56 protein-coding genes and 4 tRNA genes (2 of these 60 only partly in view) are annotated in these 56668 nt (G+C 57.3%); 21 read left to right on the forward strand and 39 right to left on the reverse strand.

Annotated elements, in window-relative coordinates; all coding sequences use genetic code 11:
• From WBK23_RS12310 to WBK23_RS12325, 4 genes are all read right to left on the reverse strand, one after another.
• On the reverse strand, positions 1-98 hold the 5' end (the start) of the coding sequence (locus WBK23_RS12310) for a DUF2933 domain-containing protein (protein WP_424484232.1). The gene continues 151 nt to the left of window position 1, outside the view; only the first 98 of its 249 coding nucleotides appear in the window; the start codon lies at positions 96-98; its stop codon lies off the left edge, out of view.
• A gap of 79 nt (positions 99-177) precedes the next feature.
• Entirely contained in the window at positions 178-711 is a 534-nt protein-coding gene (locus tag WBK23_RS12315) for a cupredoxin domain-containing protein (RefSeq protein WP_424484233.1), read from the reverse strand.
• A gap of 153 nt (positions 712-864) precedes the next feature.
• Entirely contained in the window at positions 865-1422 is a 558-nt protein-coding gene (locus tag WBK23_RS12320) for a cupredoxin domain-containing protein (RefSeq protein WP_424484234.1), read from the reverse strand.
• 167 nt (positions 1423-1589) lie between these two features.
• A complete protein-coding gene (locus WBK23_RS12325; RefSeq protein WP_424484235.1) occupies positions 1590-1949 on the reverse strand; it encodes a co-regulatory protein PtrA N-terminal domain-containing protein in 360 nt (119 codons plus the stop codon).
• Positions 1950-2158: 209 nt separating this feature from the next.
• Between WBK23_RS12325 and WBK23_RS12330 the strand changes: the two genes are divergently transcribed.
• Positions 2159-2836 carry a heavy metal response regulator transcription factor gene (locus tag WBK23_RS12330; RefSeq protein ID WP_260494052.1) on the forward strand — a complete coding sequence of 226 codons (678 nt, stop codon included), beginning with the start codon at positions 2159-2161 and terminating at the stop codon, positions 2834-2836.
• Positions 2837-2838: 2 nt separating this feature from the next.
• Positions 2839-4215: a heavy metal sensor histidine kinase gene (locus tag WBK23_RS12335; RefSeq protein WP_424484236.1), complete on the forward strand. Its 1377-nt coding sequence runs from the start codon at positions 2839-2841 to the stop codon at positions 4213-4215.
• Positions 4216-4251: 36 nt separating this feature from the next.
• On the opposite strand, the gene WBK23_RS12340 is transcribed toward WBK23_RS12335, so the two are convergent.
• Both WBK23_RS12340 and WBK23_RS12345 read right to left on the reverse strand, forming a co-directional pair.
• On the reverse strand, positions 4252-4866 hold the full coding sequence (locus WBK23_RS12340) for a DUF6088 family protein (protein ID WP_424484237.1): 615 nt from the start codon (positions 4864-4866) through the stop codon (positions 4252-4254).
• Positions 4867-4923: 57 nt separating this feature from the next.
• Positions 4924-5361: a hypothetical protein gene (locus WBK23_RS12345; protein ID WP_424484238.1), complete on the reverse strand. Its 438-nt coding sequence runs from the start codon at positions 5359-5361 to the stop codon at positions 4924-4926.
• An 82-nt stretch (positions 5362-5443) separates the two neighbouring features.
• On the opposite strand from WBK23_RS12345, the gene WBK23_RS12350 reads away from it, so the two are divergent.
• The gene (locus tag WBK23_RS12350; protein WP_424484239.1) at positions 5444-5734 is read left to right on the forward strand and encodes a helix-turn-helix domain-containing protein; all 291 of its coding nucleotides are present in this window, start codon (positions 5444-5446) and stop codon (positions 5732-5734) included.
• Between the two features lie 587 nt (positions 5735-6321).
• On the opposite strand, the gene WBK23_RS12355 is transcribed toward WBK23_RS12350, so the two are convergent.
• A complete protein-coding gene (locus WBK23_RS12355; RefSeq protein ID WP_424484240.1) occupies positions 6322-6690 on the reverse strand; it encodes a BPSL0761 family protein in 369 nt (122 codons plus the stop codon).
• Positions 6687-7010 carry an antitoxin Xre/MbcA/ParS toxin-binding domain-containing protein gene (locus tag WBK23_RS12360; RefSeq protein WP_424484241.1) on the reverse strand — a complete coding sequence of 108 codons (324 nt, stop codon included), beginning with the start codon at positions 7008-7010 and terminating at the stop codon, positions 6687-6689. The genes WBK23_RS12355 and WBK23_RS12360 overlap by 4 nt, the downstream gene beginning before the upstream one ends.
• A 308-nt stretch (positions 7011-7318) precedes the next feature.
• Here WBK23_RS12360 and WBK23_RS12365 point away from each other — a divergent pair, with 308 nt between their 5' ends.
• From WBK23_RS12365 to WBK23_RS12380, 4 genes are read left to right on the forward strand one after another with little or no spacing between them, the layout of a single operon-like run.
• A complete protein-coding gene (locus WBK23_RS12365) occupies positions 7319-8494 on the forward strand; it encodes an SAVED domain-containing protein (RefSeq protein WP_424484242.1) in 1176 nt (391 codons plus the stop codon).
• Positions 8494-9747, forward strand: a complete 1254-nt coding sequence (locus tag WBK23_RS12370) for a nucleotidyltransferase domain-containing protein (RefSeq protein WP_424484243.1) — start codon at positions 8494-8496, stop codon at positions 9745-9747. Before WBK23_RS12365 ends, WBK23_RS12370 begins: the two co-directional genes overlap by 1 nt.
• Positions 9731-11515 (forward strand): HesA/MoeB/ThiF family protein, encoded by a 1785-nt coding sequence (locus tag WBK23_RS12375; RefSeq protein WP_424484244.1) that lies wholly within the window; start codon positions 9731-9733, stop codon positions 11513-11515. The genes WBK23_RS12370 and WBK23_RS12375 overlap by 17 nt, the downstream gene beginning before the upstream one ends.
• Complete coding sequence (locus tag WBK23_RS12380) at positions 11512-12003, forward strand: Mov34/MPN/PAD-1 family protein (RefSeq protein ID WP_424484245.1); 492 nt, start codon at positions 11512-11514, stop codon at positions 12001-12003. Before WBK23_RS12375 ends, WBK23_RS12380 begins: the two co-directional genes overlap by 4 nt.
• Here WBK23_RS12380 and WBK23_RS12385 read toward each other — a convergent pair.
• The gene (locus tag WBK23_RS12385) at positions 12000-12548 is read right to left on the reverse strand and encodes an exonuclease domain-containing protein (protein WP_424484246.1); all 549 of its coding nucleotides are present in this window, start codon (positions 12546-12548) and stop codon (positions 12000-12002) included. The genes WBK23_RS12380 and WBK23_RS12385 overlap by 4 nt on opposite strands.
• Before the next feature lie 88 nt (positions 12549-12636).
• Here WBK23_RS12385 and WBK23_RS12390 point away from each other — a divergent pair, with 88 nt between their 5' ends.
• Positions 12637-13533 (forward strand): hypothetical protein, encoded by an 897-nt coding sequence (locus WBK23_RS12390; RefSeq protein ID WP_424484247.1) that lies wholly within the window; start codon positions 12637-12639, stop codon positions 13531-13533.
• Between the two features lie 28 nt (positions 13534-13561).
• Here the strand turns inward: WBK23_RS12390 and WBK23_RS12395 are convergent, their stop codons facing one another.
• Positions 13562-14521 carry a site-specific integrase gene (locus WBK23_RS12395; RefSeq protein WP_424484248.1) on the reverse strand — a complete coding sequence of 320 codons (960 nt, stop codon included), beginning with the start codon at positions 14519-14521 and terminating at the stop codon, positions 13562-13564.
• 181 nt (positions 14522-14702) lie between these two features.
• Here WBK23_RS12395 and WBK23_RS12400 point away from each other — a divergent pair, with 181 nt between their 5' ends.
• Positions 14703-15707 carry a DNA-binding protein gene (locus WBK23_RS12400; protein ID WP_424484249.1) on the forward strand — a complete coding sequence of 335 codons (1005 nt, stop codon included), beginning with the start codon at positions 14703-14705 and terminating at the stop codon, positions 15705-15707.
• A gap of 39 nt (positions 15708-15746) precedes the next feature.
• On the forward strand, positions 15747-15956 hold the full coding sequence (locus tag WBK23_RS12405; protein ID WP_424484250.1) for a hypothetical protein: 210 nt from the start codon (positions 15747-15749) through the stop codon (positions 15954-15956).
• A gap of 13 nt (positions 15957-15969) precedes the next feature.
• Here the strand turns inward: WBK23_RS12405 and WBK23_RS12410 are convergent, their stop codons facing one another.
• The 5 genes from WBK23_RS12410 to gorA all read right to left on the reverse strand — a co-directional run bounded on the left by WBK23_RS12410 (position 15970) and on the right by gorA (position 21958).
• The gene (locus WBK23_RS12410) at positions 15970-17016 is read right to left on the reverse strand and encodes a TniQ family protein (RefSeq protein ID WP_424484251.1); all 1047 of its coding nucleotides are present in this window, start codon (positions 17014-17016) and stop codon (positions 15970-15972) included.
• A gap of 2 nt (positions 17017-17018) precedes the next feature.
• The gene (locus tag WBK23_RS12415; protein ID WP_424484252.1) at positions 17019-17879 is read right to left on the reverse strand and encodes a TniB family NTP-binding protein; all 861 of its coding nucleotides are present in this window, start codon (positions 17877-17879) and stop codon (positions 17019-17021) included.
• The gene (locus tag WBK23_RS12420) at positions 17872-19692 is read right to left on the reverse strand and encodes a transposase (protein WP_424484253.1); all 1821 of its coding nucleotides are present in this window, start codon (positions 19690-19692) and stop codon (positions 17872-17874) included. The genes WBK23_RS12415 and WBK23_RS12420 overlap by 8 nt, the downstream gene beginning before the upstream one ends.
• 234 nt (positions 19693-19926) lie before the next feature.
• On the reverse strand, positions 19927-20592 hold the full coding sequence (locus tag WBK23_RS12425) for a trimeric intracellular cation channel family protein (protein WP_424484254.1): 666 nt from the start codon (positions 20590-20592) through the stop codon (positions 19927-19929).
• Between the two features lie 7 nt (positions 20593-20599).
• A complete protein-coding gene (gene gorA / locus WBK23_RS12430; RefSeq protein ID WP_424484255.1) occupies positions 20600-21958 on the reverse strand; it encodes a glutathione-disulfide reductase in 1359 nt (452 codons plus the stop codon).
• A 92-nt stretch (positions 21959-22050) separates the two neighbouring features.
• On the opposite strand from gorA, the gene WBK23_RS12435 reads away from it, so the two are divergent.
• Complete coding sequence (locus WBK23_RS12435) at positions 22051-22473, forward strand: VOC family protein (RefSeq protein ID WP_424484256.1); 423 nt, start codon at positions 22051-22053, stop codon at positions 22471-22473.
• Positions 22474-22525: 52 nt separating this feature from the next.
• On the opposite strand, the gene galU is transcribed toward WBK23_RS12435, so the two are convergent.
• The 17 genes from galU to WBK23_RS12520 form a co-directional block, all read right to left on the reverse strand.
• Positions 22526-23365 (reverse strand): UTP--glucose-1-phosphate uridylyltransferase GalU, encoded by an 840-nt coding sequence (gene galU / locus WBK23_RS12440; protein ID WP_424484257.1) that lies wholly within the window; start codon positions 23363-23365, stop codon positions 22526-22528.
• Positions 23366-23409: 44 nt separating this feature from the next.
• On the reverse strand, positions 23410-24771 hold the full coding sequence (locus tag WBK23_RS12445; RefSeq protein ID WP_424484258.1) for a UDP-glucose dehydrogenase family protein: 1362 nt from the start codon (positions 24769-24771) through the stop codon (positions 23410-23412).
• 890 nt (positions 24772-25661) lie between these two features.
• Positions 25662-29489, reverse strand: a complete 3828-nt coding sequence (gene dsr1, locus WBK23_RS12450) for an anti-phage defense-associated sirtuin Dsr1 (RefSeq protein WP_424484259.1) — start codon at positions 29487-29489, stop codon at positions 25662-25664.
• Positions 29490-29691: 202 nt separating this feature from the next.
• Positions 29692-30927 carry a tyrosine-type recombinase/integrase gene (locus tag WBK23_RS12455; protein ID WP_424484260.1) on the reverse strand — a complete coding sequence of 412 codons (1236 nt, stop codon included), beginning with the start codon at positions 30925-30927 and terminating at the stop codon, positions 29692-29694.
• A gap of 428 nt (positions 30928-31355) precedes the next feature.
• Entirely contained in the window at positions 31356-33266 is a 1911-nt protein-coding gene (locus WBK23_RS12460; protein ID WP_424484261.1) for a DUF927 domain-containing protein, read from the reverse strand.
• Complete coding sequence (locus tag WBK23_RS12465; protein ID WP_424484262.1) at positions 33256-34323, reverse strand: toprim domain-containing protein; 1068 nt, start codon at positions 34321-34323, stop codon at positions 33256-33258. The genes WBK23_RS12460 and WBK23_RS12465 overlap by 11 nt, the downstream gene beginning before the upstream one ends.
• Positions 34324-34326: 3 nt before the next feature.
• Complete coding sequence (locus tag WBK23_RS12470) at positions 34327-34683, reverse strand: hypothetical protein (protein ID WP_424484263.1); 357 nt, start codon at positions 34681-34683, stop codon at positions 34327-34329.
• Positions 34680-34934, reverse strand: coding sequence for a helix-turn-helix transcriptional regulator (locus tag WBK23_RS12475; protein WP_424484264.1), 255 nt, complete (start codon positions 34932-34934; stop codon positions 34680-34682). The genes WBK23_RS12470 and WBK23_RS12475 overlap by 4 nt, the downstream gene beginning before the upstream one ends.
• 85 nt (positions 34935-35019) lie before the next feature.
• Positions 35020-35832, reverse strand: coding sequence for a hypothetical protein (locus WBK23_RS12480; RefSeq protein ID WP_424484265.1), 813 nt, complete (start codon positions 35830-35832; stop codon positions 35020-35022).
• 40 nt (positions 35833-35872) lie between these two features.
• Entirely contained in the window at positions 35873-37180 is a 1308-nt protein-coding gene (locus tag WBK23_RS12485; protein ID WP_424484266.1) for a tyrosine-type recombinase/integrase, read from the reverse strand.
• A gap of 160 nt (positions 37181-37340) precedes the next feature.
• A tRNA-Leu gene (locus WBK23_RS12490) sits at positions 37341-37427 on the reverse strand.
• A gap of 112 nt (positions 37428-37539) precedes the next feature.
• Positions 37540-37613 (reverse strand) — tRNA-Cys (locus tag WBK23_RS12495).
• Positions 37614-37652: 39 nt separating this feature from the next.
• Positions 37653-37728: transfer RNA gene (locus tag WBK23_RS12500), tRNA-Gly, on the reverse strand.
• Between the two features lie 67 nt (positions 37729-37795).
• Positions 37796-38356, reverse strand: a complete 561-nt coding sequence (pgsA, locus tag WBK23_RS12505; RefSeq protein WP_424484267.1) for a CDP-diacylglycerol--glycerol-3-phosphate 3-phosphatidyltransferase — start codon at positions 38354-38356, stop codon at positions 37796-37798.
• A 33-nt stretch (positions 38357-38389) separates the two neighbouring features.
• The gene (gene uvrC / locus WBK23_RS12510; RefSeq protein WP_424484268.1) at positions 38390-40231 is read right to left on the reverse strand and encodes an excinuclease ABC subunit UvrC; all 1842 of its coding nucleotides are present in this window, start codon (positions 40229-40231) and stop codon (positions 38390-38392) included.
• Positions 40218-40862, reverse strand: a complete 645-nt coding sequence (gene gacA / locus WBK23_RS12515) for a response regulator transcription factor GacA (protein ID WP_424484269.1) — start codon at positions 40860-40862, stop codon at positions 40218-40220. Before gacA ends, uvrC begins: the two co-directional genes overlap by 14 nt.
• 142 nt (positions 40863-41004) lie before the next feature.
• Positions 41005-41092 (reverse strand) — tRNA-Ser (locus WBK23_RS12520).
• 132 nt (positions 41093-41224) lie between these two features.
• Here WBK23_RS12520 and WBK23_RS12525 point away from each other — a divergent pair.
• From WBK23_RS12525 to WBK23_RS12550, 6 genes are all read left to right on the forward strand, one after another.
• Positions 41225-41893, forward strand: a complete 669-nt coding sequence (locus WBK23_RS12525) for a Bax inhibitor-1/YccA family protein (protein ID WP_424484270.1) — start codon at positions 41225-41227, stop codon at positions 41891-41893.
• A 181-nt stretch (positions 41894-42074) separates the two neighbouring features.
• Positions 42075-42467, forward strand: coding sequence for a sulfurtransferase complex subunit TusD (tusD, locus tag WBK23_RS12530; RefSeq protein ID WP_424484271.1), 393 nt, complete (start codon positions 42075-42077; stop codon positions 42465-42467).
• Between the two features lies 1 nt (position 42468).
• Positions 42469-42828 (forward strand): sulfurtransferase complex subunit TusC, encoded by a 360-nt coding sequence (gene tusC / locus WBK23_RS12535; RefSeq protein ID WP_424484272.1) that lies wholly within the window; start codon positions 42469-42471, stop codon positions 42826-42828.
• Complete coding sequence (gene tusB, locus WBK23_RS12540) at positions 42828-43127, forward strand: sulfurtransferase complex subunit TusB (RefSeq protein WP_424484273.1); 300 nt, start codon at positions 42828-42830, stop codon at positions 43125-43127. The genes tusC and tusB overlap by 1 nt, the downstream gene beginning before the upstream one ends.
• Complete coding sequence (locus tag WBK23_RS12545) at positions 43124-43459, forward strand: TusE/DsrC/DsvC family sulfur relay protein (RefSeq protein WP_424484274.1); 336 nt, start codon at positions 43124-43126, stop codon at positions 43457-43459. Before tusB ends, WBK23_RS12545 begins: the two co-directional genes overlap by 4 nt.
• Positions 43456-44430, forward strand: coding sequence for a glycosyl transferase family protein (locus tag WBK23_RS12550; protein ID WP_424484275.1), 975 nt, complete (start codon positions 43456-43458; stop codon positions 44428-44430). Before WBK23_RS12545 ends, WBK23_RS12550 begins: the two co-directional genes overlap by 4 nt.
• Here the strand turns inward: WBK23_RS12550 and cysG are convergent.
• From cysG to ftsK, 6 genes are all read right to left on the reverse strand, one after another.
• Positions 44427-45821: a siroheme synthase CysG gene (cysG, locus tag WBK23_RS12555; RefSeq protein WP_424484276.1), complete on the reverse strand. Its 1395-nt coding sequence runs from the start codon at positions 45819-45821 to the stop codon at positions 44427-44429. The two genes, WBK23_RS12550 and cysG, sit on opposite strands and share 4 nt — an antisense overlap.
• A gap of 77 nt (positions 45822-45898) precedes the next feature.
• The gene (gene serS / locus WBK23_RS12560; RefSeq protein ID WP_424484277.1) at positions 45899-47179 is read right to left on the reverse strand and encodes a serine--tRNA ligase; all 1281 of its coding nucleotides are present in this window, start codon (positions 47177-47179) and stop codon (positions 45899-45901) included.
• A 114-nt stretch (positions 47180-47293) separates the two neighbouring features.
• Positions 47294-47674, reverse strand: coding sequence for a fluoride efflux transporter CrcB (gene crcB / locus WBK23_RS12565; RefSeq protein ID WP_424484278.1), 381 nt, complete (start codon positions 47672-47674; stop codon positions 47294-47296).
• The gene (locus WBK23_RS12570; RefSeq protein ID WP_424484279.1) at positions 47671-48996 is read right to left on the reverse strand and encodes a replication-associated recombination protein A; all 1326 of its coding nucleotides are present in this window, start codon (positions 48994-48996) and stop codon (positions 47671-47673) included. The genes crcB and WBK23_RS12570 overlap by 4 nt, the downstream gene beginning before the upstream one ends.
• 33 nt (positions 48997-49029) lie before the next feature.
• A complete protein-coding gene (gene lolA / locus WBK23_RS12575; protein ID WP_424484280.1) occupies positions 49030-49656 on the reverse strand; it encodes an outer membrane lipoprotein chaperone LolA in 627 nt (208 codons plus the stop codon).
• A 28-nt stretch (positions 49657-49684) separates the two neighbouring features.
• Complete coding sequence (gene ftsK / locus WBK23_RS12580) at positions 49685-52090, reverse strand: DNA translocase FtsK (RefSeq protein WP_424484281.1); 2406 nt, start codon at positions 52088-52090, stop codon at positions 49685-49687.
• Between the two features lie 230 nt (positions 52091-52320).
• Here ftsK and trxB point away from each other — a divergent pair, with 230 nt between their 5' ends.
• From trxB to infA, 4 genes are all read left to right on the forward strand, one after another.
• Positions 52321-53271, forward strand: coding sequence for a thioredoxin-disulfide reductase (trxB, locus tag WBK23_RS12585; protein ID WP_424484282.1), 951 nt, complete (start codon positions 52321-52323; stop codon positions 53269-53271).
• Between the two features lie 53 nt (positions 53272-53324).
• Positions 53325-54005: a leucyl/phenylalanyl-tRNA--protein transferase gene (gene aat / locus WBK23_RS12590; RefSeq protein ID WP_424484283.1), complete on the forward strand. Its 681-nt coding sequence runs from the start codon at positions 53325-53327 to the stop codon at positions 54003-54005.
• 54 nt (positions 54006-54059) lie between these two features.
• A complete protein-coding gene (locus WBK23_RS12595; RefSeq protein WP_424484284.1) occupies positions 54060-54767 on the forward strand; it encodes an arginyltransferase in 708 nt (235 codons plus the stop codon).
• A 100-nt stretch (positions 54768-54867) separates the two neighbouring features.
• Positions 54868-55086: a translation initiation factor IF-1 gene (gene infA, locus WBK23_RS12600; protein ID WP_002553999.1), complete on the forward strand. Its 219-nt coding sequence runs from the start codon at positions 54868-54870 to the stop codon at positions 55084-55086.
• A gap of 109 nt (positions 55087-55195) precedes the next feature.
• Here infA and clpA read toward each other — a convergent pair whose 3' ends face one another.
• On the reverse strand, positions 55196-56668 hold the 3' portion of the coding sequence (gene clpA, locus WBK23_RS12605) for an ATP-dependent Clp protease ATP-binding subunit ClpA (RefSeq protein ID WP_424484285.1). 798 nt of this gene lie beyond the right edge of the window; 1473 of the gene's 2271 nt are visible here — the last part of the coding sequence; its start codon lies beyond the right edge, outside the window; the stop codon is at positions 55196-55198.

Consider the following 56668-nt stretch of genomic DNA (forward strand, 5'->3'; position numbering starts at 1 on the left):
GAGAAGATACCGATTATGGTCAGCATGATCAGCGCAATGCCGATCTTGCTCTTCCAGAAAGGCGGTTCAGTCGTGCTGGAATGATGAGTGTGGTCCATGACGATAGCCTCGATTCAATGGCTGTTGGATCAGCATAGGCCGCTCAAGTTAGGCGGGGTTGACGCCCATCAATAGAGTTCAACGTACGGTCACCTTACCGACCATTCCCGACTGATAATGCCCTGGGACATTGCAAGCGAACTCCAGATCAGTGGTCTCGGAGAAGGTCCAAATCAGCTCTTCGCGTGCACCAGGTCCTACCAGAACACTGTTGGGATCGTCGTGCTCCATGCCGACCATCTTCATGCCGCCCATGGCATGGTCCATATTGCTCATGACATGCGCTGCAGTCAGGGACAACGTGCCGTTCTGAAACATCGCGGCCATCTCTTTCTGATGCGCGGCATGGGAAGCGGCTTTGCCAAGGTTGAATTCGTGCAGCAGAGCCCCCTCGTTTTGCAGTACGAAGCGAACAGTCTCGCCCGCCTTGATTTCCATTACCTTGGGTTCAAAAAAGATGTCCCCCATCCGTACTTCGATGGTGCGGTCTACTGCCTGGCTGTCTCCCGGTTGCCCGATGCTGTCTTTGTTGTGTCCCGGGCTGGCCAGAGCGTTCGCAGTGCTGAGCAGCAAGACAACGGTGGTGACTATGGATACTGATATGAGCTTCATGGTGAGCACCTGTGGTAATGAGGAAGGAAACGCCCTGATGCTAAACAGGTGAAGCTGCCGGCACGCTGACGCGAAAAATACATCACAGTAAGGTTCGTTAGATTGGTGCTACCCAGAACCGTGGCTAACGGGTAGCACCGCTCCGCCGTCGATCTAACGCAGGGCGAATTCACCCACCATTCCCGCCTGATAATGTCCAGGTAGCGTGCAGGCAAAGCTCAAGTTCCCAGCCTTGGGGAAGGTCCACACGAACTCTTTGGTTGTGCCGGGCTCAACGAGAGTCGCGTTCGGATCGTCATGCTTGGCTTTGATGACTTCCGGATACCCAGGCGGGTTGGCATCACCAGTGCCATAACGCTCATGCCAGACAATACTTTCGGCCATGCCTGTCGGCGTCAACGTGCCGTCCTTGAACAAGACCGCCATCTTGCGCTGATGTTCCAGTTGGGACGCTGCCTGCCCGATGTTGAACTCGTGCATCAATGCACCTTCGTTCTTCAGAACGAAACGCACGGTTTCACCTGGCTTTACATCGATCGTCTTCTGGCTGTAGTTGATGTCTTCCATCTTCACGAAGACGGTACGAGTCGCCGGCGTCGCCTGGGCCTGCTGCCCAATGCCATTGCTACTGTCGCTGGTCTCGGCAAATGCCGGAAAAGTGGTGCTGATGAACAGTGTGCTGATCAGCAGCTTAAGAGGGATGCGTTTCATGGTGAGACCTCGCTAGGTAGGCTGGAAATCTCATGCTATTCCCCGCTTCCTGCCAGGCCGCTGACCCCAAAACTACAATTGCGTCAGCTGGAAAAAAGCACGGCGCCATTGAGGCGCCGCTAGGCCAAAGGAGCAATCACGGAAGGCCTGGAAGATGGGGGAAACTCTTACTTATGGCACTCTTTGTCGGCCATCATCAGCTTGTGCTCGCGAATCATTTGACCCAGCACGTCGTCTACTAACTTGTCGTGTTTTTCCATCCAGGCCAAATGATCTTCGGCAGACATACCTGGAGCAGGATGTTCATTGTGCAGCTGACTCATGAGGTCTTCGAGCATGTTCATGTGCTCCTTCATATGCACATGCCGCTCGCCGACTGGGGCCTTCTCTGCCTGGATCAGCACGGCTTCCGCTTTGTCGCGCATCTGCTGCATGCGCTCAAAGGTACGATCACTCCCCCCTTCGGCCCAGACCATAGAAGAAAGCAGCAGCGAACCAACCAGAAGTAAAGGTTTCAGCGAATTCATAGGGGCAGTCTCCATCAGGGAAAGTTGTGATCGGCACCTCTGCTTTGGGTCTTAACGAGGGCCGTGAGCACAACCCAGTGCTCATGCTTGCACCCTAGACAAAGCCCCCTGTCAGTGACCTGAGGCCAGGATTACATTTTCGTAAGCTTCTGGTTGGTGGTGCCGTTTGCCTGCAAACTCAGGCCACCCGACTTTTGGAATCTGCTCGCATGAAACTACTTGTAGCTGAAGATGAACCCAAAACCGGTGCGTACCTACAGCAAGGTCTTACCGAGGCCGGATTCAATGTCGACCGGGTCATGACAGGTACAGATGCCCTTCAGCACGCTCTGAGCGAGTCCTATGACCTTCTGATCCTGGATGTGATGATGCCTGGATTGGACGGGTGGGAAGTGCTGCGCATGGTGCGAGCGGCAGGAAAAGATGTCCCTGTGCTGTTCTTGACCGCACGCGATGGTGTGGAAGACCGCGTTAAAGGTCTGGAGCTTGGTGCGGACGACTACCTGATCAAGCCATTTGCTTTCTCAGAGCTTCTGGCCAGGGTCAGAACGCTGTTGCGCAGAGGCAATGGCTCTCCTACGCAGACCACTATGAGAATTGCTGATCTGGAAGTCGACCTGATGAAGCGGCGTGCGATCCGTGGCGGGAAAAGAATTGACCTGACGGCCAAGGAGTTTTCCCTCCTGGAATTGTTACTGCGCCGGCGCGGCGAGGTCCTCCCGAAATCCCTGATTGCCTCTCAGGTTTGGGATATGAACTTCGACAGCGACACCAACGTCATCGAGGTTGCTGTACGCCGGCTACGCGCAAAGATCGATGATGATTTCGATCTCAAGCTGATCCATACCGCCCGCGGCATGGGGTACATGATGGATGCGCCGGAGTGAATATGAAGCACCTTTCGCTGACAGCACGCATGAGTCTGATGTTCATGTCTGCGGTAATTGCAGTTCTGACGGTAGCAGGACTGAGTTTCAATATGCTCAGTCAGCACCACTTCAGAATGCTGGATCGGCAGGCCCTGGTTGAGAAGCTCGAATCAGCCAAGCATATCCTCAATAATGCCCGCGGCGGAGCAAGCCTTTCCGAAGAGTTACCGCAATTGCGAGCCTTGCTGGGAGCGCATCAGGACCTGGCGGCAACCATCCTTTCTAGCGACGGCGCGGTTCTCTTTTCCGATCCCAGAGCAGTCGAGATTCCTGAAAGCTTCAGGCGTGCTAACGAGCAGAGCATGTGGGAGTGGCAGAACGGACAGCACATGTACCGCGGTATGACGGCACAAATTTCGGTAGCCGACCAACCTGAACCACTTACAGCCCTGCTGATTCTCGACGTCACCAATCACACACACTTTTTCGACACGCTGCAGCGATGGTTCTGGGTTGGATTGATCATCAGTGCTCTGGTTAGTGCCGCGTTAGGCTGGGTGGTTGCTCGAAGCGGCCTCAAACCTCTGCGGCAAGTTACGCGTGTGGCCACCGCAATGTCCGCTCGGTCGTTGCAGGAACGAATCCCTCTAGAGCCGGTGCCGCTAGAACTTCAACAACTGGTTGCATCCTTCAACGCGATGTTGGCTCGACTTGAAGAGGCCTTCATTCGCCTATCCAATTTTTCGGCTGACATCGCTCACGAACTACGAACGCCCGTTAGCAACCTCATGACCCATACTGAGGTGATCTTGAGCCATAAGCGCGACATCACCGCTTACGAGGAGAACCTCTACTCCAACTTGGAAGAATTTAAGCGCATGTCACGAATGATTGATGACATGCTGTTCTTGGCCAAGGCTGATAATGGCTTAATCATCCCAGAGCAGGCCAGGATCGAACTGGCTGACGTAGTCTTCAAGCTGTTTGACTACTACCACCTTCTGGCCGAAGAGCGCGGAATTGAACTATCGCTCACAGGCACAGGCCAAGTGCTGGGGGATCGGCTGATGCTTGATCGTGCGCTATCCAACTTATTGTCCAATGCGCTGCGCTATACGCCGGTGGGACAGACAATTTCGGTACTAATCCGCCAAACAGCGCACTCCACTACCTTCACCCTCGAGAACCCTGGGGACACAATCAGTTCAGAGCACCTAGATAAGCTCTTCGACCGCTTTTACCGGGTCGACCCCGCTCGGCGGGAGGGAAGCCCGAGCAACGCCGGGCTCGGACTTGCCATCACCCGATCCATCATTGAGGCTCACAAAGGCCGCATCTGGTGCACCTCAGCCGCTGGCCTCACGGGCTTTCACCTCGAATTGCCCCATTCCAGATGATGCCGATCTGGCGGTAAGTAGGCTACAGCTAAACCGCTAGCCCAACTTGACAGGGTGGGTGCAACTCGACTGAGCGCAGATTGCATTCGCCATCCAGACAGGCAACGAGCGGTGAGCTGACACCAGAGCACCCCATTCGCTCTCGGGTAGTAGTTTATGAAGTTTGAAAACGGCATACCCCACGCTTGCCTCGCCAACCCAATCCAATGCTCGAATGGCTTCCCCCGCTCCAGTAGCGCCTAGAGCCATCAACCATCGAGGCGCATACCGAATCGACACGGTGGTCTTGCCAACCTGAAGCTCCCTAGAGCGTCCGTCGGTTAGAAAGACATAGCGAACTGGAACCTGTGTGCTCAGCCCTAATTTATTCGCGGCACGAGCCCCGTGGTCGACCAGCACTTCACCCAGCGCATTAGCCAGCGAGTGGACAACCTTCTCCGGTGCCGGCGGGCGCACGCCGAACCGAGTTTCGACTGCGGCAACATAAATGCCCCGAGCAACGCGAAACAGCTTTCCACCTTCGACCAGGCGAGAGAGTCCTCGCTGCACAGCATGGCGAGAACCATGATGCAGGAATCTGCTAGGTGTCAGAACCTCACCTTCTGGAAGCTGTTGAATGATGTCCAGGATTTTCTCGGGAAGAGCCTTCATTGTCCTGTCAAACCTCGTGAGTGGCCCTGCCAAGAACCACCAAAGGTGGCGACCATCTCATGCGGGACACATCATCGAACAATAGACCTGGTGCTTGGCTCCGTCCTGTGAGTACAGGCAATCTCTGTGCGAGTAGGTCTGGCCTGATGCCGTTTTGAAGTCGTAGCCCAAGACTCGTTCGTCCCGGTCATAGACCCTTATCAGCTCGGTCAGCTTCTCCATCGTCCAGTCATTGGATCCATTCAGCCTCGCAGGCAGTACAACCTGGACTGCCTCGACCAGCGTTCCCTCAGCGCGTCTTTCTAGCATGTGCTCCAGCTCTTCCTCGGTCGGAATCAGAAGCATCGTCCGCCAGGCGGTGGTCTTCTGGCGGCGATTGATCACCACGTAGAACCAAGGGCGATGTTCCTCGAGCTCAACGAAACGCCACATTTGAAAGTCATCTCCAAATAACGGCGGATACGCAATTTCAGCGCGCTTGTACGTGAGAAACATCAGTACATCCTCTTTTAAGCTATATATAGCATAGCCCCAAAGGCGCTAAAAAGGCTTCATCGTTCCTTTTGCGAGACAGCAAATGGAACTCAATGAAGCGCTTGGTCTGGTGATCAAGAATCTGAGAAATTTGAAGGAGCTGCCCCAGGAAGGGCTTGGGCCTAGCCAGAGTTACATCAGTGCGATCGAACGCGGAAAATGGAAGCCATCGATTGAAAAAGTTGAGCAAATTGCCGAGGTTGTGGGCATCCATCCTTTGACACTGCTGGTCCTGGCTTATCAAAAGCAGACGCCTGGACTGAAGCCAGATGAGCTTCTGAAAAAGATCCAACGAGAAATCACGAACCTGAAGGACAGCCTTTCACTTGAGTAGGCATGTACAGGTGAGATCGATGCAGGTAACTGTCGTTCATGCAAGTTATTGCGGCATCACCTTGCATCACGACCACTGGTGCGCAACACTGGGCGCATCGGAGTGACTGACCAGATGAGACCGAGCACTCTCCAGCGGCGAAAGCCGTAGTCGCGCAAGGCGGCTCGCAAGTGGTGTCTGGATCGCAATACTCAAAAAAAGGTGCCTATGGTGCCTTTTTTCGTTTCTGGCTACCGTTTGGTCGAAACTGGCTCCCCCGCATACACCTTTGAACACAGCAGACCAAACGCCATTCGGCCCGACAGCTGAGGCGCAGACATGCTCGGATCTTGCGGATAGGCGCTCTCAACCACTAGGTGCAGATCCTGTAGGCAGAGACTCCTGATCGGATAGATGCGCTTGTAAGCGCTTGGGATAGCGACGCTCCGAAGCCCCCAGCGAAATAACCTGTTCTCGCGCCTCGCCTGCCGCTACACTGGGCGCACAGCCCAAGAGCTTCCTCTCCCGGGCGCTGTACCGGTGATGAAACTTGGTTCGAGGCGGCCCCTGAGGCCGCCTTTATCATTTCTGCCCAGCCGAAAGCGGCCCTAGCCTGTAATCGAGGAACTGAAGACGGGCCCCATAGCCCCCAGCGGCAAGGTCTCCGACTGCTCTTCTATTCGCCCCGCCAGGATCACATCATCCTGTGTCGGGAAATGCCGCAAAAGGAACTTGGCATCTCGCCGCACCTTTTCAGGCAGGCTGCTATCTCGGGACAGTTCAACGAGAAAATCTCGAGTCTGCACCACAGCGCGAGAGCGCTCATTCGGCATTGTCATTCCCATCTCCATCAAAACCACGACTCCTCTGGCAGCATACGCCTGGATTCCTGGTAAGTGACCGATGCTGACGCAGTTGGACGCTGAGCCAAACACCCAAGACCTCTTGGCCGAGAGCAAGAGCAGCAACTTAGTCAAACCGGCAGTCCGTACTCAATAGCGAGCAACACCTTGCGTACAGCTTGGCCACCGACCTCGCTGCTCAGTAGGGAAACGGGTTGCACGTTTCCTAACGCAATATTGGGCGACGTGAGCCAGCGAGTCGCCGCAGCTTGATCTGACTCCAAGACGTTCAACAGCACGTCGACAAGGTTCGCCAGTCGACAAAACGCATCGCCCTCAGCTGGGGTCATGAGGGAAGCCTCTGGAGTAGTGCCGATCCAGCCTGCCACGACGCAGGACTCAATCCCCAGCTCCTCCGCCAAGCGAGTGGTTAGCTCGACTTGGAGTCCTGCCATGGTCGCCTGATGCAGGCTCTTTGGCTTTGGGGCAACCCAAGTCGTTCAATAAAACTTTTCATCATGGCAACCTCTGGTTGTGATGTTGGCACCAGTCCCGACACTGGTGTTGGTTAATTCATGGGCCGCCCTAGCGCTGCAGATGGAGGTTCATTTGTGCGCTGAAACTGCTCGCAGACCGCGGGTCTTATGCGAAGCAGCCTTATTTGAGCTGCTTCGCTTCACGCCCCTTGAATTCTGGCTTGATGGCCTCATTTGATCTTAAAGAGCCAGTACGTATCTGCGATCCAGATGCCCAAGGAGGGCAAGTGGAAAAACAAGAAAAGTCTAAGCCTGCCAACGGGCGGTACGATACCGATAATGAGACGAAGCGCATCGTCTGGATCCAATCAGCTGGTCATTGCGAACTCTGTGGCACGGACCTCACGTACGATTATCGTGCAGGAAAGCCCATGAAATGGGGCGAGGTAGCCCACATCCTTCCAGCCAGCCCGAAGGGGCCAAGGGGGCGAGATGATCATGATGAGGCTAAGGCCGAGTCGCTCACCAACGATACCGCTAACCTCATGCTGCTCTGCCCTGGCTGCCATGAAAAAATCGATCGCGATGCTGATGGCTACCCAGAAAGCGATCTGAGCGGCCTGCACCAGGCGTATTTGGAGCGAATCCGGCTGGCCGCAACCACGCCTGACGGCGGCAGAGCCATTCCGGTGATTGTGCAAAGTCAGCATTTCGCGACGATCAACGACATTCCTGTTCGTGATCTGTTGGGTGCAATGTCCGCAGAGGGACTAACTGCATTCGATCATGCCATCAAGATCATTTTTCCTGCCCCGAGTCATCGTGGCAGGGATGCCCACTACTGGCAGAGCATCCAGGACAGCGTTCAGCACGAGTTAGAGCAGCAGCTAAAGCGTCGTGGAGGAGTCTATGGAGATGCCCCTACCTTGGCCGTGGTGGGATTGGCAGACATCCCTGCGCTGATGATGCTGGGACAATCCTTGGGCGATCGATCCAAGCGCCTGCTCTTCTCGTTCAACCGCGAGCATCAGCTACGTTGGCCTAACCAGTCAGCTGAACCGCCGGAGTTTGTGTTTACCCCACCAGCGGATGGAGATGGTCCGCTTGCACTGGTGCTGTCTATTTCCGCTCAGGTCCCGCTTCGCGACGTCGAAGTGGCATTACCTGGCGCACGTATCGCAGAGTTAAGCATCCCAGAACCGAGTTACGCGATGGTTCAGAACCGTCGCGTGATTCACGCTTTTCGCGACGCCCTACAAATGCACTTGAGCCGACTTGAGGCCGCGACGGCAGACACAATTCATGTGTTTGCGGCCATTCCAGCTGCGTTGGCGATTGAGTTTGGTGCCTTGCTTACCACGCAACATCGGCATCCTTACCTGATTTTCGATCGAGACAAAGACAACCAAAACAGGTTCACGCCAACACTACAGTTGGGCCACCAGGCCCAGGAGGTCCGCTGATGTCCATGAGCAATGAGCAGAGCAAGCGCGGGAGCTGGGAACATTTTCTGCTCCGTGCAGCACGGGAGGTCTCACTGTCGGAAGCACAGTACGAGAAGATCAACGATCGATACTCCCAGCTGCAGAAAATCCTTAATGCATCCGACAATCCGCTACTGGCGGAGGCGCATATTTTTGTTCAGGGCTCCATGCGCCTGAAGACGACGATCAAACCCGTTTCTGGTGCTCCCGAAGATTTGGATACCATCGATGCGGACGCCATTATTTGGCTTCCCCATGCCCAGGGGGCTGGCGCTCAAGAAGTTCTGGATGCTATCGAAGAGCGATTCAGGATAGGCAGCCGCGTCCAAGAAGAAATCAAGCCGCTGCGTCGCGGCATCCGGATCGTCTATGCCGACGAAAACCCCGGATTCCATATCGATGTCACGCCAGCGCGTGCCATCAATGGGAACTCTCAAGGCAATGGCGAAGGTAAGCTGGAAGTGCCAGACCGGGAGACAGGATGGAAGGCGAGCAGCCCTATCCCCTACTCTAACTGGCTGCAGGTCGCTTCTACGCAGACGATCTCCTTCGAGGAGCATCTGGCTGTCGCGAAAAGTCAGCGTGCCTTTGATGCCGCCACTCAGGATCCGCTGCCTCAATATGAGGAGTACCTCGATCAAGACCCACTTAGGGCGACGATCAAGCTGCTGAAGCGGCATCGGGATGAGTGGGCCATTCGGACAAAGAATGAGAGCTTCCGACCTATTTCAGCAGTCATCACAACACTCGCCACTCATGCCTACCTGGACGTGGCGAAAGAGTCTCAGTCGAAACCGCTAAGGCCGCTGGACGCGATCCTCGAAATCGTCCGGAGGATGCCGGATCACGTCAAACACCGGGGGAACGAATGCTTGGTCTGCAACCCCGCCGACAGCGGTGAAAACTTCGCGGAGAAATGGAATAGACCGAGCGAGGGGCATCGCTACCGCCGGGCGTTCCAAGACTGGCACTCGAATGCCAGTGCATCCGTATCACTGGGGCTTGAGAGCTTCGAGTCCGCAGAGGCCTTTGCCAAGGCGGTCAAGGAAAACTTTGGCATGGGGCCTGCCTTCATTTCTGCAGTGAATGGCGAGATTCCGTCCAACTGGACGATGCCAGGTCGCCCGGACGGAACCACGCGAAACTCCACGTCGATGGGCGCACTGTTTGGCGGTGTCAGCGGAACAGCGAACTCACAAGAGGATGTGAAGCCAGTTGGGCGTCTTGGTTGATCAGATGGAGACACCTCTGCAGCGGGGCATAGCCGCGCTGCGAGGCGCTCTTGGCGAAGATGCCGCACTTGCACTGCTTCAGCCTGTGACCACACGGTCTGACGAAGCCGCAAGTTATTACTTTCCATTGCCCGTTGACTATACGGGCACGGAGCGGCGGCTACGTATCAGCTTTCCGAGGAATTTCCCCCGCGGCGGATTAAGGCTTACTGTCGAACCTTCGCCATGGCTTATATGGCCCCACGCCATGGAAGTCGGGCTCTGCCTGCATGGCTTCCAGGAGCGCCCAGTGATGGGCACCCCTGAATACGTGGTGTCGGATAGCCTGGCTCGGTTACGCAAGATCGTAAGCTTGTCCCAAATGGGGTCATGCGCGGCGGCCCGGGATGCCGAATTTCGGCGCGAAATCACATCCTACTGGTCGAGGCAGCAGGGACTGTCTCTACAGAACCTTATTCTTCTGGATCGCCCCCAAGCTGCCTCGCAGCTGTTTGCCCTAAGCGATCCTCGCCAAGCGTTGCCGTCCGGCCAGGAAACAGTCTGGCTCGCAACAGATCTGTCATCACTGAAAAGGCACTGCAAGCGCACGATTGGCCGATCCCCCAGGATGCGTGCTCCCGAGACCCCAGGCTTCTACGCAAAGCTTCAGAGTTATCCGGATCTGCGCATTCCGGCCCCTGAGTTACTGCTCACATGGCTCATTCCGCACCTTACTCCCGGCGACCGCACGCAGCTGTTGGCTTGGTTCAATGAGCGTGACTCGCTACCTAACCGCTGGATCGCTTTGGAGCTTCCGGGAGATACCGGTGCTCCGATCTACTGCCTTAACGTTCGCGCTTACGGCCCACAGTTGGATCGAGGATCAAAGTTTTACCTGCGTTCAGCGCGGCGCCGGCCAGCAGTCGCGGTAAGCCACCCCCCAGTTCTGATCCGAGCAACGACCCTGGATGTACTGGATCGGACAGAGATTTTGTCTCGTGACCTCAGCGGTGTGGCGCAGAACCTGGAAGCGGCTCGCGTAGTTTGTGTTGGGGTCGGCTCGTTGGGTAGTACGGTTGCCCTACAGTTGGCGCGCTCGGGTGTTGGGCATCTGACACTCATTGACCCGGATCACTTGGTGTCGGCGAATCTCGGCAGGCATGTGCTCGGGGCCGATGACCTAGGCCTGGCCAAGGCCGAAGCGCTGCAGGAGCGAATTCGCAAAGACCTGCCTACCACGGAGGTCGCTGCGTTCGCAGACTTCGCTGAAGTGGTGATGTACCAGAATTCCGAGGTATTTGATAAAGCGGATCTGGTCGTCGTTACCACGGCGGATTGGCAGTCAGAGGTGGCTCTGTGGAGCGCCAAGTCGAATGGCACATCCTGGGGTCTACTCCAGGCCTGGAGCGAACCTCATACGCAGGTGGGGCATGTGCTCCTTGCACCATCGGGTGCATTCGATGCTCGAGGCCTATTCACAGAAAACGGTGAATTTAGGCACAAGTTCACCGAGTGGCCGGAAGGTGGTGTCGTCGCCCTTCCTGCCTGCGGAGAGAGTTTCATCCCAGGAGGTTCTCTGGGAATGGTGAACATTGCTTCAATGGTCTCTCAGGCCGCATTACGAGCATTGAGCGGCGGCACCGGAACCCCGATCTGGGTGAGCAGCATCAATAGCCCTCACGACGTGGCGACGCTGGGAGGGCAGTATCTGGGTCCTGAACTACCTGCCGGCATGCAGCACGCTCAGGTGGAGCGCGATTGGCCGGAGCAATTGGAGACAGCTCGATGACGGCCATCGCCTGGCAATGGAGCTGGCCCGGGGTGGACACTCATCTGTTGGTATCGCAGGACGTTGCGAGCCTGTTGGAGCGCTATCGGCAGAGGCACTTCGATGTGGAGCGTGGGGGACAGCTATTCGTCGACCCCGCAAGCGCTGCCGGACTGGTACTTGCCTTGGCGACTCCCCCCCATCGAGATGACCGGGCTGGAAGAACTTGGCTGGAGTTGAATGCTCACCGCTGCCGAGACGAAATTGAACGAGCCAATGCTGCCGGGCTCCGACTGGTGGGGTACTGGCATACTCACCCGCAAAGCATTCCTATGATCTCCCCCACTGATGTCGGGAGTTTTTCCAGGTTTGCAGCGCGCTACACACAAGATCTGCCGCGGCCGCTGGCAATTATCGTGGGCAACTCCAGCAGCCCTGAAGGCATAAAGGCTTGGTCCTTCAGGGAGGGGCGTTATGTTGAAGCTGCATGGGGTAGCTGGCCAGGTTAGCGATTAAACCCGTCTGCCAGCATTAGCGCGAAAAGCTCCGCCTGAAATCGTGCATCGTCCAACGCATTATGGTTGGGTGAGCTTTGGGGTTTGAGCCGAGCGGTCATTTGGGAGGATTTGGTTTCCTTCCAGCGGCAGCCGGTAGCCCCCATGTAATACGCCTTCATATCAATTGCGGTGAACCCAAAGGGGTTTGCCCCAGCATACTTGTGGAAGTAGTAATTGATGAAGGACCAGTCAAATGGAGTATTAAGCCCGACGAAAACGACTTTCTGATCTGCCGGGCATACCTGGGTCAGCCATTGCTCCAGCTTGAGCATCGCGACCTGCGGAGCAAGCCCCTCGCTTTCTAGCCTTGTTAGATCAAGGCCAGTTACGGCCACTGCTTCCGGATCGTGCTGTATACCGTCAGGCTGAAGCTCAAGATAAATAGAGCTGGCAGGCTCACTCACGAGGCAGGCCCCAATGGAAAGCAAGCTATAGATGCCCGGCACCGGCCCGGAAGTTTCTACGTCGACTGAAACATAAAGCTCATCGCTCACCATTTTACCCCTTTATTTAGTCCGCTCCATTCGGACAGTATGCGGTGAGTTGTATAAGCCGAACACCCACCCCCATGGAGACGTCAGCGTCATGGACAACGCTCGTGATCGTATTACACAGGAAATTGTTGAGGCCGAGGACCTTAAACTGCTGGAGGCAGTGGATACCTATGGCTACCAATGCCCTGGTTGCAAAACTCAGGCCTTCCCGCGCGCCTACCGCCCGGAGAACTTGGTTCGGGCTCACTTTCAACTTCGCGACCCTCACGTCTCAGGTTGTGAGGTGGAGGGCGAAACTAAGGTTATAGCGCAGGGCAAGCGCGGCAGTGTTCAGCAGGAATTAGAGACCTCGCCAGGTTTATCACCCGCCCGGCTGCAGCTGGTTGAAGACCGTACCATCGTCGATCCTGCGCTACCTCACACCGAGTGTCAGACACAGAGCGTCAGACGGTTGGATGGAGCTACTGGCCTGGTGCGCCGAGAGGGACGACGCGCTGCGAACAGTATTCGTCCTATCTGCCGTGCTTTTTTGCGTTTCCCCTTCGATAGGCATCTTTCTTTAGCTATCCCGGGTATTGCCCCAACGACCTATCAAACCGCCTTCAAGAAACTTCGGGCGAAAGGGTTGGAGCCCTGTCCGAATGCACGCATTTTCTATGGAGAACTGGCCTGGACGCCAGCCGCTGAATCGCCCGAACACTTAACCATTTCACTCAACGCGGGCGAATGGGAGGAGAAAAAACTAACGCCTTACCAGGTGGTCGTCCTCTGGAGCGAGTGGTCAGCAGCTGCCCGCGGGCGGCTGAAAAACGAGCTGGAAATAGCCCGTCAAGAGAACATGAAAGCCAAAAAAGATAAGCAGGCATCCCGCAGTCACCTCTTCTTTGTGGGTGCCCAGGATGCCAAGAACCCTGCAATTTTCCATGTGCTGGACCATCGACTCATTTGCACCGCACATGACGAACTGGTGTTCCCAGTGCGCAGCTAGGTGCGGATCGGGGCCGCGGAAGGCGGTCTTATGGCAGTCCCTCGGGCCAGTTTGAGATGTGTTGTAGCGCACTCAGCTGCCCAGGGAACACCCCTGTGCTCTCGACATAGCGCAAGGCCGATTGCCCATCGCTCCAGCCTACGTACTGCATCAGCGCTTTGAGATCCCAGCCGCTGCGGGTGGCCCAGGTGGCAAACCCGCGGCGCAGCGAGTGGCTACTGTACAGCTCCGAAGGCAGCCCTGCCGCCTGCAGTACGGCGCGCATGAGTGGGGCAACGCTATTTGGGTGCAAGCCCTGCTCACCTAAGTGCCCCCAGCGATCAATTCCACGGAATACCGGCCCTCGAGCTATGCCCGCCACGCTGATCCAGTCGACGTAGGCTTGTACTGGGCACAGCCTGGCCAGCGCCGGGGCGTTGAAGGTCTGGCCTTGGTTGTCGCGATCACCTTTGCTCCAGGGCAGGAACAGTTGCATGCCCTCCCCGGTCCGCACCTGGATGTGTTCGACGTGCAGGCGGCACAGCTCATCGCTGCGAAACGCCCGCCAGAAGCCAATCAGCATCAACGCACGATCGCGGCAACAGCGTAGCAACCGCGGCCAGTCGTCCTCCGCTCGTGCTCTCCCCTCAGCCTGCTCCAGCCACAGCACGCATTGCTCGAGTTGGCGTAATTGCAGTGGTTCAGCCTGCTTCTCTTGACGCGGATGCAGCGTACGAATGCCCTTGAGAATCTGACGAACCAATGGGGTCTTGGTCGGATCGGGGAAGCCTTGGCTGACGTGCCACTGCGCCAGTGCCGCCAGGCGCAGCTTGAGGGTGTTACTGGACAGCGTGGCGGCGTGATCGACCAGGTAGCGCACGATGGCATCGCTGGTCGCCGGCAGAAAGCCGCCCCAGGTGACTTCGAAGTGTTCGAGCGCCTGCTGGTAGCTGCGCCGGGTGTTGGCTCGCGTTCCGGCCTGCAGGTACCGCTCGATCGCCTGGCTCATCGCCGCATTCCCCTTGGTGTACCGGTGAGCGGCTGTCGAACGACAAAAAAGCCGACTCACATTGGATAATTCATGATTACCCAATTCTAGATTATTGGCAGAAAAGAAGGGAAATTCTTGATAAAGTGCTATGTATCTACATGGTATGTACCACAGAACGAAATCGTTAGGAGTCCTCGTTATGGCCCGTGGTGGAATCAACAAAGCTGTCGTGAAGAAAGCGCGGAATGACCTCCTCGCCCGCGGCGTCCACCCCAGTATTGATGCGGTGCGTATCGAGCTGGGCAACACGGGCTCCAAGAGCACTATCCACCGGTACCTGAAGGAGCTGGAGGCCGAGAGCGAGCCGGCCTTGCCGGGAGATGCGTTGAGCGGACCGCTGACGAACCTAGTCGGCCATCTGCTGGATCAATTGAGGCAAGAAGCGCAACAGTCCGTGGCCCAGGCCCACGAAGCGTTGCTGCGCGAGCGCACGGCAGTACAGCAGCAATCGGCCGTACTCGAGCCTCGGATGCGAAACCTCGAATCACAGTGCTCGGGCCTGGCTCTACAGCTGCAAGCGGCCCAGGAGTTGGTTCTCCAGGAGCAGCAACAGCGGCAAACGGTCGAAATCGACAACGCTCGAATGGTTCAATCCCTGCGGGATCTGGAGGTACGCGTCAAGGAGCGCGATGAGCGCATTCAATCGCTTGAAGACATGCATCAGCACGCTCGTGACGGCATGGAGCATTACCGCCAGGCCAGCAAGGAACAGCGAGAACAAGAGCAGCGCCGTCATGAAACCCAGGCCAGCCAGCTTCAGGCCGAGATACGCCAACTGCAACAAACGCTGATGATTAAGCATGACGAGCTGACACAGCTGAACCGTGACAACGCACGACTACTCACCGAGGCGCGACAACAGCAGAAAGATCAGCGTGCGCTGGAGCAGCTTCTCGCGCAGAGGAGTCAGGCGCTGGAAAACGCTCAGAGCACACTGGCTAGCATGGGGCGTACGAATGAAACACTCGAACAGCAACGCCAGGCCCTACAGGGAGAAGTGACTCGGTTGGATGAAGCCTGCACAGCGCAAACACAGCAAGTACAGGACCTGCAAGAACGGCTAGCCGAAATTACTGACCAATTAAATTTTCTTGCGAAGGTATCGCCGTCAGAAAATGGATTAGCGCCTGAAACGAGCGAGTGAAGGCTACTGCCTAGGTGTCTACCCGCAATAGGAGTATCAATGCCAACAAAAGACGAACTGCGAGCGATCCTCGCACGCAAGGCAGAGGAATATGAAGGCACCGGCGGTGAGGTTGTTCTCTATGCCGCGCAAATCGAGTCCAACAAAAAGCCTTGGAAGAAGAAACCGAGCCTGCTCGATGAAGCTTTCCAGCATGAGCTTGAAAAGTCGGAGAAGGAATCGCGCGACAAGATAGCGAACAAGACCTGAAATTCTACCACTGCTAGCCTCCAAGAGAATGGCCGTCAAATGTCCCATCTCGAACATATCGATCTTGTTGCAGTTGGAGGTGTCTATCCAGAAGCGGGAACCTCCCCTTGGGAACATATCCAAGCATCCTTCGAAGAGCTTGATAGCCCGCTCTGTCGACAGAGGGAAATGCCGCAGCCAGATGAATATCTCTCGGCAGAACTACGCCACTCCGTCCATCCTCAAACATCTTTGTAATTAAAGAGTATCTCGAAAGAGGAAGGGCATCGAGCAGTATTGCGGCCAGTACGAAGCTTCCGATTCGACTAGAAGGATCAGCAGTAGATGGGCCGATTGAGAAGCTGTGTTCTAGAGAAGCAGGTGCGGCGAATCGAATACCTTTCTCTGTATAAAAGTGAATTCGCGCTGCTCCTCCCCGACCATTACGATAGGGGGCTTGAAGAAAAATTCCAAATAACTTATTAAATAGTTCCTGCTGAATGGTGCGTTCGCCGCCAACATAGTTGATCATGGAACCCTCAACTCTAGAAGCAGTAGCGGACCAGAATCCTCCTCCTCTCCACCCTACACCAGTATCTCCCCGTGGGACAGAATTACAAATATTAGTAAAAGCTTCCCACGCCTTCGAATACCTTGACGCATCACTCAACGATTCTAGATGCTTTCCGTGCATCAGACAAATTGAGGAGTGTGCATAACACCAGCTCTTTCTCCATATCGGCAATTGACCATTCGCCACATCGGCCCTGAGGCATTCTGGACAGAAGAAACGACGGTACCTCCAATCAACTACATCGTTTCTGTTGAACGAAAAAAATTGTTCCAAATTCTCATAAAGCGAAATGCTCATATTTCGAGCAAAGCGTTTACTGGCCTCTAAATAATCAACATCTGGATCAATAGATTTAAATTCCAGCCCCTCCCACCAACTAGTAGGTTTCTCAGAAAGCCCAATGCGCTTGAAATTCTGAACATGGCGGTTGACGCTACAGCGAAATAGCCACGAAGAAAGGGTTTCGTCTACACCCGCAGCAGGCAGGCCAAAAAATAGCATGCCCATGCCTAGTACCCCCACGGGTTCATGTTCGCTCGCTGCAACATATCTATGTTCACCTGCTCGACTCCTAGCTTTATCGCGTAGCAGGCAGCACTTCTGATTATTTCAAGCGTTTTATCCATTCGACCATTTGTGATGGATAATATGGCTTTTACCATCGCCTCGGAGTACAGGTGAGATGGTTGTTTTAATGGCAGTGACTCTTCGATCTCGAACAAAAAGGCCCTGAATCCCTCGTCCTCAGTCCAATCTTTGAGGATTACTTCATGAAAACGCCTTTTAAACTCATCGTTTGATCGCAACGCATTCCGCGCGCTTACCGTGCCAAAGCAGAACAATTTCAAACCATATTCTGAGCCAAGCAGTTTTTTTAAAATGGACATATTAACTCTCTGCTCTTGCTTGGAGCGAAGCAGCGCATCGTGAAATTCGTCTATTACCACACCCCATATCTTTCTTAGTCGAATCACCTCTCGAATCTCGTTTGGGAATTCTGATCCACTTTTAGAGCCGCTCCTAGGCATTAGGGGGATGCCTAAAGCTTGGGCAAATTCAGCTCTGAGATTCTTCTTTACATGTAGTTCCGGGGACTCGGCCATGGAAATGAACATGAGTCCCTCGCTACCGTTAACGCGCTGAGGTATTCTGGAGATTATGGCGGTCTTTCCAGAGCCACCAGGTCCAACTACAAGGAGCGCAGGCGCGCTAAGCCGATCAGGTACGGCATGGATGTTGTTCATAATTCGAAAAACAGCTTCGCTTGAATTATTATCAATCCAAAGCTCTTGCTGCACGGCACTGATCCGAGTGCTGATATCAGCATGTATGAATTTCTGTACATCGGGCCTAACATGATCGCTATTCATTTCCGTCCTCACGTGAGAAGCGTTTAGGAGCAACTGAATAGTCTGGTTTATCTGGGGGCTGTCTAGGTGACAGGTAGTCGATAATAGGCCGCGGATATGCCTGTTGATACTCTTTTTCGGCAGCCTGCTGGCGCCTAGCCTTTCGTGTTAGAGAGGCACTCTGCTTCTCAATCTTTTGTTTTTCTCTATAAGCTGAGCGCCCAACATCATCATCAATTGCCCCGACCCGGACAGGAAGCCTGAAGAACTTGCTTGCGCGGTACTCCTCTAAGCTTTGAACTTGCAAAGTTAAATCAGAAAGGCGAATAGAACTAAATCTACCGTTCAACTTTACCCATATCTCATTTAAATTAAACGGATCAAATTTAATAATAGCATTGGCGGTGCCAACATGTGCCGTCAAGACTGGATCCCAATAGATGTTGCCATGAAGACAGATTCCGTACGGATTGATCATTCGAGTTTCTTCAGGCATAAAGTAAAGCCTAAGTTGTTCGGGGTCAGAAATTCTCGGCGGATACGGAACGCCTCCATTCGGAGCAAAATACTCCGTCCATGCTTGTCGAGGACTAGTGCCAAGTTCGCTATGAATAGTTGAGTGATATACCGTAACTTCTTGTGCGAACCACCGCGCAAAGTCAGAAAAGGTCATAGTGGCGGCTCTATCGCTATCAAGCTTTCCGCGCGCCACCGTATTAGACATCGTTGTCCCTTTCAACAAATGGACCTTCGTTGTCATAAAGGTTCCGATCAGTGACTCAACATGCCCACCGTAATGCTTCTTCCCAATAGGTCGGTACTCTGGGTGAATATCAAAAGCAGCGCACCCCGCCTTGAATTTCGGGCTTGTAAACTCCGCAGCATTATCCATGTGCAGAACTTCGGGCTTTCCATAATACGGGTAATCCTCCAGTGTTAAACCGACTTTGGTTACAAAAGTAGACTTAGGCAGGACACTATGGGTCAACGCACAAGCTACTGAAGTCGCTGATGGCACGTGAAGACTAAGGTAGTATCCGAGAATAACTCTTGTCTTAACATCAATTAATACTGTCCACCATGGGCGGCCAATTACGTTAATTCGATCATCGGCAAGCAATATTATGTCGACTAGGGTGTGATCCATCTGCACCCATTGCAAGGGTCTATCGAGATTAATTTTACCGGGGCGCGCGGAGTATTTTTGTGACGCCACGTCGCTGCCATGCTTTGTTCGCACGCGCTTCTTTTCTGGCATTATGGTCTTCACTCGCCGCAAAACTGTATCCTTGCAGGGTGAGGGAATACCTTGTTCACGGCAGACAACATCGACCTCTACCCAAACTTTGCTGTAGCTAGCCCCTGTTGAGTTATAAATCTTCTTAGTTGCTTCATCAATGATGGTTTCAACCGCCTCGCTTAGGCGTGTGACTCCCTCCTTCATGCCTCTTTTACCAAGCACAATCGAGATAGGGCCTAGTTCTTCATTGAATTTCCGATTTAACTTGTAAAAAAAGCTTTTTGAAATATTTAGTATGGAACATGCCTCAGCGATCGGTAGTTTGCCTGCTCGCCAGGTCTTGATGATATTGAACCGATCTGCCGCAAGGGATAGTTGCTCGGTAGTACAGTTTATCAAACTCGCCTCAATTGAAGACTCCGCCTGTAAAATCTCAACCTCATCAATTTTTTCAATATCACGCCTCGCCACCATTAAGACTTCTTTAGTGGCGCATATCTTGACTCTAATATTCTGGTGACTGAATTCTTGTTGGACTCTGGCGAGTTTACCCCTCGCCACAACAAGCTCTCCGCGGCTCAGTTTATCTACCACAACCTATTCTCACTCTTTTGACACGCAAGCAGGCTTAACCGGTGCAAAGGTTATAGATATGAAGTCTAGGAAATGTGCAAGGAAGGCATAGATAGCGTAAATTCCAGCCTGCCAATCTGAAGTGTCAGGCTGAAACTCATCAAGAATTTAGGGAATAGCTGAAAAGTAGACTACAGGCGGGATTCTGCCAATTTTTGTCTACTTTTCATTCTGGCGGTGGTTTATGTCACTGTTTTACTTCAGTTTTTGACAGTGTACTTTTTGATCAGGCGTATCACGGTGTCTATCCAGCAGATGGAACCGTGGCAACGAAATATGCCAGCGGATCGCTGCCAGGCGAATCATCAGCACTGTCAGCATGGCGATGCCGGTATCCAGCCAGTGCGGCGTATCAAAACCGCGTAAGCCGATAAATACCAGCGCACCTGCAATGCAGGCCGTGGCGTAGATTTCCTTCTGGAAGATCAGCGGGATCTCGTTGCAGATAACATCGCGCATCACGCCACCGGCGACCCCGGTCATTACGCCCATGATCACTGCCGTGCTGTGCGGCACGTTGTGCTGCATGGCGACCTCCGTGCCGATCACGGTAAAGACGGCCAGGCCGAAGGCGTCGGCAAGCAGCAGGCCTTTCTCATGAATCGGCTGGGTCAAGCGTACCCACAGCACTGTCCCGACTGCGGCCAGCGAGGCGATGACGATGTAGCTGTCGTTACGAATCCAGCTGACCGGATGGTTGTCCAGAATCACATCGCGCAAGGTGCCGCCGCCCAGCGCCGTGATGACCGCAATCACCAGTACGCCGAACAGGTCCATGGACTTTCGTCCGGCCATCAAGGCGCCGGTAATGGCGAAAACTGCGACGCCAAACAGGTCGGCCAGGTAGAACAGTTGAGCCATGCTGACCTCAGGGCGCGACGGGCGTGCGCATGGTGACAAACTCTTCGGCAGCAGTCGGGTGCACGCCAATGGTTTCGTCGAATAGCTGCTTGGTTGCGCCGGCTTTCAGTGCAACCGCCAGGCCCTGAATGATTTCGCCGGCTTCCGGGCCCACCATGTGGCAGCCCAGTACACGGTCGGTTGCCGTATCCACCACCAGTTTCATCAGGGTGCGTTCCTGGCATTCGGTGAGTGTCAATTTCATCGGGCGGAAACGGCTTTCATAGACGCTGACGTCATACCCCTCCTCCCTTGCCTGCTCCTCGCTGAGCCCGACCGTGCCGATGTTTGGCAGGCTGAACACGGCGGTGGGAATCATCCGGTAATCGACTTTGCGGTATAGCTCCGGCTTGAACAGCCGCCGCGCTACCGCCATGCCTTCGGCCAGCGCGACGGGCGTGAGCTGTACGCGACCGATCACATCGCCGATGGCCAGAATCGAGGGTGCGGTGGTCTGGTATTGCTCGTCGACCTGGATAAAACCACGCGCGTCGAGTTCGACGGAGGTGTTCTCCAGACCCAGGTTATCCAGCATGGGCCGGCGCCCGGTGGCGTAGAAAATACAGTCCGCTTCAAGCACACGACCGTCTTTGAGCCTGGCCTGCAGGCTGCCGTCGGCTTGATTGTCGATGCGTTCGATATCGCTGTTGAACTGCAGATCCATGCCGCGCTTGCTCAGTTCTTCCTGCAGGTGCTTGCGCACCGCATGGTCGAAGCCGCGCAGGAAAAGCTCGCCACGATAGAGCAACGAGGTCTGAGCCCCTAAACCGTGGAAGATCGAGGCGAACTCCACGGCGATATAGCCGCCGCCAACCACCAGCACACGCTTGGGCAGCTGCTTGAGAAAGAAGGCTTCATTCGAGCCAATGGCGTGCTCATGCCCCGGAATTTCGGGGATTTGTGGCCAGCCACCGGTGGCGATCAGAATGTGTTTGGCGCTGTAGCGTTGGCCGGCGAGTTCGACACTGTGGTCGTCAATAATGTGCGCGTGCCCTTCCAGCAAGGTCACGCCACTGCCTACCAGCAGGTTGCGATAGATGCCGTTGAGGCGTTCGATTTCGCGGTTTTTGTTGGCGATCAGGCTTGTCCAATCGAAGGATGCATCGCCCAGTGACCAGCCAAACCCCTGCGCCTGCTCGAAGTCTTCGGCGAAGTGTGCACCGTAGACCAGTAGCTTCTTCGGCACGCAGCCAACATTGACGCAGGTGCCGCCCAGGTAGCGGCTTTCGGCAACCGCCACGCGTGCGCCATAGCCCGCAGCAAAGCGCGCCGCGCGTACACCGCCGGAACCGGCACCGATCACAAACAGGTCGAAGTCGTAGGTCATTTTCAGCCTCCAGAACAGGCGGCCAGCATAACCTAAACGCAGCCTAACGCTGCGCGGCGGCTAAACTTGAACACAGGCAGAGGAGAACCGACATGCGCCCTACCCTTACCCACCTGGCCCTGCATGTACCGGATCTGGATGCGTGTGTGGCGTTTTACCAGCGTTTTTGCGCCATGCGAGTTATCCACGAGCGCGCGGGTAAAGGCTCGCGGATTGTTTGGATGGCTGAAGCGGGAAAAGAGCACAGCTTTATCTTCGTGATCATGCCAGGTGGGCAAAACCGCCAGCTGACCGCCGATGACTACAGCCACTTCGGTTTTGCCCTGAGCAGTCGCGACCAGGTCGATGCCGTGGCGGCGCAGGCCAGAACGGCCGGCTGCCTGATCTGGGAGCCCCGGGATGAACCCTATCCGGTTGGCTATTATTGCGGCCTGCGCGACCCGGCCGGCAACTATGTGGAGTTCAGTTACGGCCAACCGCTTGGTCCGGGCAGCGAGGCGCTGCCATTGCCCTGAATGCACACAGCCACCCGAAGGTGGCTGCGTGGGCAACGCTGGCGAGCAGGACTCAGTAAGCCTTGCCGGTCTTGTAGAGGTTCTCGAAGCAGAAGTTGGTGGCCTCGATATAGCCTTCAGCGCCACCGCAATCGAAGCGCTTGCCTTTGAATTTGTAAGCCATCACGCAGCCATTCTGCGCCTGCTTCATCAGCGCGTCGGTGATCTGGATTTCGCCGCCTTTGCCGGGTTCGGTTTGCTCGATCAGCTCGAAAATGTCCGGGGTAAGGATATAGCGGCCGATGATCGCCAGGTTCGACGGCGCGTCTTCCGGCTTGGGTTTCTCGACCATGCTGTGCACGCGATAGATGTCATCGCGGATCATCTCACCGGCGATCACGCCATATTTATGAGTTTCTTCGGGTGGCACTTCCTGAATCGCCACGATCGAGCAGCGGAACTGGTTGTACAGCTTGACCATCTGCGTCAGCACGGCGTCGCCTTCCAGATTCAGGCACAGGTCGTCCGCCAGAACCACGGCGAACGGCTCGTCACCAATCAGCGGGCGACCGCAGAGAATCGCGTGGCCCAGGCCTTTCATTTCCACCTGACGGGTGTACGAGAAACTGCATTCGTCGATCAGACGGCGGATACCGACCAGGTATTTTTCCTTGTCGGTGTCGCGAATCTGGTGCTCAAGCTCGTAGCTGATATCGAAGTGGTCTTCCAGCGCGCGCTTGCCGCGGCCGGTGATCATGGCAATTTCCGTCAACCCAGCTTCCAGGGCCTCTTCAACGCCGTATTGAATCAGCGGCTTGTTCACAATCGGCAGCATTTCCTTGGGCATGGCCTTGGTAGCTGGCAGAAAGCGGGTGCCGTAACCGGCTGCAGGGAACAAGCATTTCTTGATCATGGGAAACCTTGGGAAGATGGGGTGAAAATCGCGTGCGCAGTTTATCAGGCTGCACTGGCCTTACAATGCCCCTGCGCAGGCCGGCCAATGCCTCGGTAAAGAAAACCCAGCTCGGCCAACTGTGCGGCATCGTAGATATTGCGTCCGTCAAACAGCACAGGCATGCGCATCAAACCGCGAATACGGACAAAATCGGGCTGACGGAACTGCTTCCACTCGGTAACCAGCACCAGTGCATCCGCACCTTCGACAACGCTGTACGGCGATGTACTCAAGCGCAGCTGGCCGCTACCCACAGCCTGGCTATAGCGCTCTGCCAGAGCTGCTGTGGCAACCGGGTCGCACGCCTGAACGGTGACACCGACTGCCAACAAGGCATCCAGTAGAACCAGGCTCGGCGCTTCACGCAGATCATCGGTGCCAGGCTTAAACGCCAAGCCCCAAAGCGCCACCACCCGCCCTTGCCAATAACCGGAAAAATGCTCACGCAGTGACTGAAACAATAACGTCTTCTGTAGCGCGTTACGGGCTTCGACTGCGCGCAGGATGCCAGGTTCAATGCCTTCCTGCTCTGCGCAGCGAATCAGGGCCCGCACATCCTTAGGGAAGCACGAACCGCCATAGCCACAGCCGGCGTAGATAAAGTGCGTGCCAATGCGCTTGTCACTGCCGATGCCACGGCGCACCTCCTCGATATCGACCTCCAGGCGTGCGCACAGGCTGGCCATTTCATTGATAAAGGAGATTTTAGTGGCCAAAAAGGCATTGGCGGCGTACTTGCTGAACTCCGCCGCGCGCAGGCTCATGCACAGCAAGCGCTCATGATTACGCAGAAATGGCGCGTACAGGCGGCGCAGCGTTTCGCTCGCGGCGGCATCGTCACAGCCGACGATCACCCGGTCCGGGCGCATGAAATCGTCGATGGCCGAACCTTCCTTGAGAAACTCGGGATTGCTCGCCAGCGTCACCTTGAAGCGCTTGCCACGGGTGTTCAGGCGCGTATTGATACGCTGCGCGACACGTTCTGCCGTCCCCACCGGTACGGTTGATTTGTTCACCACAATGCAGGCGTGTTCAAGCCGCTCGCCCAGCTCATCGGCGACCGCTAGCACGTGCGACAGATCAGCCGAGCCATCCTCCCCGCTTGGCGTACCCACGGCGATAAATACGATCTCGGCTTGGCTGATGCCGGCGCTCAACTGCTGGCTAAAACTCAGCTGACCGCTGCTCAAGTGGGTTTGCAGCATGGCCTCAAGGCCCGGCTCGTAAATTGGCGACTGCCCGCGCGTCAGTCGGGCTAAACGCGCGGTATCACGCTCGACGCAGATAACGCGGTTACCCATTTCGGCAAAACATGCCGCCGCTACCAGCCCTACATAGCCTGCTCCGATCACGCAAATCCGCATCGCTGCCTACTCCTTTATGAGTTGCAGCGATTGCAGCTAAAGCAAGTGGCAGGCGTATGACATGGACAAGACACTCAGGTGACAATGAGTGGCGTATCCCTAAACGTATCCCTAAAACACAGCAGTAACTGGACGATTGCCAAATCACGGGCACAAAAAAACCGGCTACGAAGGCCGGTTTCAGTGAGTTTCAGGTTCATTTGGGAACATCTGAAATCATGTACATGGTGCCGAAGCCGGGGTCGAACATCAGCCTGAGGATACCGTATTTACTGGTATCTACCAATCTGCTCAACAAGGCGTATCCCTAAACGTATCCCTAAACCCCAATCCACCCTAAATACAGAGCCGTGACGCGCCAAGTTTGCCAACGGCAGGCAGAGGCTAAGTTTTTTATTTCGCGGCCGTGTGTAAACGACTGGGCGTTCGGTGGCGAAGGTCTAAGGCTGTAGGGATTAGACCACCCCCTCCCCTATGACGCTGAAACCCAACGAATACGGGGCCTGTCCATATTTTGCTCAGACCATCACGCTCGCCGTGTCCACCTTGCCACCTTTATTTGAGATGGTCGAAGTGAGTGAAATCAGTATGTTGAGCACACGTTTTGACTGATTTTTAGCCAAAAAAGGTGGACAAAGGGCAGTGTTTTCGCCGGAGTGAAAAATTCGCGAACCGTGCGGGCCTGACGACCGTAAAACAGACAATAACCTTCAGAGGGACCCAACCTGTTTGGCAGGTAACGAATCAAGGATTTGCAACCGATCACCGTCTACTGCATGGCAATTCGATTACAGCCAGTAACGAATGTTCTAGAGTTGGGGGAAAACCCCCAATCTAATCTTGGCTCAGATATTTCGTCTTGCCTGCTAATACAAAGCATCCAGCAAGACTCACCCACCTCTCCGGCGAGAATACTCTAGGAGTCGTTGATATTGGGCATCTTGGGCCAGCCTTGGAGCTTCCTCCACGATTGCCCTTAGGCATTGCCCTAGCTCACGATGTGTCCACGCCTGATCATCGATGATGACATTCAACAGCTGCAAAGAAGCTACTGGAAACCGATTGCATAGTCCTGACTCATGTAATTGATGTACCACATAGTGCGGATGTTCAATCGGGAGTAGCCAGTCACGGACTGCTTCCAAGACAGCGGGAAACTCAGATCCAGCTGCAATGCTCAATCGAACGAAAGATTCAGCAATGCTCGGAGTGGCAAGGTCGCGTGATTTGGGCCAGACGTGCTGCCAGAATGGCTGGATACGGTTCCTCCAGTACTCCTCTCGCTGATCAGCGGCCCCTTCTAGAGCTTGTGAAAGTGCTTGTGCAGACTCCTGAAGTCCTTCTTGGGGTAGCGCTCCAATTGCGTCTCGGAACTCCTCTTTCGTGTACCCATCTGTTGGGCCCAGCGCTGCATAAGTCAAAAAAGCTGCGAACTGCTGTGCATGCTCTCCCAGATCAGTGTAATGACGTGCGGTTTCAAGGAACTGTGATTTGAATGCGATCAGCAATGGTAAGTACAAACGAGGTGACCACAAGAAGCCTTCCCATACGGCCTTGGCCTCTGCCGCATCGGCCGTCCAGTTGAACAGGGGCAACAGATGTTGTTCGGTCCATGGACGATCCACACGGAAAAGCACGATCAATCTCGACCCTAGCAGCACCCTGCCGTGACGAAACCTATCTATCTGAACATTGCAGAGTTCAGTGAAAAAAATCGCTATCTCGGCTGGAAGCTGATCGTTGTCGCTCGGCTCACGCCTTAACCAAAAATTCAACAGGGCCTGCGTGACGTGCCCAATTGGATGATTGATTGCCTCGGTAACCGGCTCGTTGAGTGGTCCGCCGTTTTGCGTCATACCAGAATCAGCTTCAAGCGGTAGACTCAACACTCGACGGCACAGATCCAGAAAAATGTCCTCATCTCGATTGATAGACTTGGAAACTTCCTGTAGCCAGTGCGTGAGGCCATGCGTTACACCCAATAGCGCACTATCCGGCATGTTCTGTATCAGCGGTGCAGCATAGCGCCAAGATCTTAACCCCCGGCCCTTTTCGCTCCAGACTTGTAGCGCCTCCCGCCATCGTTCCGCAGGCCATAACTCCTCTTGCGCTAAGTCGCACAATGCAAAGAGGCTGTTCAGTAAATGTTTTCGGCAGACATCCCGCCAGGTGTCCTCGTGGAAGAAGCGCTGGCTAGGCGCTGGCTGCTTGAGCCACTGGACGAGCTCGCGCCGTTTGTGCGGTGCAATATCAACTTCTCGCTTGTCCTCATAGTCCGGGTCGCCGGTACCGCTCATCCAGTGAGAGAACTCGTCACGCTCGTTGGCTGTCATTTGCCACTCTGGATGAGCCTGTGACAGGCCCTCCAAGCGGGCTGCTGCGGTAGCACCTAGCGCGAGCCCTGACTCGTTCAGTTTGGATAGATGTAGCCACACAGCGTGATCGACTAAATCTTGCCAACGACCTGGCTCAAGATCTTCTCGATACATCTCACGCGGTGGGCCAGCCAAGATAGCCGTTTCCAGCGAAGATTGAGCAGCCCCTGCCACTCTACCGCCTTGCAGTACTAGAAGCCGGAAGACCTCTCGCTTCGTATCAGACGCCCACAGCCACCAACCTCCATCGATCAGCAACCAATCCACCCAATATTCGGGTGCGATACAGTCTTCCTGGCTGGCAGCGAAGAACGCCAAGCGTTTGAACGTTGGGTATGGGAGTTCAAACCATGCCTGTGCGATCCGCGTAGCGCGGGGAGCATCCACACCACGAACCGCCAACCACGCATTGCGCAGAAGTTCGATCAGCGAAACCCAATCGCGGTAACCACGGTTTTGCCAGTGTGGGGTGATAGATGGCAGATCCCAAAGAGATCGATCACTACGTTCGTCGGCTTCGCCTAGTACACACAGCAGGTCTAGTGCATCACGCAATAGCTGCTGAAAGTCTTCCAGTAATGACGGTAAAGCTGACTCCCAACTGTCGTCTGTAAAATTTCTAAGCATAGAGTTAACGTGATCGGCGGCCAACACCAAGTCCCAGTCCACCAACTGCCGTAAGTGAGTTGGCTCATCTGTGATTTGGGACTCCTCGCCCCAGCGAAACGGCTCCTTCAATCTAACCTTGGGCGCAAGCACCTCACGGAGCTCAAGTCGCAAGGTTGTTGTCAGCCCATCTCGCTTTAAGCGATCTTTCCATCGATATAGATCCGCTTCGTACAACGGCGATTTTATCCGGCCACAGAGGAGTAGGCTCCACAAGGTGCGCATGTGCGGGCCAGGTATGGCGTTGGGTGCCTGACTGCGGATTTCATGCAGCTCGGATGCTTTGTCTTCGCGTTCCAGGCGGGTGAACTCATTCAGTCGGTCCTCGATCAGCAAGGGCCAGCTGTCATGCAGTTGCCCGCCTCGTCCCGCTATCCAAATAATCAACTTCGGATCATTCAAATGCCTCACCAACCAGCGGGCAAGTTGGAACATGATGGCGTCCCACTGGGGGCCTAAAATCCCCCCGGATGCCAGCATCATTGGCCGGGCTGGAGAATACGGTGCCGGACGGTGAACTAAGCTGAAGCGCAGCTTGGTATCAATCACGTCGTTCGGTGGTACACCAAAGCGGATAAGATCACCATGTTGATAGCGCTCCTGCGAAAACGCATCAAGTAGCCAGTCCAGCGAGGGCGTGGGGTTGAATTCCGCGAACTGTCGGGCCGGCAGCCCGGACTTGTCAGACAGAGCCCACAACATCCGGCCAACAAAGTCATCTTGTCGCGTACTCATTGATGGTCGCGCGAGGGCGTGACTGACAACGATGCGCTCCTTGCCCATCACTCCGTCACGGTAGGTTTCCCCCCAGGCGTGCAAAGTATCGTGCAGCGCTGAGTGGGCATAGTTACCGGCGGAAGCATCGTACAAGATTGGGGTAACGCCCTTTGCTTTCCACTCGATAGTATTGTCTTCTTCTTGCCCTGGACCACAATCGCCCAACGCCCAGGCCTGCGGTGTTATTTCACCCAGCATTCGGTCAGCAGCTAGCGCATCCATCATGTAGCGCAGCACCGGATCATTGATGCTGTACCCGACAAAACACACAACATAGTTACGAAAGAGCTCGCTTACAAAACGAGCGGCCCAGCGTTCCGTGAGATATGCCAGCCCGAAATCACCACTGGTCACGACCAGTCGGTTCAATGCAGTATCGTCTACCTTTTGTGGTAATAGGCCATGCAGGTAGACCAGTCCGTTCCAGCGGCTGTTCTTCGGAATGGGCAGCATCGGTGCTGAATATGCCTGGAACGCCTGCCCAGTGCGTTTGGCTGCTGTGTCGAACACACGGTCAAAGTTAGTGGTTACGAGGCGCAATGCCCCTTCGCGACTGCGGGCCAATCTCAGCAAGGCTGCATGAGTTTCTGTTGATCCTTTGCGACGCAACTTGGGTTTCAGAATTTTCGCCAAGGCTTGCCGAACGGCGATGCGCTGTCCTGGCAAGCGCCGCTCCAATAAGTCGAGTGTGGCATCGTATTTCTCTAAGTCGAATGCCCTCTGCTCAATCGGTGATTGCGTCGTGCCAGTCTGCTGATAGATCTTTTGCACCAGCCCCCTGAAGTCTGGCAACCCTGCTGGGTAAGAAATACCGGCACCGCAGAAAAACACCACTCGGCCTTCTTCATGAGCCTGCAAGAGCTCATCGGGAATGTCAGGCCCATTAGCGATAAATTGCATTCCCTTGTTCCCCCTAAAACCCTGTTGACGGCACAGCGCCACCCTAGCGAAGGCTTATGTAGCATGCATTCAGATACCTGCCTATCTGGGATGCACTTTGGCGGTATCTAAAACCTACTCCCCTCTCATTAATTCTAAACCCATCGCCCAGCTCAGCAGCCGCAAGCCTTTGCGCTGCTGAGCTGGCCTGGACGTGTCTTGGTTATGTCTTGTCGACGACGCTGCCCTCCAGACTGTGCAGGAGCGAAAAACCTCGCTCATCGAGCCAGGCGTGCCAGCGCTCCAGTGCCTCCCGTTTCTGCGTCTCGGCCGTCGTATGGATATAGGTCACGTCCAGTGCCTTCAGGGCATGATTTAGCAGCAGTTCGCCAATCAGATAGTCGACACCCAAGTCAGCCCAAGCGGTGCGCGCGGTCTTCCGTAGGTCATGGCTTGACCATTCACCGCCAGATAAATCACGGAAACACTGGGATACTTCAGTTTCACCGACTGGATGACCGTTAAAAACTGGAAAGAGATAGGCACCGTCATAGTTGATAGTGGCTTGAGTCGCCCGATAGCGTTTTAGGAATGCGCACACTTGATCTGTCAGGGGGAGCGTGTGGGCCTTTTTCGTTTTCGTATCAGAAGCTGGGATGTGCCAGAGCCGGCCATCAAAATCAAAATTCCGCCACTTCGCTTGGCGCGTTTCACCGGCTCGCGTTCCGTGGGCCAGCATGAGTACCGCCAAAGCCACAACGGCAGGAATTATGGGGTAACGACCGGCCCAGTTCTCTAGCAGCTGCCCTACGTCGGATGGACGCAAGCGCGCGTCCTTGGGCTTAATCTTGATCTTGATGAAGTCCGTGAACGTCACCCCGAGCAAAGGATTCACGCCAATTAGGTTGAGGCTATGGGCTTGCTTGATAGCAACCTTCAGCACCCCAAATGCCAGACGTACATGCGACACGCTGTTGTTTGTCTGCATCGGCCACATCAATCGAGCATCGAGGGTCGCCCTATTCAGCTCTGCTAATGGAAGGTTTCCAAGGCACGGGATTAGGTGGCATTTCAGCACCGACTTGGTGGACGTTTTACGGTACTTACTGAGGTGGCCATCAGCAGCAACGCGTCGGCCATACCATTCCAATAAATCGCCCACTGTTGTCCAACCGTTAGCCGCCAAGGGTGCAAAGTTAGGGTCGACGGCGAAGCGCTTTATTACTGAAGGTAAAACCTCAAGAAGCGCCTTAATTGTCACATCTGGGTGATTAGCAAGCTTGCTCCAGTGATCTTTTCCCCCGGAGTAGCTGACGAGGTACAGGCTGCCCCGACTGCGATTTTTCCGGTAGCGAAAGCGGATGGGATGGGCTGGGTCGCGAAGCTCCCTAACGTTGTCCTGATCGGCGTATTTTTTGATAGCCGATTCGGACAGCGTGACGGTAATGGTCTTAGTCATTCGGTATTCTCCAAGGCGCTTACGCCAATGTGTTGCAGTCAGTGATTTCTAGGTCGTATTGCGGGCGTAGCTGGGCACCCGCCGGGCAGTGCGCGCGGTGGGGCTCGTGGTCGGGGATGGGAGCTAGCGCAGGCCGGAGCGCTCGCCTGCATAAGGCAAATGCAGTGCTGAACCTGTCGAATTGCTGGGTCACACCGGGAACATGGGGAACAACCAGTAACGGCGATTGCTGTAGCTGTTCCCGGTAACTTTTCTAACCGGGAACACCGGGAACAAAACCTATTGGGTCTGTGACCCATTGTTCCCGGTGTGTTCCCGGTCTGTGACCCACTGAAAGCGGCCCGGACGACGCAGCATTGCTGGGCCTTTAAGCCTGTTCCCGGTGTGACCCGTGATTGATCGTTTTCAAATGCCTGATAGCGCACGGTCTATTCCTCCGTGGCGGTTAGCAGTGCAGCGGGATTGATCACATAGGCGCGGGCGATGCCCTCCCCCTTGATACGCACACGCTTGGTTAGGCGGCCGTCGCGGTCGTTGTCGCGCTCGGCAATGGCCCCGGCGCTGTCCAAGCAGGCCAGCACGCGCTTGGTGTCGAAACCTTGGGCAGCGTCCGCCAGGGCTTGAGGCGTGAAGAGATACAAGCGGCCATCGCCATGAGGGCGATACCAGCCGGCGCGGTCATGTACCACCAGCGAATCGGAGCCATCGACATTGGCGAATCGGGAGGCGTGCCGGTCGATGAAAGTGGACACCGCACGCAGAATCTTGGCGTCTTCAGATTGGCCACGGCCACGAAATGCAGCCCAGGCGTTGAACAACTCAACCATGGCGGCTAGCGCAGTGCCCGGTGGCCAGGGCAATAGCTTGGATTGGGTGGCCATTTCTCCCGCTAATGCGGCTATGGCAAAGCGCGACACGGCGCGCGCCTCTTGCCCGGTGCCGACCGGAAAGCTCACGCGCGCATCGGCAAAAGCAGTCTCAAGGTCGGCGGTCGTTTGCTCTGCCATGGCTGCTGCCTGGGTACGCTCCACCAACTGAGCAACAAAGGCTGGCCCTAGTTGACCGTAATGTTTAGCCGTAGCGCGTTTGAGAGTGTCGGCGAAGGCGCGACCGGCTCCCTTGCGTCCATCCTCGCTGCTGGCGTTGTGTGCAAGCCCCAGGCCGTGCAACTCATCGTAAGCGCCATAACGGCGATAGGCTGGCACATCCAGTAGGCGCAGTTCCTGCCCGGCTTTGCTGCGCATGCCGGCGCTTTCCATGTGTTTGCCCATGGTCAGCTCGCCACTGGACAGCACCATGACGCGCCATTTCTGCACCTCGCGCGGCAAACCGGAGACCTTGCCGCGTTGCCGCCCGGTGCCGTTACCCAAGGCATAGATAATGCCGCCCACATCCTGGGGCTTGGCCTCGCCAATCTCATCGAGCACTAGCAGGGTGTCATTGCGCAGTGTGGCCACCCCCTCAAGTCCGGTGCTGGTGGCGTTCCATGTACGCAGGAAATCGCGCGGTTTCCCCCACACGCTGGCAGCCACGGCCAGAGCAATACTTTTACCGCTAGAACTGTCGCCCAGCAGGTGGAAGCCACCGCCGTCGGCATCCAGCAGTGCTAGTAACGGCCCTGCCAGGGCAGCACACACGGCCAGAATCAGCACGGGATTACCCAGGCAGCGGGCCGCTACTTCGCTTTGCCAGCCGGCCAGTTCTCCAGCGGTCGCATATTCATGGCCACCGGCTTCAGTGGACTGAAACACCACGTCGCCCCCACCGATAACCCGGCGGGGCATCACGAACAGTTCCGGACCATGCCAACCGGTGCGCGTCGCGGCCATCGCCTGGCGGTCTGGGCTGCTGTTCATGAGGTAGTCCATCAACGCTTGCCGCTGTTTGTGCGGGATGGTCGCGCCCAGGTTCAACAGTACCGCGCGCAGCTCAGCCCCGTCGCCGGCAAGCATCTCCATCGGGGCCGCCCACTCGCGCCAGTGGCTAGCCCCTTTGGGTTGCAGGCGCAGCAGGCGACCGAAGTTCTCCCCGCGCTCATCACAGGTGATGGCCAGCACTTCCAGCGGCGAACAGATCAGCGTGTCGGTTTCGGCATCGTCGCGGATGCCGTGAAAGTACAAACCCGGCGCAAGAACATGGCCCTGGCGGGTCTGCACCCAGGCGGCATAAGTGGCCCAGCTCGGCCGCGCAGGTGTGACCGTGGGGTGTTTGACCTTGGCTTTGCGCTTGGCCGGCTTGCTAGCAGGCTTGGCCGGTCGCTTGCCGCTGGGTTTCGCTTCGCCCTGGCCGGCGGCCCCAAACACTTCGACCGGCTCAGTCGGGCTTGGCTTAGCGCTCATGGCCAGCGTCCCAGCAATGCAAGTCGTTGAAGTCGGACAGCTCCAGGGGTGCGCCTTGCGGCCATTCAGGGAAAACCACCATGGCACTAGTCAGCAGTGCAGCGGAGTCGGCGGCAGTGCGGCCGGGGTTCCCGTCGCTGCATCGGTCGTCGTCGCCTGCAATCACCAGATCGACAAGGCTGCCGTACTTGGCGCGTAGGGCCAGGGCTACTGCTCGCAAGTTGCCGGCATTCATCGCACAGGCCACGCCGTCGACACCGTCGTAGTGCTCAAATAGCGTGGCCCCGGTCGCCCAGCCTTCGCAGACATACAAGCGCCGCCCCGGTTCGATCTTGCCCAGCAGATGGAACGCCCCGAGCACCTGGCCACCGAATAGAAAGCGCTTGCTGCTGTCTGGGCCTATCCGTTGCATGTTCACCAGATCGCCTGCGGCGTTCATCAGTGGCACAAGCAACTCGCGGCGATGCTGACGCAGACCGAGGGGCGGTAATCTCTTGGCGGCTAGGTAAGCGTGCGCAGGGTCGGCGGCGGGACTGTGCTGCCAGAGCCGACAAGCAAACTCAGCGGCCGTCTTTTGCTTGTGACGTTTCTGCTCGGCCTCACGGGCGGTGCGCTGTTCGGCTTCCAACCTGGCCGCTGCAAGCCGTCGACGTTGTCCGTCGTCATGACTATCGCCAGTGTTCTGCCGCCCATCCAGCGCGTCGAGACGCAGCCCCAGGCGATGGGCTAAATCGCACGCGGCGGCGGCCTGATTCACGCCTGCCAGATAGGCGGCCAGCGATACCAAGTCGCCCCCGCCGTCACCACATGCAAAGTCATGCCAGCGGCCGTCTAGCAGAGAAACCGAAAAGCTCCCGGCCTGGCGGTCGGCTCGCGTGGGGTTACGGGCATACCATTCGCTGCCCTTGCGAGTGCCTTCGGGTAGCAGCTCAGGCACCAATGCGGTGACATGCTGCAAGGCGACGGCGGCCACCGCGCGTATATCCTCGACTATCCGGGTTTTCTTCAGGCAAGCCGATCCCGGCAACGCCTCGCGGCGCTGTTGAAAATAGGTCATGGGTTAGTCCTGGCTTACAGGTGACTGATGGGGCGTTGCGGGGCTGTGATTCATCGCGGCGCGGATGTTGACCAGTTCGTTGTTCGCATTACAGCTCACGGCCGCCAACTGAGCGGATAGCCCAGACAAAGCCAACAGCATCAAGCAAACATCCACGGCAGCGCCGTCATCAACCCGGTTGGCATTTGCGGCACTTTCCAGCAGTTCACTGATGGCCGTGATACCCGCACTCAATCGCTCACCCTGGCACTCGGCAATACAGGCTAACCACTCAAAGCGGCTGGCCTGCTCAGATAGGTTGTCGGCGGCGGAACGTGCGGGGAAGCTGAACAGCTCTCGCCAAAAGTTCGGAGCGCTCATTGTTTCGCGCCCTCTGAGCTGCCGGCCTGGGTCTTGTCCCGCGCGGCAATCTTGGATTGCAGCCAGGTTTCAATTTCGGACACAACGTAATAGGCCGCTGCCTGGCGGGCGTCGCCATCCTTGATGGGCTTGGGGAAGGTCAGGTCTTTCGCCTTGAGCTTGGCGAGGCCGGAGCGAGTCACGTCTAGCCATTGGCAGAGGGCGGGCTGACGGATCAGCCCTTTGTTCGAGGGAATGGTATTAGGGTGCATATATCCGCCTTCGTTTCCATGTGATCGGTACGAGGCGGATTCAACAACAAACACTCAAACACAGTGCCTATTAGGACCTATTAGGTTAATTATTTTCTTTCTCTATCGCTCTGCCAGCAGTTGCAGCGGCGTTTTTGAAGAATTTTTTGGCAGTGCCATCCCCTGCCAGGTCTTGGATTCCCAAAAAATCCAATTTAACCCGCAGCTTTCTGGCGCAGTGATTTGGGTCATCTAGCTGATAGCCTGCCTCATCGGCCAACGCGAAAATCATCAACTCCATACTTGTCCGCTCACGCCCATCTAGTTTCGTCGGCAGTACAGGATGGGGTGGTTTTGTCGATCTTAAAAAACCAGACCCCTTAACATCATCAGGTATGTCGAGCCGCGCAAAATAACTCAATATCTGCCGATCCTTTTCTCCAGCCTGATTAAGACGGTGGCCCTGAGAGTGAAGTACAGCCGGCCATTCGGGGCATGCTGTGGCATCGTTCATGAGCACTGCGGCCCGGCAAATTTCAACCGGTGCGTACACGCGCGTGTAATGGTGATCCTTCACAAACTCGGCGGCTGAAAAATTGGTCCCCTCATCCATTAACAACCACTCAGCGCCTTCACTATCCTCAACGATATCTTCCTGTGGCCATGGAGCAATCTTCATGGCGTGATGTGCTAATTCCTGAGAAATAGGGGCATCAGGAGCGAGAAGCCATTGCTTATAGGCACCCATATCAAACAACAAAAACATGCTCTTTGATTGCATATACGCAGGCACAATGCCTTGGCGAGCATATTCCTCCATATCCGCAGCAGTAACCTCTTCACCGATTAGAGAAGAGAGAAGTGTCGCCGCCTCTTCCTCTGTGACATACCGCTTGAGTTTTAAAGGCTTGAGAGCCATGCGAGTTCCTATATTTTCCTGCTAAAGGGTGCCTGCCGCATCAAGCCCGCTTGGTAAGCGGCACGACATTCGCCGCACTGCGATTGGCGAAGTCATACGGCGTCACATGTCGTTCACGGTTGGCATCCAGATAGTCAGCCCACCACTGCATCATCAGCCGCCGCTCTTCGATATGCTCGGCTTTGTGAATGTAGGCGGCCCTCACTCCATTCCTTTCTTGGTGGCTCATCTGCCGCTCTACTGCGTCCCGTGTCCAAAGGCTTGACTCAACCAAAGCACTGCAAGCCATCGAGCGAAAGCCATGGCCACAAATCTCAGTTTTGGTGTCGTATCCCATGCGGCGTAGTGCTTTGTTTACTGTGTTCTCGCTCATGGGTTTGTGGTGGTAGTGGTCTCCCACAAAAACCAAATCAAACCGACCGGTAAGCTGTTGCACCTGCTCGACTACGGCTAAAGCCTGACGCGACAACGGCACTAAATGCGGGGCACCCATCTTGGCCCCACGGTGCGAGCGCTTAACCCCTTCAATCTCGGCACGCTCGCCAGGCATCGTCCAGATTGCCCGCTTTAGATCGAACTCAGGCCAGCGGGCAAAACGCAACTCACTGGAACGGACGAAAACCAGCAGCGTCAACATGGTCGCCAGCCGGGTTAGCGGTCGCCCACTATCAGCCTCAATACGCCCTATCAACTCTGGCAGTCGATCTAACGACAACGCTGGCCGATGCTTGGTTTTGGGGCTAACTGTGCCGCCGATCAAATCCAGTGCCGGATTGAACCCAATCAGGTTCTGCTGAACTGCCACGCGCATGATCCCGACGATCCGCTGGCGCAGGCGACCAACCAGATCAAGCGCCCCCCGTTTTTCTACAGTTTTGAGAGCCGCAAGTAGGTCACGAGTTTTCAGCTCTGATACCAAGCGCTTTCCAAGCAAAGGAAAAAGGTCAGTCTCAATCTCTTTCAGCACCCTAGCTGCATGGTCTTTCGACCACTTACCCATCCGACCGTGCCAGTCCCGCGCCACAGCCTCAAAAGTATCTGTGCTAGATGCAGCCTCATCAATCTTCACTTGGCGTGCTTGCTCGACAGGATCAAGCCCATTCGCCAGCAACTCCAATGCCTCGGCTCGCCGAGCCCTAGCACCTTTGAGAGTCAACGCCGGGTAGTTACCAAATGCTGTCAGGCCACCACGGCCGTCTGGCTTGGTGTATTTGAATCGCCAGGATTTCACAGCCGTAGGCTTAACCAACAGATACAAGCCCTGGCCGTCAAACAGCTTGTATTCCTTATCTCGGGGCTTAGCGGCTTCGCATTTCGGGTCTGTTAGAGGGGTAACAGTGCGCGCCATAGGGATACGCTCCTTGTCGAACCATTCGTATCCCTAAACGTATCCCTAAAACTCGGGGTTGTACAGGTTCATTCAAAAACATACGGGCACAAAAAAACCGGCAAGAGTGCCGGTTTTAGTGGGTTTCAGGTGCATATGGGAACATCTGAAATCATGCTATTGGTGCCCGAAGCCGGGGTCGAACCGGCACGAGGTTACCCTCGAGGGATTTTAAGTCCCTTGCGTCTACCGATTTCGCCATTCGGGCGGTAGCGCTGTGCTGCGAGGCTTGGACTATATAGAGCCCTTGGAGGCCTCGCAAGGTTTCAAGCTTAAATGAAAAAGCCCCGTAAATCATGGATCTACGAGGCTCTTCTAATTGGAGGCTGAGGTCGGAATCGAACCGGCGTTCACGGATTTGCAATCCGGTGCATAACCACTCTGCTACTCAGCCTTGAAACTAAACGGACCGTATAAAACGGCCCGTTGAAATTGGAGCGGGAAACGAGACTCGAACTCGCGACCCCGACCTTGGCAAGGTCGTGCTCTACCAACTGAGCTATTCCCGCTTGTCGTGCTGACGGCCGCCATTCTATAGTTTCAGAGCGCCCCGTCAACCCCTTGATTCAAAAAAGCTTATTTCTTTTCCGAGGTGATTCGCAGGTGTGGCCAGGCGGCCAATAGATACTGTGCCATCGACCACAGCGTGAGCACGGCTGCGATGATCAGCAGCGCATAACCCAGCACGACCCAGACGGTAAAAGTTGGCGGATTGGCCAGTAGCATGATCAGGGCAACCATCTGCGCCGCAGTTTTCCATTTGGCCAGATTGGAGACGGCAACCTGCGCGCGCGCCCCCAGTTCCGCCATCCACTCCCGCAGCGCGGAAACCACGATCTCGCGGCCGATGATGATCGCCGCCGGCAGGGTCAGCCACAGGTTGGAGTGCTCGTCGACCAGCAGCACCAGGGCCACCGCGACCATCAGCTTGTCCGCCACCGGATCGAGGAAGGCACCAAACGGCGTGCTCTGCTCCCAGCGCCGCGCCAGATAGCCGTCCAGCCAGTCGGTTGCCGCCGCAATCGCGAACACTGCGCTGGCGGCCCAATAGCTCCAACCAAACGGCAGATAGAACAGCAGAATAAAGACCGGTATCAGCAATACCCGGAGGACGGTAAGCAGGTTGGGGATATTCATCGACACAACTTGGCTGCAAAGTGAGCCGGCATTCTACTCGCTGTGCAAGGCCGCATAAATCAGCTCGGCAAGCTTTTTACTGATCCCGGGCGCTTTAGCGATCTCCTCGATGCTGGCGCGCGACAATTCCTGTAGGCCGCCAAAGTGATTGAGCAGCTCGCGGCGGCGCTTGGGGCCGACCCCGGCGACCTCTTCCAGGGTCGAGGTGCGGCGGGTTTTGCCGCGCCGCGCCCGGTGCCCGGTAATGGCAAACCGGTGCGACTCGTCGCGAATCTGCTGAATCAGGTGCAGCGCCGGCGAATTGCCCGGCAGGGTGAATTCGTGAGTCGCATCGTTCAGGTAGAGGGTTTCCAGCCCGGGCTTACGGGTTGCACCCTTGGCCACGCCGAGCAGGATCAGGTCCGGCACGGCCAACTCTTCAAGCACCTCGCGGGCCATGGCCAACTGGCCCTTGCCGCCGTCGACCAGGAGGATGTCCGGCAGCTTGCCTTCGCCGTCCTTGATCTTGCTGAAACGCCGCGTCAACGCCTGATGCATCGCGGCATAGTCATCACCCGGCGTTACGCCCTCGATGTTATAGCGGCGGTAATCGGACTTCAGCGGCCCCTCGGGACCAAACACCACGCACGAAGCCACTGTCGCCTCGCCGCTGGAATGGCTGATGTCGAAGCACTCCAGGCGCTGCGGCACCTCGTCCATGTCCAGCGCTTCGGCCAGGGCATCGAAGCGCGCGGCCACATGCTGACGATTAGCCAGGCGCGCGCTCAGTGCCTGCTCGGCGTTGGTCACGGCCAGCTGCTGCCAGCGCGCCCGCGTGCCACGCACGCGATGGCTGATGCTCAGCTCGCGGCCGCGTAGTTCATTGATGGCCGCGATCAGCGTGGGGAAGTCTTCGTGCTGTGCATTGACGATCAGCTCGCTGGGCAGGTCGCGCTCCTGACTGCTCAGGTAGTACTGGGCGAGGAACGCCAGCAACACCTCGTTGCCCTCCTCCTCGATCGCCACCTGCGGGAAGAAATTCTTGCTGCCAAGTACCCGGCCGCCGCGCACGCTGATCAGGTGCACGCAGGCACCGCCTGGGTTGACCATGGCGGCGACCACATCGACATCGCCAGTGCCGCCTTCCATGCTTTGCTGATCCTGCACCCGCCGCAGCAGCGATATCTGATCGCGCAGCCCGGCGGCTCGCTCGAAGTCCAGCTGCATGGCGGCACCCTGCATGGCGCTGGATAGCTCATCGGTCAGAGCATTGCTGCGGCCTTCAAGGAACATCACCGAATGGCGCACGTCCTCGGCGTACTCAGCCGGCTCCACCAGGTCGACGCAGGGACCTTTGCAGCGTTTGATCTGGTATTGCAGGCAGGGCCGAGTGCGATTCTTGAAGTAGCTGTCTTCACACTGACGCACCAGAAAGGTCTTCTGCAGCAGATGGAGGCTTTCGCGAATGGCCCCGGCGCTGGGATAGGGGCCGAAGTAGCGGCCTTTCTGCTTTTTCGCGCCGCGATGGATGCTCAGGCGCGGATAGTCACCGTCCGAAAGAAACACATAGGGGTAGGACTTATCGTCGCGCAGCAGGATGTTGTACGGCGGCCGCCACTCCTTGATCAGCGTCTGTTCGAGCAGCAGCGCCTCGGTTTCGTTGGCGGTGATGGTGGTTTCGACCTGGGCAATCTTGCCGACCAGGGCTGCCGTCTTCGGGGCTAGACCAGTTTTGCGAAAGTAACTGGCCAGGCGCTTTTTCAGGTTCTTGGCTTTGCCGACATAGAGCAGCTTGGCGTCCACATCGAACATGCGGTACACCCCGGGGCGACCGCTGCATGTAGAGAGAAAAGCGCTTGAATCGAAGGCTGCGCCGGTGTCGTCAGCTGGAAGCATCGATCATGCCGTGACGCACCGCGAGCAAGGCCAGCTCGACATCGCTGGTGATCGATAGCTTGTCAAAGATGCGGTAGCGATAGGTGTTCACGGTTTTCGGCGACAGGCACAGCTTGTCCGAGATGGCCTGGACTTTCTGGCAACCGGCGATCATCAGGGCGATCTGGATCTCGCGCTCGGACAACAAGTCGAAAGGCGAGTTACTGCTCTGCGGCTGAAACGACTTGAGCGCCAGCTGCTGGGCAATTTGTGGGCTGATATAACGCTGGCCGCTGAAGACCATGCGAATGGCCTGAACCATTTCTTCGAGTGCCGCGCCTTTGGTCAGGTAGCCAGCAGCGCCGGCCTGTAGCAGGCGCGTGGGGAACGGATCTTCTTCGCAGACGGTGACGGCGACGACTTTCAGGTCGGGATGGCTGCGGATCAGCTTGCGGGTCGCTTCAAGGCCGCCGATGCCAGGCATCTTGATGTCCATCAGGACGACATCCGGCTTCAGCTCGCGGGCTTTCTTCAGGGATTCTTCACCTGACTCGGCTTGCCCGACCACGTGCAAACCGTCGATGTCCGCCAGCATGCGCGTGATGCCTGTGCGAACCAGGTCGTGGTCATCAACAACTAGCACCCTGATCAAGCGACACCCCATTTTGCGTCAGCCGCTGTAAGCAGCGTGCGTGGTTGAAAAGCAGGATATTTGCTGAGTTTCAGCTTGGCGCATGACCGTCAAAACGCAAGCGCCAGTAAAACAATGCGCCATGGTGACAGTCAGAGGAATATGGCGGAAGCGGTGAGATTCGAACTCACGGACCTGTTACAGTCGACGGTTTTCAAGACCGTTGCATTCAACCGCTCTGCCACGCTTCCGGCGTTTGCGGGCGGCAATCTTACCCGAACGTAACACGCTGTCAAACTCTGCGTATTGGCCTTGCGCAAGCCTCTGCTATGATCGGCCTTGACCTTGGTCACGGAACCAACAGCCATTTCAGGAGTGTCGCCATGAACGAACAAAATTATGCACTCGACCATAGCCAGGTTGAGCAGCAGGAAGTCAGCCGCGTCCTGCGCAACACTTACGGTCTGCTGGCCATTACCCTGGCGTTCAGCGGCCTGGTAGCATTTCTGGCGCAACGTGCCAATGTGCCCTACCCGAACTTCTTCGTGGTGTTGATCGGCTTCTACGGCCTGTTCTTCCTCACTGCAAAACTGCGCAACTCGGCCTGGGGCCTGGTTTCCACCCTCGCCCTGACCGGCTTCATGGGTTACACCCTGGGCCCGATCCTCAACCGCTACCTGGGCATGGCCAACGGCGCGGAAGTGGTTACCTCGGCATTTACCATGACGGCTTTTGTGTTCTGCGGCCTGTCTGCCTACGTGCTGACTACTCGCAAGGACATGAGCTTCCTCAGCGGCTTTATCACCGCGGGCTTCTTTGTGCTGCTGGGCGCAATGGTCGCGGGCTTCTTCTTCGAGATCAGCGGTCTGCAACTGGCCATCAGCGCCGGCTTCGTGCTGTTTTCTTCAGCGGCAATCCTGTACCAGACCAGCGAAATCATCCACGGTGGTGAGCGCAACTACATCATGGCGACCATCAGCCTGTATGTATCGATCTACAACCTGTTTATCAGCCTGCTGCAGATTTTCGGCATCATGGGCAGCGACGACTGATCGTAAAACCCTGAAAAGCCCGCTTCGGCGGGCTTTTTTATGTCTGCCATCCATGGCTGGCACCCTTTGAGCCGTCGCTGGCGACGTTAAAAATGACTCCCGATCATTTTTTATGCCTGCCGCGCGCATCTTTGCGGCTCAAGCTTTATCATTCCGGCAAATTTGGCTTGCCAGGCTGCCTATGAAATTCGCCATCGCCCTCTTCTCCCCGCCCCACGCGCCCGCCTCGCGCCGCGCGCTGCGTTTTGCCCAGGCAGCCTTGGCGGATGGGCACCAGATTGTGCGGTTGTTTTTCTATCAGGATGGCGTGCACAGTGCTTCAAGCAATGTGGTCTGTGCGCAGGATGAACTGGACCTGCCCCGCGAATGGCGCGACTTCGTACAGACGCAGCAACTCGATGGCGTGGTGTGCATCGCTGCCGCCTTGCGCCGTGGCGTGCTCAATCAGCAGGAAGCCGAGCGCTACTCGCGCTCGGCGGCCAACCTGGATGAGCCCTGGGAGCTTTCCGGGCTTGGTCAACTGCACGAAGCAGCGCAACTCGCCGACCGCCTTGTCTGCTTCGGAGGTTCGTGAGATGAGCCAATCCTTGCTGATTATCAGCCGTCAGGCGCCCTGGTCCGGCCCCGGCGCACGTGAAGCGCTGGATATCGCGCTGGCAGGCGGCGCCTTTGATTTGCCGATTGGCATGCTATTTCTCGACGACGGCGTGTTCCAGCTAAGCCCGGCGCAACAACCCGCCAACCTGCAACAGAAGGACCTCAGCGCCAACCTGCAAGCGCTGCCGATGTTCGGCGTCGAGGCGCTCTATGCATCCCAACGCAGCCTGCAAGAGCGCGGCCTGCATGATCAGGCGCTGAGCCTGGCCGCCGAAGTATTGGACGATGTTGCACTGACGGCACTGATCGAACGCTACGACCAGGTGATTACCCTCTGATGGCTACTTTGCACGTTCTTTCGCACTCGCCCTTTACCGACAGCCGCCTGAGCAGCTGCCTGCGCCTGCTCGGCAGCCAGGATGGCCTGCTGCTCTGCGGGGATGCTGTGTATGCGCTACAACCCGGCAGCGCGCAGCGTCAGGCACTGGAGCTGATGCCAGCCAGTATCGAACTGTATGTACTGGATGAAGACCTGCAGGCGCGTGGCCTGACGTCCGCCTCACGGGCCAAACCGGTCGACTACAGCGGCTTTGTCGAGCTGAGTTGTCGTTTCAGCAAAGTGAACAGCTGGTTATGAGCGAGCTGATAGTCGCTGGCCAGCATATTGGTCTGGACAAGGACGGCTACCTGCTCGATCTGACCGACTGGTCCGAGCCGGTCGCCCATGCCCTGGCGCAGCAGGAACAGCTGGAGTTGAGTGCCGAGCACTGGGAAGTGCTGCACCTGATTCGCAGCTTCTACGACGAGTTCCAGCTGTCACCCGCCAATCGCCCGCTGATCAAATTTGTCGCCCTCAAACTCGGACCCGAGAAAGGCAACAGCCTGCACCTCAACCGTCTGTTCAATGGCGCTCCCGCCAAACTTGCCGCCAAGCTGGCGGGCCTGCCCAAGCCGACCAATTGCCTATGAACCTCGTTACTCCACCAGAACACCCGTTTGCCCAGTTCGTCCGCATGCTCGGTAAGGGCAAGCGCGGCGCGCGCAATATGACCCGTGACGAAGCTCGCGAGGCCATGGGCATGCTGCTCGACGACAAGGTCGAAGACAGCCAGCTGGGTGCCTTCCTGATGCTATTGCGGCACAAGGAAGAGAGCGCCGAGGAAATGGCCGGCTTTGCCGAAGCCGTGCGTGCGCGCCTGCAAGCTCCGGCGATCCAGGTTGACCTCGACTGGCCGAGCTACGCCGGCAAGAAGCGCCACCTGCCGTGGTTCCTGCTGGCTGCCAAGGCCCTGGCCAGCAGTGGCGTACGCATTCTGCTGCACGGCGGCGGCCCACACACCGCCGGGCGCTTGTATAGCGAGCAGGTGCTGACGACCTTGCAGATCCCCCTGTGCCGCAACTGGCAGGAGGTCGAGCAGGCGCTGAATGCGCAGCAGTTGGGTTTTATTCCGCTGGGCGACTGGATGCCACAGCTGCAACGGATGATCGAGTTGCGCAATATTCTCGGCTTGCGTTCGCCGATTCACTCACTGGCGCGGATTCTCAACCCGCTGGGCGCCCGCTGCGGTCTGCAGAGCATCTTCCACCCGGGCTATCAGGCGGTGCACCGCGAGGCCAGCCAGCTGCTGGGCGACACGGCCGTGGTGATCAAGGGGGAAGGCGGCGAAATCGAGATCAACCCGGATGCCACCAGCCACCTGTATGGCACGGCCAATGGCGAAAACTGGGACGAAGACTGGCCAGCACTGTCGGCGCAACGGCATGTCAAACCGGACACGCTGGAGCCTGCGCACCTGATGGCCTTCTGGCGCGGTGAAGTGGCGGATGACTACGGCCAGCTGGCCGTACTCAGCAGCATGGCCTTGGCCCTGCGCGCCCTGGGTGAACCACGCGACGTAGCCTTTAGCCGCGCCGAGCAGATCTGGGCAGCGCGTACTTAATCGGCGTGTTGCGCACCTTCGAACCAAGCCAGCTTCTCGCGCAACTGCACCACTTCGCCGACTATCACCAGGGTCGGCGCATGCACCTCATGCTCCGCTACTAGCTCAGCCAGATTGGCCAGGGTGCCGGTAAACACCCGCTGGTTCTGCGTGGTGCCCTGCTGGATCAATGCCGCCGGGGTTGTTGCGGCGCGGCCATGGGCGATCAGCTGCTGACAGATCATCGGCAAGCCCACCAGACCCATATAGAACACCAGAGTCTGGCTGGACGCCGTGAGTTCGGCCCAGGGTAAATCACTGCTGCCATCCTTGAGGTGGCCGGTGACGAAACGCACCGACTGCGCATGATCACGGTGAGTCAGCGGAATCCCCGCATAGGCCGCGCAGCCTGACGCCGCAGTAATCCCCGGCACCACCTGGAAGGGGATGCCATGGGCGGCCAGCTCTTCGATTTCCTCACCACCTCGGCCGAAAATAAACGGATCGCCGCCTTTCAGGCGCAACACCCGCTTACCCTGCTTGGCCAGGTCGACCAGACGCTGATTGATCTGTTCCTGCGGCACGGCATGCTCGGCGCGCTGCTTACCAACATAGATGCGCTCGGCATCACGGCGGCACAGTTCGATAATCGCCGGCGCCACCAGACGATCGTAGAGCACCACGTCGGCCTGCTGCATCAGGCGCAGGGCGCGGAAGGTCAGCAGGTCAGGATCCCCCGGCCCAGCGCCAACCAGATACACCTCCCCCAGGGTGCGCGGCGCAATCCCGGCAATTTTCTCTTCCAGCAGTCGCTGGCCTTCCTGCAGTTTGCCGGCGAATACACTTTCGGCCACCTGGCCCTGGAATACATCCTCCCAGAACACCCGGCGCTGCTGCACATCGGGGAACAGCGCCTTGACCTGAGCACGGAAGCGCTTGGCCAAACCGGCCAACTGGCCGTAGGTGGCGGGAATCCAGGTTTCGATCTTGGCGCGGATCAGCCGGGCCAGCACCGGTGCATCGCCGCCACTGGTAACCGCAACGATCAGCGGCGAACGGTCAACAATGGCGGGGAAAATTACGCTGCAGAGCTTCGGCGCATCCACCACATTGACCGGAATACCCAAGGCCTGCGCCTCGGCCGATATCTGCGCATTCAGCGGTTCGTCATCCGTGGCGGCAATGATCAGCGCCACACCCTGCAAATCAGCCGACTGATAATCACGCAGCAGCACCTCGCCATTGCGGGCGCTGGCCATTTCGCGCAATTCATCACGAATCTCCGGTGCCACCACCCGTAGCGTTGCGCCGGCATCACTGAGTAGGCGCGCCTTGCGCACGGCAACTTCACCGCCGCCGACCACCAGTACCAGGCGATCCTGCAGTTTGTGGAACAGGGGCAGAAAATCCATGACGCGCGCTCTCGATCGGGTCAAACAAAACGGGGCGGCACTGGCCACCCCGTATTTTGCGGTTGTGATGCGACGACTTAGCCGATCACATCCATGCCACCCATGTAGGGTTTGAGCACTTCAGGCACGCGGATGCTGCCGTCGGCCTGCTGGTAGTTCTCCACCACCGCCACCAGGGTGCGGCCTACTGCCAGGCCGGAACCATTGAGGGTGTGCAGCAGCTCCGGCTTGCCTGTTTCCGGGTTGCGGTAGCGCGCCTGCATGCGGCGGGCCTGGAAATCGCCACAGTTGGAGCAGGAGGAAATCTCGCGGTACTTGTCCTGGCTCGGCACCCAGACTTCCAGGTCGTAGGTTTTCACCGCACTGAAACCCATGTCGCCGGTGCACAGCGCCAGCTTGCGATAAGGCAGCTCGAGCAGTTGCAGCACGCGCTCGGCGTTGGCGGTCATAGCTTCCAGCGCCTCGAAGGACGTGCTCGGCTCGACGATCTGCACCATCTCGACCTTGTCGAACTGGTGCTGGCGGATCATCCCGCGGGTGTCGCGGCCCGATGCGCCGGCTTCGCTGCGAAAGCTCGGGGTGTGGGCGACGAACTTCATCGGCAGCTGCTTGGCGTCGACAATCTCACCGGCGACGATGTTGGTCAGCGAGACTTCGGCGGTCGGAATCAGGTACAGATCGCTCTGGTCCTTGCGCAGCACCTTGAACAGGTCTTCCTCGAACTTGGGCAACTGACCGGTGCCCTGCAGCGCCGACGCCTGCACTAGGTAAGGCGTGTAAGCCTCTTCGTAGCCGTGTTGCTCGGTGTGCAGGTTGACCATGAACTGCGCCAGGGCACGATGCAGACGGGCGATTGGGCCGCGCAGCAGGGCAAAGCGGGCACCGGACAACTTGGCCGCAGTCTCGAAATCCAGCCAGCCGTGCTGCTCACCGAGGGCGACGTGATCCTGAACGGGGAAATCGAAGCTGCGCGGGGTGCCCCAGCGCGCCACCTCGACGTTGGCCTCCTCGTCCGCACCCACCGGCACCGATTCGTGCGGCAGGTTGGGGATATTCAACAACAGGTTGTCCAGCTCGGCCTGGATGGCATCCAGCTCGCGCTTGCCCTCTTCCAGGTCGCAGCCCATCTTGTCGACTTCCGCCAGCAGCGGCGCGATGTCTTCACCACGCTGCTTGGCCTGGCCGATGGTCTTGGAGCGGCTGTTGCGCTCGGCTTGCAGCTGTTCGGTGCGGGTCTGCACGGCCTTACGCTGGGCTTCGAGCGCTTCGAAACGCGCCACATCGAGGACAAAGCCGCGGGCGGCCAGGCGCTCGGCCACTTCATGGAGCTGGGTACGAACGAGTTTGGAATCGAGCATGTTCTGGTCTCAACACATCACAAGGGTTTGCATGGCCGTGGCCATGGCGCGCAATGCCGCGCAGTTTAAGGCTTTAACAGGGTTGGGTGCCACACCGCGCGTTAGCCGGCTGGGCTACTGGTAGAGGCGCGCCAGGGCAAAGCCGCCCCAGACGGCGAGCACACCACCGACCACGCTGCACAGTAGGTAGGCAAACGCCTCATTGTGGCGGCCATTTTCAAACAGCTTGAGCAGCTCAAGGCTGAATGAGGAAAAGGTGGTGAAGCCGCCGAGCAAACCGATGATCAGGCCACTGCGTAATTCGACTGGCAGGTCGCTGCGCAACAGAAACAGGCCGGACAGCAGACCGATCAGCAGGCAGCCGACGATATTGACGCTGAAGGTCCCCAGGTAGAAATGCCGCGGCCACTGCGCCACCACCCAGCTGGCGGTGAGAAAACGCAGCACAGAACCCACTGCACCACCGAGAGCAACGGCCATGGCTACGCGAATCATGGTTTTCTCCGCTGGCGAGGGCTGTTGCGGTCCTGGTTTTTTAGGTGCTGAAGCTTGTCGCGAATCTTCAGCTCCAAGCCGCGCGGCACCGGTTGGTAGTACTGGCGCGGCTCGAAGGTGTCGGGAAAGTAATCCTCGCCTGCTGCATAGGCATCCGGCTCATCATGGGCATAGCGGTATTCGTCGCCGTAGCCCAGTTCTTTCATCAGCTTGGTCGGCGCGTTGCGCAGGTGCAGCGGGACTTCCTGCGAGCCGTGCTCGGCAGCATCGCGCATGGCGGCGTTGAAGGCGTTGTAGACCGCGTTGCTTTTCGGCGCGCAGGCCAGATAGACGATCGCCTGGGCCACGGCCAGTTCACCCTCGGGGCTGCCCAGGCGTTCCTGCACATCCCAGGCATTCAGGCACAGGGTCAAGGCGCGTGGGTCGGCGTTGCCGATGTCTTCGCTGGCCATGCGCACTACACGCCGGGCGATATACAGCGGGTCGCAGCCACCATCGAGCATGCGCGCGAACCAGTACAGCGCGCCGTCCGGGCTGGAGCCGCGCACCGACTTGTGCAGCGCCGATATCTGGTCGTAAAAGGCTTCGCCGCCCTTGTCGAAGCGCCGACGGGTATCGCCGAGTAGATTGAGCAGCAACTCACTGCCGATCTCGCTGCCGTCTTCGGCCAGGTCGGCGGCGTTTTCGAGGAAGTTGAGCAAGCGCCGCCCATCACCGTCGGCGGCGGCCTGGAGAATCTTGAAGCTTTCTTCCGGCAGGCTCAGCTGGCGCTCGCCCAGGCCCTTAGGGTCACTGAGGGCGCGGTCGACCAGTTTGCGCAGCGCGGTTTCGTCCAGGCTTTTCAGCACATACACGCGGGCGCGTGAGAGCAAGGCGTTGTTCAGCTCGAACGAAGGGTTTTCCGTGGTGGCGCCGATAAAAATCAGCGTGCCGTCTTCCACGTAGGGCAGAAAGGCATCCTGCTGCGACTTGTTGAAGCGGTGCACTTCATCGACAAACAGGATGGTCTGGCGGCCATATTGCGCGGCATGTTGCTGCGCCACTTCCACAGCCTGGCGAATCTCCTTGACCCCGGAGAGCACGGCGGAAATGGTTTCGAAATGCGCATCGGAAACCTGCGCCAAGAGTCGCGCCAGGGTGGTCTTGCCCACACCCGGCGGGCCCCAGAAAATCATCGAGTGCAGCGCGCCCTGCTCCAACGCTTCACGCAAGGGTTTGCCGCGGGCCAGCAAGTGCTCCTGACCGACGTACTCATCCAGACTGGCTGCGCGTAAACGGGCAGCCAGGGGTTGAGCGATGGGTGCCTTGCGAAACAGATCCATGACTGCGGTTTAACGCCTCTCGTTTTGAGCTTTCTACTCTTGAATCACGTCCGCGCCGGCCGGGATCTCGAAGGTGAACTGCGCATCGTTCTGCGGTTCATTCATTTTCACGTTGAGAAAAAGAATGTTGGTGCGCTGGCCAATGCTGTCGATCAACTGCATATCGTTGAGCACCTTGTTGCGAAACGACAGGCGCAGGCTGTCGAACAGGGTGTCCTTGGATTTTGGCTTGAGGATGAAGTCGACCACGTTGCCGCCTTCAGTGTGGGTAATCGCGAAGTTCTCGCGGATCTTCGACACATCACCGGACAGCAGCAGCGCCGGGGTGTGGGTCAGGCGCTGATCCAGGGTCTGGATAGTCACCTGCTGCAGGTCCGGGTCATACAGCCAGACCTTTTCGCCATTGGAGACCAACAGCTGCTCCATCGGTGCATCGGTGTGCCAGCGGAACAGGCCCGGACGCTTAAGCGCGAGCTGGCCAGCGGTTTCCTGCAACTGGGTGCCGCTACCGTCCAGGGTCAGCTGGGAAAAGCGCGCAGTAATGGTTTGCGCCTGGTTGAGCAGCTCGGTCAGACGCTGCACGGCGACTTCATCGTCGGCCATGGCGGCAACGCTGGAAAAACTCAAAACGGTCAGCAACAGCATGCGAATCAGGCGCATGGGACTCCTTATCAAATCGGGCTAGGCATTAATCGCGCATCGGGCTTGGTGCTATGACCTCGCGAGAGCCATTGGTGTTCATTGAGGTGACGACGCCAGCCATTTCCATGGCCTCGATCATCCGGGCGGCGCGGTTGTAGCCAATTTTCAGCTTGCGCTGCACAGAGGAAATCGAGGCGCGGCGACTTTCCAGTACGAAATTGACCGCTTCGTCGTAGAGCGGGTCAGTCTCGCTGCCTTCGCCACCGCCTTCGCCGCTACCACCATCGAAGCCACTACCGGCCTCTTCGACACCGGCGAGGATGTCTTCTATGTAATCGGGTGTGCCACGCTGTTTCCAGGCCTCGACCACGCGGTGTACTTCTTCATCGGAAACGAAGGCGCCGTGTACGCGAATCGGCAAGCCGGTGCCGGGCGGCATATAGAGCATGTCGCCGTGGCCCAGCAGTTGTTCGGCACCACCCTGGTCGAGAATGGTGCGTGAGTCGATCTTGCTCGACACCTGGAACGCCATACGGGTCGGGATGTTGGCCTTGATCAGGCCGGTGATCACGTCCACCGACGGACGCTGGGTCGCCAGAATCAGGTGAATCCCCGCCGCACGGGCCTTCTGCGCGATACGCGCGATCAGCTCTTCGACCTTCTTGCCGACGATCATCATCATGTCGGCGAACTCGTCGACCACCACCACGATGGTCGGCAGGGTTTTCAGCAGCGGCGCTTCGTCGTGCATGCTTTCGCGCTTGTACAGCGGATCGCTCAGCGGCTCGCCCGCCTCTTCGGCGTCCTTGACCTTGCGGTTGAAGCCGGCCAGGTTGCGCACGCCCATCTTCGACATCAGCTTGTAGCGGCGCTCCATCTCGGCAACCGACCAGCGCAGAGCGTTGGCGGCTTCCTTCATGTCGGTCACCACCGGGCACAGCAGATGCGGAATGCCTTCGTAGATCGACAGTTCGAGCATTTTCGGGTCGATCATGATCAAGCGCGCCTCTTCCGGCGTGGACTTGAACAGAATCGACAGGATCATTGCGTTAACCCCGACCGACTTACCGGAGCCGGTGGTACCGGCCACCAACAGGTGGGGCATCTTCGCCAGGTCAGTGATCACCGGCTTGCCGCCGATATCGTGGCCCAGGGCCAGGGTGACCGGCGACTTGGCTTCGTCGTACTCGGGCGACGACAGTACCTCGGAGAAGCGCACGATCTGTCGGTCTTCGTTGGGAATCTCGATACCGACCGTGGTCTTGCCAGGAATCACTTCGACCACGCGCACGCTGATGATCGCCATCGAGCGCGCCAGGTCCTTGGCCAGGCCAGAAATACGACTGACCTTGACCCCAGCTGCGGGCTGGATCTCGAAACGGGTGATCACCGGGCCCGGGTGCACGGACTCAACGATAACCTCGACGCCAAACTCCTTGAGTTTGATTTCGAGCAGGCGCGACATGGCTTCCAGGTATTCGGGCGAATATTTCTTCTGCACCTTTTCCGCCACATCAAGGATCGAAATCGGCGGCAGGCTGCCGGCCAATGTGCTGTCTTCAAACAGGTTGACCTGTTTCTCTTTCAATACGCGTTTGCTCGGCTCGGGCGCTTTCGGCGCGGCCGGCGGCGTGATCACCGGGGCCGGGCGGTTGACCCGCTCGCTCATGTGCTTGTTCAGCGACTCTTCGCGCTCGATCAAGCGCTCTTTGACCTTGGCCTGCTCGCGGCGATCCAGCACGATCGGCGCGGAGACTTCACTGACGCGCTCATCGACTTCACGCAGCTGCGCCACCAGCTGCTTGCGCTCAACCCGTGCACTCCACCAGCTGTTAGCGAGATTCTGGATCAACTCGATCAGGTCGAGGGTGATCTTACCGGTCAGGTCCATCACCTTGAACCAGGACAGGTCGGTAAATACCGTCAAGCCGAACAGAAACAGCGCAATAAACAGCAGCGTGCTGCCTTGTACATTCAGCGCGTTGACCGCCAGTTGGCCAAGGCTCTCGCCAAGCGCTCCGCCTGCCGAAGCAGGCATATAAGCGCCGGCATGGAAATGGATATAGGCCAGCGCAGCGCCCGAAAGCACCAGAAACACCAAGCCGATCAGGCGCCAGGAGAACAGCCAGCCGCTCCACAACCAGGGTTCATGGCGTGCGCGAAACACCTGCAGGGTCTTGACGCCCAACAGCAGCGGAAACAGATAGGCGAAATAGCCCAAGGCCATAAACAGAATGTCAGCAAACCAGGCACCGGCGCGCCCCGCAGCGTTTTGCACCTGCTCGACGTTGCTGGTGTGGGTCCAGCCCGGGTCGGCTGCGTCGTACGTCAGCAGAGCCATCCACAGGTAAAGGCAGAGTGCGCCCAGGCCGATCAGTGCGCCTTCTTTCAATCGATAAGGCAGCTGCTGACGCCAGATTGGGGCTTGTGCGGTTGGGCTAGTTTTCTTCAAAACGCATCTGTTCCTGCGCCAGAGGCGCCGACTAAGTGATTAACGGCAAAATATGCAGCGATTGTACGGGTTTGGCCACGCGATACCAGGCCGAGCTGTATGTATAAACAGCTGCAGCGGTTGACTCCCGTTCTCTGCCCGCTTCGGTGTAGCATATCCGCCAACATCTTCCGTGCGGCTCAATTGGAGCATGCATTCTCTTTTGTGACAAAGGCTTATGAGGTGTTTTTATGAGCGAAGTCAAGCATTCACGCCTGATCATCCTGGGCTCTGGCCCTGCCGGTTATAGCGCTGCTGTATATGCCGCCCGCGCCAACCTCAAGCCTGTCGTGATTACCGGTATTCAACCTGGCGGTCAGCTGACCACCACCACCGAAGTGGACAACTGGCCCGGTGACGTTGAAGGCCTGACCGGCCCGGCGTTGATGGAGCGCATGCAAAAGCACGCCGAGCGCTTCGAAACCGAGATCGTTTACGACCATATCCACACCGCCGAGTTGCAGTCGCGCCCGTTCACCCTCAAGGGTGATAGCGGCACTTACACCTGCGACGCACTGATTATCGCCACCGGCGCGTCCGCTCAGTACCTGGGCCTGCCCTCCGAAGAGGCATTTGCCGGTAAGGGCGTTTCGGCCTGCGCGACCTGCGATGGCTTCTTCTACCGCAATCAGGTGGTAGCTGTGATCGGTGGTGGCAACACCGCTGTCGAGGAAGCGCTGTACCTGTCGAATATCGCCAAGGAAGTGCATCTGGTACATCGCCGCGACAAGCTGCGCTCGGAGAAGATCCTCCAGGACAAGCTGTTTGACAAGGCCGCCAACGGCAACGTGATACTGCACTGGAACCATTCTCTTGAAGAAGTGCTGGGCGACAATACCGGGGTTACCGGTGCCCGCCTGAAAGATACGCAAAGCGGTGTGAGCAAAGACCTGCCGCTGGCCGGCGTGTTTATCGCCATCGGCCACAAGCCCAATACCGAGCTGTTCCAGGGCCAACTGGAAATGCGCGACGGCTACCTGCTGATCAAGGGCGGCAATGAAGGCAACGCGACCGCTACCAGCATCGACGGTGTATTCGCTGCAGGCGACGTGGCTGACCACGTTTATCGCCAGGCCATCACCTCCGCCGGTGCCGGTTGTATGGCCGCACTGGATGTCGAAAAATTCCTCGACGATAACTGATAGCCCCAAGGGCGGACGCCCTGTCCGCCCTACCCTACTTCCGGCCCTGCACCATGCTGACTTGGCTGCAACGCGACTCTCTGGATTTCCCACCCCTCAATAAAGCACTGCGCGAACCCAACGGCCTGCTGGCGGCGGGTGGCGATTTGCAGCCTGAACGACTAATCCAGGCTTATCGGCATGGCTGCTTCCCCTGGTTCCAGGACGGCCAGCCGATTCTCTGGTGGTCGCCCGATCCACGCACCGTGCTGTTGCCTGACGAACTGCATATTTCCCGTAGCCTGGGTAAACTGCTACGTCAGGAGCGCTACCAGGTCACCTTCGACCTGGCCTTTGCCGAGGTTATTCGCGCCTGTGCTGCCCCCCGCAGCTACGCCGCTGAAACCTGGATCACCACCCCGATGCAGGAAGCTTACCTGGAGTTGCACACGCGCGGCCTTGCCCATTCGGTTGAGGTCTGGTCTGACGGCGAGCTGGTCGGCGGGCTCTATGGCCTGGCCATGGGCCAGCTGTTCTTCGGCGAGTCGATGTTCAGCCGTGCCGACAATGCCTCCAAAGTCGGCTTCGCCACTCTGGTCGAGCGCCTGAAAGCCTGGGGCTTTGTGCTGATCGACTGCCAGATGCCAACCGAGCACTTGCTCAGCCTGGGCGCGCGCAGCATCCCGCGCGCGGAATTTGCGGATTACTTGATCCAGCATCTCGACCGTCCCAGCCGAGCCGACTGGCTTGCCTAGGCGAGTTTGCCAGCCTGGCTTACACTTGATTCAGACTGATCCCGAGAGTCGATCATGACCGAGCTGGCCCGCCTGAAGTTTTATGCCACTCAACCGCACCCGTGCAGCTATCTGCCCGAGGAGCAGGCCACCACCCTGTTTCTCGACCCCAGTCAGCCCATGGATGCGGAGGTCTACGCTGAGCTTTCGGAAATGGGCTTTCGCCGCAGCGGCGACCACCTCTATCGCCCACATTGCCAGCGCTGTACAGCTTGCGTTCCCGCACGTATTCCCGCCGCGCAATTCAGCCCGAATCGCCAGCAGCGGCGCATTTTCAAACGCAACCTCGATGTTCAGGTACGCCTGGTTCGCCCAGCGTTCACCGAAGAGTATTACGCGCTCTACGTGCGCTATATCGAGCAACGGCATGCCGATGGCGATATGTACCCGCCTAATCGTGAGCAGTTTTCGACCTTTCTGGTCCGCGACCTAACCTTCTCGCGCTTTTATGAGTTCCGCCAAGGCGGCCGTTTGCTGGCCATCGCGGTGACCGACGTACTGCCCAATGGGCTTTCGGCGGTCTACACCTTCTATGAGCCCAGTGAGGAACGCCGCAGCCTCGGGCGCTTTGCCATCCTCTGGCAAATCGCCGAAGCCGCCCGCCTGGGCCTGCATGCGGTCTACTTGGGTTACTGGATCAAGAACTGCCGCAAGATGAGCTACAAGACCCAATACCGTCCGATTGAGCTGTTCGTCAATCAGCGTTGGGTCAGCCTTAACTGAAGCCCTTGGCGCAAACCCCAAATTTCGGGCACAATGCACGCCGCTTTTGCCTGGCGCCAGTTGCACCGGGCCATTCATTGGATACCGAGGGCTTTACTGCATGTCGAAAGAAGACAGCTTCGAAATGGAAGGCACTGTCGTCGACACCCTGCCCAACACCATGTTCCGTGTGGAGTTGGAAAATGGGCACGTCGTTACTGCGCACATCTCCGGAAAGATGCGCAAAAATTACATCCGCATTTTGACTGGCGATAAAGTTCGCGTTGAACTTACGCCTTATGACTTGAGCAAAGGCCGCATTACTTACCGCGCCCGTTAACAGGCCACTGAAAACCCAGTTTTCTGGCATCTGTTACACCAAGCTCCAGTAAAAACGCCCGGCAATGCCGGGCGTTTTTGTGGGCGCTGAAAAGCTACAGCACGAACCGCTAGGCCATTTCCGCCGTGGTTTCGAAATCGAAGGTCAGCTCGCCGTTCTCGATATCGATGTGCACCACGCCGCCATGTTCAGCCAGCTCGCCAAACAGGATTTCTTCCGCCAGCGGACGCTTGATCTTGTCCTGGATCAAGCGCGCCATTGGTCGAGCGCCCATCTGTACGTCGTAACCCGTCTCCGCCAGCCAGGTGCGCGCCGCATCACTGACCTCAAGCATGACGCGTTTGTCCTCAAGTTGAGCCTGCAGCTCGGTGAGGAACTTGTCGACAATGCTCTTGATCACTTCGTGATTCAGGCGGCCAAACTGGATAATGGTATCCAGGCGGTTGCGGAACTCCGGCGTGAAGCTCTTCTTGATCACTTCCATGGCATCGGATGAATGGTCCTGATGCGTGAAGCCAATGGAGGCTCGCGCAGCAGTTTCCGCACCGGCGTTGGTGGTCATGATCACGATCACATTACGGAAGTCCGCTTTGCGCCCGTTGTTATCGGTCAGGGTGCCGTGGTCCATCACCTGCAACAGCAGGTTGAAGACTTCCGGGTGAGCCTTCTCGATCTCGTCCAGCAGCAGCACGCAGTGTGGTGTCTTACTGATCGCCTCGGTCAACAGACCGCCCTGGTCGAAACCAACATAGCCTGGAGGCGCACCAATCAGTCGCGAAACGGTATGCCGCTCCATGTATTCCGACATATCGAAACGCACCAGCTCAACACCCAGCGCCTTGGCCAGCTGCCGCGCTGCCTCGGTCTTGCCTACCCCGGTGGGGCCGGCAAACAGGAAGGAGCCCACCGGTTTGTCCGGTGCCTTAAGGCCGGCACGCGACAGCTTGATCGCGGTCGACAGCGAGTCGATCGCTGCATCCTGACCAAATACGGTGAGTTTCAGGTCGCGCTCAAGGTTGCGCAGCAGCTCCTTATCCGAACTGCTGACATGTTTAGGCGGAATGCGGGCAATCTTCGCCACGATATCTTCAACCTGCGCCACATCGATGCGGGTCAGACGTTTTTCGAGCGGTTGCAGACGCTGGTAGGCCCCGGCTTCGTCAATCACATCGATTGCCTTGTCGGGCATATGGCGATCGTTGATATAGCGCGAAGCCAGTTCGGCGGCGGCGCGCAGGGCCTCATCGCTGTACTCGATGCTGTGATGTTGCTCGAAGCGGCCTTTCAGCCCGCGCAGGATGCCAATGGTGTCCTCGACAGACGGCTCGACCACGTCGACTTTCTGGAAGCGCCGCGCAAGAGCACGGTCCTTCTCGAAGATGCCGCGGAACTCCTGGAAAGTCGTGGAGCCGATGCAGCGAATTTCGCCCGAAGACAGCATAGGCTTGAGCAGGTTGGACGCATCCATTACCCCGCCCGACGCTGCACCTGCACCGATAATGGTGTGGATTTCATCGATAAACAGGATCGCGTGGGGGCGTTTGCGCAGCTCATTGAGCAGAGCCTTCAAGCGCTTCTCGAA

Source organism: Pseudomonas sp., from assembly GCF_049653025.1.
Taxonomy (GTDB): Bacteria; Pseudomonadota; Gammaproteobacteria; order Pseudomonadales; family Pseudomonadaceae; genus Aquipseudomonas.

Coding starts and splice junctions, on each gene's coding strand:
- WBK23_RS12315 (WP_424484233.1), bottom strand. CDS start 711: ATGAAGCTCATATCAGTATCCATAGTCACCACCGTTGTCTTGCTGCTC.
- WBK23_RS12320 (WP_424484234.1), bottom strand. CDS start 1,422: ATGAAACGCATCCCTCTTAAGCTGCTGATCAGCACACTGTTCATCAGC.
- WBK23_RS12325 (WP_424484235.1), bottom strand. CDS start 1,949: ATGAATTCGCTGAAACCTTTACTTCTGGTTGGTTCGCTGCTGCTTTCT.
- WBK23_RS12330 (WP_260494052.1), top strand. CDS start 2,159: ATGAAACTACTTGTAGCTGAAGATGAACCCAAAACCGGTGCGTACCTA.
- WBK23_RS12335 (WP_424484236.1), top strand. CDS start 2,839: ATGAAGCACCTTTCGCTGACAGCACGCATGAGTCTGATGTTCATGTCT.
- WBK23_RS12340 (WP_424484237.1), bottom strand. CDS start 4,866: ATGAAGGCTCTTCCCGAGAAAATCCTGGACATCATTCAACAGCTTCCA.
- WBK23_RS12345 (WP_424484238.1), bottom strand. CDS start 5,361: ATGTTTCTCACGTACAAGCGCGCTGAAATTGCGTATCCGCCGTTATTT.
- WBK23_RS12350 (WP_424484239.1), top strand. CDS start 5,444: ATGGAACTCAATGAAGCGCTTGGTCTGGTGATCAAGAATCTGAGAAAT.
- WBK23_RS12360 (WP_424484241.1), bottom strand. CDS start 7,010: ATGGCAGGACTCCAAGTCGAGCTAACCACTCGCTTGGCGGAGGAGCTG.
- WBK23_RS12370 (WP_424484243.1), top strand. CDS start 8,494: ATGTCCATGAGCAATGAGCAGAGCAAGCGCGGGAGCTGGGAACATTTT.
- WBK23_RS12380 (WP_424484245.1), top strand. CDS start 11,512: ATGACGGCCATCGCCTGGCAATGGAGCTGGCCCGGGGTGGACACTCAT.
- WBK23_RS12385 (WP_424484246.1), bottom strand. CDS start 12,548: ATGGTGAGCGATGAGCTTTATGTTTCAGTCGACGTAGAAACTTCCGGG.
- WBK23_RS12390 (WP_424484247.1), top strand. CDS start 12,637: ATGGACAACGCTCGTGATCGTATTACACAGGAAATTGTTGAGGCCGAG.
- WBK23_RS12395 (WP_424484248.1), bottom strand. CDS start 14,521: ATGAGCCAGGCGATCGAGCGGTACCTGCAGGCCGGAACGCGAGCCAAC.
- WBK23_RS12400 (WP_424484249.1), top strand. CDS start 14,703: ATGGCCCGTGGTGGAATCAACAAAGCTGTCGTGAAGAAAGCGCGGAAT.
- WBK23_RS12405 (WP_424484250.1), top strand. CDS start 15,747: ATGCCAACAAAAGACGAACTGCGAGCGATCCTCGCACGCAAGGCAGAG.
- WBK23_RS12410 (WP_424484251.1), bottom strand. CDS start 17,016: ATGGGCATGCTATTTTTTGGCCTGCCTGCTGCGGGTGTAGACGAAACC.
- WBK23_RS12415 (WP_424484252.1), bottom strand. CDS start 17,879: ATGAATAGCGATCATGTTAGGCCCGATGTACAGAAATTCATACATGCT.
- WBK23_RS12425 (WP_424484254.1), bottom strand. CDS start 20,592: ATGGCTCAACTGTTCTACCTGGCCGACCTGTTTGGCGTCGCAGTTTTC.
- gorA (WP_424484255.1), bottom strand. CDS start 21,958: ATGACCTACGACTTCGACCTGTTTGTGATCGGTGCCGGTTCCGGCGGT.
- WBK23_RS12435 (WP_424484256.1), top strand. CDS start 22,051: ATGCGCCCTACCCTTACCCACCTGGCCCTGCATGTACCGGATCTGGAT.
- galU (WP_424484257.1), bottom strand. CDS start 23,365: ATGATCAAGAAATGCTTGTTCCCTGCAGCCGGTTACGGCACCCGCTTT.
- WBK23_RS12445 (WP_424484258.1), bottom strand. CDS start 24,771: ATGCGGATTTGCGTGATCGGAGCAGGCTATGTAGGGCTGGTAGCGGCG.
- dsr1 (WP_424484259.1), bottom strand. CDS start 29,489: ATGCAATTTATCGCTAATGGGCCTGACATTCCCGATGAGCTCTTGCAG.
- WBK23_RS12455 (WP_424484260.1), bottom strand. CDS start 30,927: ATGACTAAGACCATTACCGTCACGCTGTCCGAATCGGCTATCAAAAAA.
- WBK23_RS12460 (WP_424484261.1), bottom strand. CDS start 33,266: ATGAGCGCTAAGCCAAGCCCGACTGAGCCGGTCGAAGTGTTTGGGGCC.
- WBK23_RS12465 (WP_424484262.1), bottom strand. CDS start 34,323: ATGACCTATTTTCAACAGCGCCGCGAGGCGTTGCCGGGATCGGCTTGC.
- WBK23_RS12470 (WP_424484263.1), bottom strand. CDS start 34,683: ATGAGCGCTCCGAACTTTTGGCGAGAGCTGTTCAGCTTCCCCGCACGT.
- WBK23_RS12475 (WP_424484264.1), bottom strand. CDS start 34,934: ATGCACCCTAATACCATTCCCTCGAACAAAGGGCTGATCCGTCAGCCC.
- WBK23_RS12480 (WP_424484265.1), bottom strand. CDS start 35,832: ATGGCTCTCAAGCCTTTAAAACTCAAGCGGTATGTCACAGAGGAAGAG.
- WBK23_RS12485 (WP_424484266.1), bottom strand. CDS start 37,180: ATGGCGCGCACTGTTACCCCTCTAACAGACCCGAAATGCGAAGCCGCT.
- pgsA (WP_424484267.1), bottom strand. CDS start 38,356: ATGAATATCCCCAACCTGCTTACCGTCCTCCGGGTATTGCTGATACCG.
- uvrC (WP_424484268.1), bottom strand. CDS start 40,231: ATGCTTCCAGCTGACGACACCGGCGCAGCCTTCGATTCAAGCGCTTTT.
- WBK23_RS12525 (WP_424484270.1), top strand. CDS start 41,225: ATGAACGAACAAAATTATGCACTCGACCATAGCCAGGTTGAGCAGCAG.
- tusD (WP_424484271.1), top strand. CDS start 42,075: ATGAAATTCGCCATCGCCCTCTTCTCCCCGCCCCACGCGCCCGCCTCG.
- tusC (WP_424484272.1), top strand. CDS start 42,469: ATGAGCCAATCCTTGCTGATTATCAGCCGTCAGGCGCCCTGGTCCGGC.
- tusB (WP_424484273.1), top strand. CDS start 42,828: ATGGCTACTTTGCACGTTCTTTCGCACTCGCCCTTTACCGACAGCCGC.
- WBK23_RS12545 (WP_424484274.1), top strand. CDS start 43,124: ATGAGCGAGCTGATAGTCGCTGGCCAGCATATTGGTCTGGACAAGGAC.
- WBK23_RS12550 (WP_424484275.1), top strand. CDS start 43,456: ATGAACCTCGTTACTCCACCAGAACACCCGTTTGCCCAGTTCGTCCGC.
- cysG (WP_424484276.1), bottom strand. CDS start 45,821: ATGGATTTTCTGCCCCTGTTCCACAAACTGCAGGATCGCCTGGTACTG.
- serS (WP_424484277.1), bottom strand. CDS start 47,179: ATGCTCGATTCCAAACTCGTTCGTACCCAGCTCCATGAAGTGGCCGAG.
- crcB (WP_424484278.1), bottom strand. CDS start 47,674: ATGATTCGCGTAGCCATGGCCGTTGCTCTCGGTGGTGCAGTGGGTTCT.
- WBK23_RS12570 (WP_424484279.1), bottom strand. CDS start 48,996: ATGGATCTGTTTCGCAAGGCACCCATCGCTCAACCCCTGGCTGCCCGT.
- lolA (WP_424484280.1), bottom strand. CDS start 49,656: ATGCGCCTGATTCGCATGCTGTTGCTGACCGTTTTGAGTTTTTCCAGC.
- trxB (WP_424484282.1), top strand. CDS start 52,321: ATGAGCGAAGTCAAGCATTCACGCCTGATCATCCTGGGCTCTGGCCCT.
- aat (WP_424484283.1), top strand. CDS start 53,325: ATGCTGACTTGGCTGCAACGCGACTCTCTGGATTTCCCACCCCTCAAT.
- WBK23_RS12595 (WP_424484284.1), top strand. CDS start 54,060: ATGACCGAGCTGGCCCGCCTGAAGTTTTATGCCACTCAACCGCACCCG.
- infA (WP_002553999.1), top strand. CDS start 54,868: ATGTCGAAAGAAGACAGCTTCGAAATGGAAGGCACTGTCGTCGACACC.